Annotated in this window: 49 protein-coding genes and 1 rRNA gene (1 of these 50 running past the window's edge); 28 read left to right on the plus strand and 22 right to left on the minus strand. The window is 48.6% G+C overall.

Going from position 1 to position 57,671, the window contains the following annotated elements; all coding sequences use genetic code 11:
* From rrf to RBK99_RS09120, 3 genes are all read left to right on the plus strand, one after another.
* A 5S ribosomal RNA gene (gene rrf / locus RBK99_RS09110) occupies positions 1 to 104 on the plus strand; the annotation flags it as partial.
* Between the two features lie 219 nt (positions 105 to 323).
* Entirely contained in the window at positions 324 to 872 is a 549-nt protein-coding gene (locus tag RBK99_RS09115; RefSeq protein WP_317504293.1) for a cytochrome b, read from the plus strand.
* 2 nt (positions 873 to 874) lie between these two features.
* Positions 875 to 1,456, plus strand: coding sequence for a YceI family protein (locus tag RBK99_RS09120; protein ID WP_317504294.1), 582 nt, complete (start codon positions 875 to 877; stop codon positions 1,454 to 1,456).
* Positions 1,457 to 1,473: 17 nt separating this feature from the next.
* Here the strand turns inward: RBK99_RS09120 and RBK99_RS09125 are convergent, their stop codons facing one another.
* The 4 genes from RBK99_RS09125 to hemC are packed head-to-tail and all read right to left on the minus strand — an operon-like array spanning position 1,474 to position 5,431.
* Entirely contained in the window at positions 1,474 to 2,637 is a 1,164-nt protein-coding gene (locus RBK99_RS09125; RefSeq protein ID WP_317504295.1) for a heme biosynthesis HemY N-terminal domain-containing protein, read from the minus strand.
* On the minus strand, positions 2,634 to 3,761 hold the full coding sequence (locus RBK99_RS09130; RefSeq protein WP_317504296.1) for a uroporphyrinogen-III C-methyltransferase: 1,128 nt from the start codon (positions 3,759 to 3,761) through the stop codon (positions 2,634 to 2,636). Before RBK99_RS09130 ends, RBK99_RS09125 begins: the two co-directional genes overlap by 4 nt.
* Positions 3,754 to 4,515 (minus strand): uroporphyrinogen-III synthase, encoded by a 762-nt coding sequence (locus tag RBK99_RS09135; RefSeq protein ID WP_317504297.1) that lies wholly within the window; start codon positions 4,513 to 4,515, stop codon positions 3,754 to 3,756. Before RBK99_RS09135 ends, RBK99_RS09130 begins: the two co-directional genes overlap by 8 nt.
* Positions 4,490 to 5,431, minus strand: a complete 942-nt coding sequence (gene hemC / locus RBK99_RS09140; protein ID WP_317504298.1) for a hydroxymethylbilane synthase — start codon at positions 5,429 to 5,431, stop codon at positions 4,490 to 4,492. The genes RBK99_RS09135 and hemC overlap by 26 nt, the downstream gene beginning before the upstream one ends.
* A gap of 92 nt (positions 5,432 to 5,523) precedes the next feature.
* Here hemC and lptM point away from each other — a divergent pair, with 92 nt between their 5' ends.
* The 8 genes from lptM to RBK99_RS09180 all read left to right on the plus strand — a co-directional run bounded on the left by lptM (position 5,524) and on the right by RBK99_RS09180 (position 12,846).
* Positions 5,524 to 5,670, plus strand: a complete 147-nt coding sequence (lptM, locus tag RBK99_RS09145) for an LPS translocon maturation chaperone LptM (protein ID WP_317504299.1) — start codon at positions 5,524 to 5,526, stop codon at positions 5,668 to 5,670.
* Positions 5,667 to 6,929 carry a diaminopimelate decarboxylase gene (lysA, locus tag RBK99_RS09150; protein ID WP_317504300.1) on the plus strand — a complete coding sequence of 421 codons (1,263 nt, stop codon included), beginning with the start codon at positions 5,667 to 5,669 and terminating at the stop codon, positions 6,927 to 6,929. The genes lptM and lysA overlap by 4 nt, the downstream gene beginning before the upstream one ends.
* A 2-nt stretch (positions 6,930 to 6,931) precedes the next feature.
* Positions 6,932 to 7,759 carry a diaminopimelate epimerase gene (dapF, locus tag RBK99_RS09155; protein ID WP_317504301.1) on the plus strand — a complete coding sequence of 276 codons (828 nt, stop codon included), beginning with the start codon at positions 6,932 to 6,934 and terminating at the stop codon, positions 7,757 to 7,759.
* Entirely contained in the window at positions 7,756 to 8,451 is a 696-nt protein-coding gene (locus RBK99_RS09160; protein ID WP_317504302.1) for a DUF484 family protein, read from the plus strand. Before dapF ends, RBK99_RS09160 begins: the two co-directional genes overlap by 4 nt.
* The gene (locus RBK99_RS09165; RefSeq protein WP_317504303.1) at positions 8,438 to 9,340 is read left to right on the plus strand and encodes a tyrosine recombinase XerC; all 903 of its coding nucleotides are present in this window, start codon (positions 8,438 to 8,440) and stop codon (positions 9,338 to 9,340) included. Before RBK99_RS09160 ends, RBK99_RS09165 begins: the two co-directional genes overlap by 14 nt.
* Positions 9,341 to 9,367: 27 nt before the next feature.
* Positions 9,368 to 10,078 carry an HAD-IA family hydrolase gene (locus tag RBK99_RS09170; RefSeq protein ID WP_317504304.1) on the plus strand — a complete coding sequence of 237 codons (711 nt, stop codon included), beginning with the start codon at positions 9,368 to 9,370 and terminating at the stop codon, positions 10,076 to 10,078.
* A gap of 98 nt (positions 10,079 to 10,176) precedes the next feature.
* Entirely contained in the window at positions 10,177 to 12,348 is a 2,172-nt protein-coding gene (gene uvrD / locus RBK99_RS09175) for a DNA helicase II (RefSeq protein WP_317504305.1), read from the plus strand.
* A 75-nt stretch (positions 12,349 to 12,423) separates the two neighbouring features.
* Positions 12,424 to 12,846, plus strand: coding sequence for an OsmC family protein (locus RBK99_RS09180; protein WP_317504306.1), 423 nt, complete (start codon positions 12,424 to 12,426; stop codon positions 12,844 to 12,846).
* Here the strand turns inward: RBK99_RS09180 and rarD are convergent.
* Positions 12,823 to 13,758: an EamA family transporter RarD gene (gene rarD / locus RBK99_RS09185; RefSeq protein WP_317504307.1), complete on the minus strand. Its 936-nt coding sequence runs from the start codon at positions 13,756 to 13,758 to the stop codon at positions 12,823 to 12,825. The genes RBK99_RS09180 and rarD overlap by 24 nt on opposite strands.
* A gap of 27 nt (positions 13,759 to 13,785) precedes the next feature.
* Complete coding sequence (locus RBK99_RS09190; RefSeq protein WP_411161975.1) at positions 13,786 to 14,250, minus strand: thioesterase family protein; 465 nt, start codon at positions 14,248 to 14,250, stop codon at positions 13,786 to 13,788.
* A 60-nt stretch (positions 14,251 to 14,310) separates the two neighbouring features.
* Between RBK99_RS09190 and recQ the strand changes: the two genes are divergently transcribed.
* The 3 genes from recQ to RBK99_RS09205 are packed head-to-tail and all read left to right on the plus strand — an operon-like array spanning position 14,311 to position 19,213.
* A complete protein-coding gene (recQ, locus tag RBK99_RS09195) occupies positions 14,311 to 16,155 on the plus strand; it encodes a DNA helicase RecQ (RefSeq protein ID WP_317504309.1) in 1,845 nt (614 codons plus the stop codon).
* Positions 16,156 to 16,164: 9 nt separating this feature from the next.
* Positions 16,165 to 16,425, plus strand: a complete 261-nt coding sequence (locus RBK99_RS09200) for a DUF3630 family protein (RefSeq protein ID WP_317504310.1) — start codon at positions 16,165 to 16,167, stop codon at positions 16,423 to 16,425.
* Positions 16,418 to 19,213: an EAL domain-containing protein gene (locus tag RBK99_RS09205; protein ID WP_317504311.1), complete on the plus strand. Its 2,796-nt coding sequence runs from the start codon at positions 16,418 to 16,420 to the stop codon at positions 19,211 to 19,213. The genes RBK99_RS09200 and RBK99_RS09205 overlap by 8 nt, the downstream gene beginning before the upstream one ends.
* A gap of 27 nt (positions 19,214 to 19,240) precedes the next feature.
* Here the strand turns inward: RBK99_RS09205 and RBK99_RS09210 are convergent, their stop codons facing one another.
* Positions 19,241 to 19,714, minus strand: a complete 474-nt coding sequence (locus tag RBK99_RS09210) for an Hsp20 family protein (RefSeq protein ID WP_199494850.1) — start codon at positions 19,712 to 19,714, stop codon at positions 19,241 to 19,243.
* 229 nt (positions 19,715 to 19,943) lie between these two features.
* On the opposite strand from RBK99_RS09210, the gene RBK99_RS09215 reads away from it, so the two are divergent.
* Together RBK99_RS09215 and RBK99_RS09220 are read left to right on the plus strand one after the other, a co-directional pair.
* Positions 19,944 to 20,954 carry a hypothetical protein gene (locus tag RBK99_RS09215; protein WP_317504312.1) on the plus strand — a complete coding sequence of 337 codons (1,011 nt, stop codon included), beginning with the start codon at positions 19,944 to 19,946 and terminating at the stop codon, positions 20,952 to 20,954.
* 11 nt (positions 20,955 to 20,965) lie between these two features.
* Entirely contained in the window at positions 20,966 to 21,790 is an 825-nt protein-coding gene (locus RBK99_RS09220; protein WP_317504313.1) for a mechanosensitive ion channel family protein, read from the plus strand.
* A 10-nt stretch (positions 21,791 to 21,800) separates the two neighbouring features.
* Here the strand turns inward: RBK99_RS09220 and RBK99_RS09225 are convergent, their stop codons facing one another.
* The 4 genes from RBK99_RS09225 to RBK99_RS09240 form a co-directional block, all read right to left on the minus strand.
* Complete coding sequence (locus RBK99_RS09225) at positions 21,801 to 23,633, minus strand: ABC transporter ATP-binding protein (RefSeq protein ID WP_317504314.1); 1,833 nt, start codon at positions 23,631 to 23,633, stop codon at positions 21,801 to 21,803.
* A gap of 4 nt (positions 23,634 to 23,637) precedes the next feature.
* The gene (locus RBK99_RS09230; RefSeq protein ID WP_317504315.1) at positions 23,638 to 24,708 is read right to left on the minus strand and encodes a transporter substrate-binding domain-containing protein; all 1,071 of its coding nucleotides are present in this window, start codon (positions 24,706 to 24,708) and stop codon (positions 23,638 to 23,640) included.
* A gap of 85 nt (positions 24,709 to 24,793) precedes the next feature.
* Entirely contained in the window at positions 24,794 to 25,900 is a 1,107-nt protein-coding gene (locus tag RBK99_RS09235) for a threonine aldolase family protein (protein WP_317504316.1), read from the minus strand.
* Positions 25,901 to 25,907: 7 nt separating this feature from the next.
* Complete coding sequence (locus RBK99_RS09240; protein WP_011235762.1) at positions 25,908 to 26,159, minus strand: hypothetical protein; 252 nt, start codon at positions 26,157 to 26,159, stop codon at positions 25,908 to 25,910.
* 93 nt (positions 26,160 to 26,252) lie between these two features.
* Here RBK99_RS09240 and RBK99_RS09245 point away from each other — a divergent pair, with 93 nt between their 5' ends.
* Both RBK99_RS09245 and RBK99_RS09250 read left to right on the plus strand, forming a co-directional pair.
* Positions 26,253 to 28,106: a DUF885 domain-containing protein gene (locus tag RBK99_RS09245; RefSeq protein WP_317504317.1), complete on the plus strand. Its 1,854-nt coding sequence runs from the start codon at positions 26,253 to 26,255 to the stop codon at positions 28,104 to 28,106.
* 16 nt (positions 28,107 to 28,122) lie between these two features.
* Positions 28,123 to 28,989, plus strand: a complete 867-nt coding sequence (locus tag RBK99_RS09250) for a tetratricopeptide repeat protein (RefSeq protein WP_317504318.1) — start codon at positions 28,123 to 28,125, stop codon at positions 28,987 to 28,989.
* Here RBK99_RS09250 and RBK99_RS09255 read toward each other — a convergent pair.
* The 3 genes from RBK99_RS09255 to RBK99_RS09265 form a co-directional block, all read right to left on the minus strand.
* Complete coding sequence (locus RBK99_RS09255) at positions 28,986 to 30,095, minus strand: sensor domain-containing diguanylate cyclase (protein WP_317504319.1); 1,110 nt, start codon at positions 30,093 to 30,095, stop codon at positions 28,986 to 28,988. The two genes, RBK99_RS09250 and RBK99_RS09255, sit on opposite strands and share 4 nt — an antisense overlap.
* A gap of 88 nt (positions 30,096 to 30,183) precedes the next feature.
* Positions 30,184 to 30,798, minus strand: a complete 615-nt coding sequence (locus tag RBK99_RS09260) for a LysE family translocator (RefSeq protein ID WP_317504320.1) — start codon at positions 30,796 to 30,798, stop codon at positions 30,184 to 30,186.
* A 12-nt stretch (positions 30,799 to 30,810) separates the two neighbouring features.
* Positions 30,811 to 31,716 carry a hypothetical protein gene (locus RBK99_RS09265; protein WP_317504321.1) on the minus strand — a complete coding sequence of 302 codons (906 nt, stop codon included), beginning with the start codon at positions 31,714 to 31,716 and terminating at the stop codon, positions 30,811 to 30,813.
* A gap of 120 nt (positions 31,717 to 31,836) precedes the next feature.
* Here RBK99_RS09265 and RBK99_RS09270 point away from each other — a divergent pair, with 120 nt between their 5' ends.
* From RBK99_RS09270 to recD, 4 genes are all read left to right on the plus strand, one after another.
* A complete protein-coding gene (locus tag RBK99_RS09270; protein ID WP_317504322.1) occupies positions 31,837 to 32,622 on the plus strand; it encodes a glycosyltransferase in 786 nt (261 codons plus the stop codon).
* 200 nt (positions 32,623 to 32,822) lie between these two features.
* Entirely contained in the window at positions 32,823 to 36,296 is a 3,474-nt protein-coding gene (gene recC / locus RBK99_RS09275; protein WP_317504323.1) for an exodeoxyribonuclease V subunit gamma, read from the plus strand.
* Positions 36,293 to 39,985 carry an exodeoxyribonuclease V subunit beta gene (recB, locus tag RBK99_RS09280; RefSeq protein ID WP_317504324.1) on the plus strand — a complete coding sequence of 1,231 codons (3,693 nt, stop codon included), beginning with the start codon at positions 36,293 to 36,295 and terminating at the stop codon, positions 39,983 to 39,985. The genes recC and recB overlap by 4 nt, the downstream gene beginning before the upstream one ends.
* Positions 39,982 to 41,865 carry an exodeoxyribonuclease V subunit alpha gene (gene recD, locus RBK99_RS09285; protein WP_317504325.1) on the plus strand — a complete coding sequence of 628 codons (1,884 nt, stop codon included), beginning with the start codon at positions 39,982 to 39,984 and terminating at the stop codon, positions 41,863 to 41,865. The genes recB and recD overlap by 4 nt, the downstream gene beginning before the upstream one ends.
* Positions 41,866 to 41,871: 6 nt before the next feature.
* On the opposite strand, the gene RBK99_RS09290 is transcribed toward recD, so the two are convergent.
* Genes RBK99_RS09290 through RBK99_RS09300 form a run of 3 tightly spaced genes read right to left on the minus strand, consistent with a single transcriptional unit; the run spans position 41,872 to position 46,017 of the window.
* Positions 41,872 to 42,960, minus strand: coding sequence for a nuclease domain-containing protein (locus RBK99_RS09290; protein WP_317504326.1), 1,089 nt, complete (start codon positions 42,958 to 42,960; stop codon positions 41,872 to 41,874).
* Positions 42,961 to 42,972: 12 nt separating this feature from the next.
* A complete protein-coding gene (locus tag RBK99_RS09295) occupies positions 42,973 to 44,175 on the minus strand; it encodes a DUF2357 domain-containing protein (protein ID WP_317504327.1) in 1,203 nt (400 codons plus the stop codon).
* 3 nt (positions 44,176 to 44,178) lie between these two features.
* Entirely contained in the window at positions 44,179 to 46,017 is a 1,839-nt protein-coding gene (locus RBK99_RS09300; RefSeq protein WP_317504328.1) for an MrcB family domain-containing protein, read from the minus strand.
* 298 nt (positions 46,018 to 46,315) lie between these two features.
* Here RBK99_RS09300 and RBK99_RS09305 point away from each other — a divergent pair, with 298 nt between their 5' ends.
* Together RBK99_RS09305 and yafN are read left to right on the plus strand one after the other, a co-directional pair.
* Positions 46,316 to 47,377 carry an alpha/beta hydrolase-fold protein gene (locus RBK99_RS09305; protein ID WP_317504329.1) on the plus strand — a complete coding sequence of 354 codons (1,062 nt, stop codon included), beginning with the start codon at positions 46,316 to 46,318 and terminating at the stop codon, positions 47,375 to 47,377.
* Positions 47,378 to 47,470: 93 nt separating this feature from the next.
* Positions 47,471 to 47,764, plus strand: coding sequence for a type I toxin-antitoxin system antitoxin YafN (gene yafN / locus RBK99_RS09310; protein ID WP_317504330.1), 294 nt, complete (start codon positions 47,471 to 47,473; stop codon positions 47,762 to 47,764).
* Here the strand turns inward: yafN and RBK99_RS09315 are convergent, their stop codons facing one another.
* Entirely contained in the window at positions 47,765 to 48,409 is a 645-nt protein-coding gene (locus RBK99_RS09315; RefSeq protein ID WP_317504331.1) for a hypothetical protein, read from the minus strand.
* 242 nt (positions 48,410 to 48,651) lie between these two features.
* Between RBK99_RS09315 and RBK99_RS13535 the strand changes: the two genes are divergently transcribed.
* Entirely contained in the window at positions 48,652 to 48,804 is a 153-nt protein-coding gene (locus tag RBK99_RS13535; RefSeq protein WP_411161976.1) for a zinc ribbon-containing protein, read from the plus strand.
* Positions 48,805 to 48,883: 79 nt separating this feature from the next.
* On the opposite strand, the gene RBK99_RS09320 is transcribed toward RBK99_RS13535, so the two are convergent.
* Positions 48,884 to 50,050 (minus strand): methyl-accepting chemotaxis protein, encoded by a 1,167-nt coding sequence (locus tag RBK99_RS09320; RefSeq protein ID WP_317504332.1) that lies wholly within the window; start codon positions 50,048 to 50,050, stop codon positions 48,884 to 48,886.
* Positions 50,051 to 50,145: 95 nt separating this feature from the next.
* On the opposite strand from RBK99_RS09320, the gene RBK99_RS09325 reads away from it, so the two are divergent.
* Complete coding sequence (locus RBK99_RS09325; RefSeq protein ID WP_317504333.1) at positions 50,146 to 51,450, plus strand: anti-phage deoxyguanosine triphosphatase; 1,305 nt, start codon at positions 50,146 to 50,148, stop codon at positions 51,448 to 51,450.
* A gap of 74 nt (positions 51,451 to 51,524) precedes the next feature.
* Here the strand turns inward: RBK99_RS09325 and RBK99_RS09330 are convergent, their stop codons facing one another.
* Positions 51,525 to 53,462, minus strand: a complete 1,938-nt coding sequence (locus tag RBK99_RS09330) for a S8 family serine peptidase (protein WP_317504334.1) — start codon at positions 53,460 to 53,462, stop codon at positions 51,525 to 51,527.
* Between the two features lie 205 nt (positions 53,463 to 53,667).
* On the opposite strand from RBK99_RS09330, the gene RBK99_RS09335 reads away from it, so the two are divergent.
* The gene (locus tag RBK99_RS09335; protein WP_317504335.1) at positions 53,668 to 54,375 is read left to right on the plus strand and encodes a ZIP family metal transporter; all 708 of its coding nucleotides are present in this window, start codon (positions 53,668 to 53,670) and stop codon (positions 54,373 to 54,375) included.
* Here RBK99_RS09335 and RBK99_RS09340 read toward each other — a convergent pair.
* Entirely contained in the window at positions 54,372 to 55,538 is a 1,167-nt protein-coding gene (locus RBK99_RS09340) for a methyl-accepting chemotaxis protein (protein ID WP_317504336.1), read from the minus strand. The genes RBK99_RS09335 and RBK99_RS09340 overlap by 4 nt on opposite strands.
* A gap of 201 nt (positions 55,539 to 55,739) precedes the next feature.
* Between RBK99_RS09340 and RBK99_RS09345 the strand changes: the two genes are divergently transcribed.
* On the plus strand, positions 55,740 to 56,396 hold the full coding sequence (locus RBK99_RS09345) for an epoxyqueuosine reductase QueH (RefSeq protein WP_317504337.1): 657 nt from the start codon (positions 55,740 to 55,742) through the stop codon (positions 56,394 to 56,396).
* Positions 56,397 to 56,471: 75 nt separating this feature from the next.
* Here RBK99_RS09345 and RBK99_RS09350 read toward each other — a convergent pair whose 3' ends face one another.
* A protein-coding gene (locus tag RBK99_RS09350) for a TonB-dependent siderophore receptor (protein WP_317504338.1) crosses the window boundary here: on the minus strand, positions 56,472 to 57,671 show its 3' portion. 951 nt of this gene lie beyond the right edge of the window; only the last 1,200 of its 2,151 coding nucleotides appear in the window; the start codon falls outside the window, past its right edge; it ends in the stop codon at positions 56,472 to 56,474.

Raw genomic sequence — 57,671 nt, forward strand, 5'->3', positions numbered from 1 at the left:
AGCGGTGTGGCACCACCTGAATCCATTCCGAACTCAGAAGTGAAACACACCAGCGCCGATGGTAGTGTGGGGTTTCCTCATGCGAGAGTAGGTCACCGCCAGACTACAAATAAAACGACCCCGGTGCTAACGCGCCGGGGTTTTTTTATGCCTGTCGGTTAACCTCCCGGCAGGCTGACTCAATGCCCCTCCCCCTATCTGATGTGAACATCAGGCTATGAACCCCATTCCATTCTAATTATTAGAAATTAATATCCTAATATTACATATTTTCATTCTATAAATATGAACTAATATAGGCTTATACACCGAGGAATCTATCTATGTGGCAGAACACTTCTGAAAAATATGGGCTAGTAACAATACTCATTCACTGGTTCTCAGCTCTAGTGGTATTCGGCCTTTTTGCATTAGGCTGGTGGATGCTCACCCTCACCTACTACGATGAGTGGTATCGGTTGGGTCCGTGGTGGCATAAGTCGTTTGGTATCACGTTACTTATTGTAACGACTTTGCGAGTGTTCTGGACTTTAGCGAATACTAAACCTAAACCTTTAGGCAGTAAGTTTGAACAGATAGGTGCTAAAACAGGCCATCTATTACTCTATTTACTGCTATTTACGGTAATGATTAGCGGCTTTTTGATATCGACAGCAGACGGAAGTTCTGTCAGCGTATTTGACTGGTTCTCAGTGCCGGCTGTTATTAGCGATTTACCCGATCAGGCTGAGATTGCGGGCACAGTACATTGGTATTCAGCATTAGCATTAGTGATTTTGGCCGGAGGGCATGCACTAGCTTCACTGAAGCACCACTACTTAAATAAAGACAGTACTCTAGTTCGAATATTTGGAAAAACTAAAAGGAAATGATGATGAAAAAGACATTAATTGCAGCCGCGTTAGCGGGCAGTACATTATTTACTTCGGCTGTCATGGCTGAAGAGTATAAAATTGATACCGAAGGGCAACATGCCTTTATCGAATTCAAAATCAGCCATTTAGGCTACAGCTGGCTGTATGGTCGTTTTAATGACTTCGAAGGTTCTTTTAATTACGACGAAAGTGCACCAGAGAACGCTTCTGTTAATGTCACAATAGATACCTCCAGCATTGATACAAATCATGCGGAACGTGACAAACATTTGCGCGGTGAAGACTTCCTGAATGTTTCAGAGCATCCTAAAGCAATGTTTAAGAGTACCAAGTACGTGCCAGACGAAAACAACGAAGGCGAAGGTACTATGTATGGCGAATTCACTCTTAACGGAGTAACTAAAGAAATTGCTCTTGATGTTGAGCATGTGGGCGCAGGGAAAGATCCTTGGGGCGGTTTCCGTCGCGGTTTTGCAGGCGAGGTTGACCTAACTTTAGCCGATTATGGTATCGACTATAACTTAGGCCCTACCGCCGAAGAAGTGCACATGACACTGTCAGTTGAAGGTATACGTCAATAAACGACAACACTTTATTGTTAGTGAGCTAACGCCTCTTTGTAGGCGTTAGCAGCTAACTGGCTGTCACCAAGCGCATGATACGCATCCCCTAATAACCGATAAACACGACTACTTGGCTCAATCTCAGTTAATTTTTTCAGTGCACGCTGAGCTAAAGAAAAATCCTGATTGTCCATCGCAATTTGTGCTAACGCATAAAGATAATCTCTGTCTTGCGGATTTTGTTTTAGTTGAGCCTGGACAAACTCTAGTAATTTCTCCGATTTCGCATTAAATAAATGCAAAGAATTTACCGCTGAGGGTTGTAAGTCCCCTCGTCTAAGACCTTTTAAAATAACTCTGGCTGATGGCTCGTGATCACCTAAATGCTTCAGGGCGGCCGCATAACTTAAGCGAATGGTCGAATCAGAACGGAGTTTACTGGAAAGGCTACGCCATTCGTTGTATAGGATCTCGTTACTTCTGCGACCTTCTGCGACAAAGCGTTCAAAATAGACCTGATACTCGAGGCGTTCAAATTCAGCTGGCGGCAAGTCAGTGACCTGACGCAATTCGGGTAATAGCTCTTTCAGTTGCTGCCAGTTACCTGATGCCTTAAACACTCTGTAGGCTAATTTAAGAGCATTGGCTGAATGTGGTTTGCTGGTTAATAGGCTTTGTATCGTCTTGTCGGCTTGCGAGGGATCGGTTTTAACTTGTTGTTCAATAACAACCAATTGTAGCAACGTATCCGCATCTTCATAAAACGTTCCCGCCTCGTCCTGCCAGAAGGTTGCTTTACCAGCGTCTTTATTGAGACAGCATGCCAGTGTTGTCAATGCCGCTGTGTTCTTATCGGGTGACTTCTTATAGGCCTTGGAAAAGCTTTCAGCGGCTTTTTGCGGTTCGTCATTTAGCAACTCACGGATGCCCTGCTGAAAAATAGTCTGGGCTTTACGTTCGCTGCGATTAGCAAGCCATTTTCTGCCCTGACGGGTTTTGCTCAGTAATCGACGCAGTAATGAAACAATAACGGTGAGTAAGGTGGCAGTCACAATGGCGACGACAATGAGACCTACAACGGTGGTTTCAATTGCGACACCGGCAAACTGAACTAAAACATAGCCTGCATTACCTGAAGCCATAGGGCCGATAATGGCGCCTAGTATAACGATAACAACCAGCGCGATGATCCATCTCATGACGCCTCTCCCTGCTCAATTGCTTGAGCAATGAAGTCCAGCGATTCAAGCTGCTCTATACGTTGTTGTTTAACATCTTCCTGGCTTAGGGTCTTAATGCGAGAAATAACATCCTGCGTGGCTGGTTTATCGCCTTTCACTTGTAGAATCAGGCCTGGAAGCTGTTGTAGGTAGCGTTGCCATAACGCTTCATTATTCTTTACTGCAGCCTGCTGAGCCAGAGTGAAAACAAGCTGAATACGCTCATTGATCGCCGCCCGCTGAATCCCACTCAACAAGGGTTCCGGGTCACTTTCCACTGGCTGAATACGGATAAAGTTATCAAGAAATGACTGCCAGTTCGCATTGAGGTTCGTTTGCCAGTCGGTTACATCCTCACTGACATTTTGCGTTTCGGAGCTGAGCCGTTGCTGCTCGCTATTCACTTTATCCGGCAAATCAGCGACTCGCTGCTGTAGCCCAACTAATTTAAGAGCAAGGTTTGTATTGTCTGCTTTGACGATAGCGTTAACTCGCTCGATATCACCTGCTAGCTTTTCACGGGTACGAATAGCGTCGCGGCTGTCGATACCGGCTAGTTGTTGATCAGCCAGTTTCAAAAGTTGTAACGCCGTTTTAAAGTTATCCTGGCTCCACATTACTCGCGCGGCTGCCGAGATTGTTTGTTTTACTTCCAGTAGACGCCAGTAGGCGGCTTTTTCTGCTGGGGTCTTCTGCAGGTCACTGCGTAAGTCCTCAATGCGCTGACGTAAACGTTCTATTTCGCTCTGCAGCTGTTGATCGGTGTTGCTCAACTTATTCAGTTCCCTGGCGCGAACGGTGTTTTGCAGTTGCTGTTCTAAGTTTGCAACTGAGCGCTCCAGTTGATTAAAGCGGGTTTCAACCGGGTTTTCCTTGGGCTGCTCAATAGTTTGCTCGGAGCCAAAATCAAATAAGGCAGGAAAACGGGTGTAGCCGAAGTAAGCGGCAATTACAATAATGATCAAAACAGCCAACCAAACCAAGCGTTTGAAGAAGCGACCACTACTTTTTTCGGCTGTTACGGTTTCGTCCGTTGCCGATTGTTCGTTGCCTTGTTCACTGTTTTGCAACGCTTCATTCTCTACTTTATTCTCTTCAGTCATGAGTTTTTCCATCCGCTATTAGCGCATTCATTAATATGGCGTCCGCTGCGCTGCCTGTTACCTTGATATTGTCTGATTGTCCGAAAGGAATCAAACCTTTCAGGCGATGACTCGGCACTATCCATTGGCAGTTATCTAACCATGTCTGTGCAGAGTGTGGCATCGAGGACAAAAAATACCCAAGTTGTTCCGCACTGGTAACCACAATGGTACCAACCGATTTTATCCACTGCTGGATCAGTTCCGGATTGTTCATTGTGAGCTGTTTTCGCCGATAGACTTCCCAGTAATCAACCGAAGCGCCGCGCGCACGTAACGCATCAGCCAATAATTCCCGACCGCCTTCACCGCGGATAATTAACCAGTTTTGATCGTGCAGTTTTTGCAGTTCGGATAATTCCAGCAGCCCTTCGGACTGATGCATAAAGGCCGGGCAACTCACCGGCGTGTTAAGGTGCCTGGCAGCAAAAGAGGCTGTGCCCGGACCCACGGCATAATACCTGGAAGGAATACCCGTAAAACCAGCCTTAGCCGCGTAGTGAGCTGCGTTTCTACTGACAATAACAATGCCATCCCAATGCTGTTGTTTAAGCCGTCTCAGTTGTTCTTTATTCACAGTTAACGGCTCAATCTCAATGAAACTGTGGACAAAGTACTCTCTACCGGCCTGCTTTAGCTGCCGCGTAAAGGCATCCGGGGCACTCCCCGGACGCAAGAGTAAAACCGCTTTAGGCGTGGTTGGATTCATTGTCATAAACAGCACTCAGAATTTCGGCCGCGCCCTGTTTGAGCAGTCTGTCGGCAAGTTCAGAGCCTAGTTTTTCAGCGTCAGACACAGGACCGCGCACTTCATCACGCAGAACTTTGCCGCCGTCAGGCTCACCCACTAAGCCGCGCAAATAAACTTCATTGCCTTCCAACTCGGCATAGGCACCAATAGGAACCTGACAACCGCCATCAAGCCCGCGGTTCATCGCACGCTCAGCCAATACCCTGATGCGGGTCTCTTCACACTGTAACGGTGCCAGTAAGGTTTTCATTTCTTCGTCATCGCTGCGGCATTCAATACCCAGCGCGCCCTGACCGTTGGCCGGTAAGGATTGTTCGACCGGAATAAAAGAAGTGATTCGGTCACCGAGTTCCAGACGAATTAATCCCGAGGCGGCCAGTATAATGGCGTCAAATTCACCATCATCTAATTTTCGTAATCGAGTCTGCACATTACCGCGTAAGTCTTTGATGACTAAATGAGGAAACTGCTCTTTAACCTGACAGCGACGACGCAAACTGCAGGTGCCGACAACGGCCCCTTCCGGCAGTTCGCTCAGATTCTTGTAATTGTTCGATACGAAAGCATCGCGTGGATCTTCACGTTCACAAATGGTGTGCAACTCCAGCCCCGGCGGGAACTCAACCGGTAAGTCTTTCATGCTGTGTACGGCGATATCGGCACGCCCTTCCAGCATGGCTACTTCCAGCTCTTTTACGAAAAGACCTTTACCGCCTATCTTGGCCAGCGGTGTATCCAGAATGACATCCCCTTTGGTGGACATAGGAACCAGCTCCACTGAAAGTCCCGGATGCAGTTGTTCAAGGCGTTGTTGAATGTGTTCAGCCTGCCATAAAGCCAGCTTGCTTTTGCGAGTTGCAATTCTAACGCGTTGGGTCATTCGTTTTCCTTTACGACGATTAATGACTTTTTAGGTATCTGGTGCGATGATAGGCAGCAGAGAAACCCAAACGGAATACCTATAGTTTAGCGATGTTTAGTCGAATTGTAATCAAGACGCTGGTGCTATCAGCCATTTTAATGATTTTAGTTGGTTGTGGTCAGAAAGGACCACTGACTCCTCAGCCGCTGCCAGAGCAAAATACACCGGCAGAGCCACCAGCGGAAGACACCAAATGAGCGAATTAATTGACTATAAAAATGGCCGCTTTCATATCGAAAACTGCGACGCCGAAAGTCTTATCGAGCGCTTTAGTTCACCCCTGTATGTCTACTCAAAAGGTCAGATCTTAAAAAACTGGCGCGAGTTTCAGCAGTACTGGCCGGCGCCTCATAAACTTTGTTATGCGGTAAAAGCCAACAGTAACCTGGCTATTTTGCAATTACTGGCAGAGCACGGTGCCGGTTTTGACATTGTCTCGGGTGGCGAGTTACAGCGTGTATTGATGGCTGGCGGAAAAGCGCAGGATGTTGTTTTTTCCGGTGTGGCTAAGTCAAAAGACGAAATTATTATGGCGCTGGAAGCGGGAATTGGCTGTTTTAATGTAGAGTCTGAAGCGGAGCTTGAACGTATTCAGGACATTGCCGCGGCTATGGACAAGCAAGCGCCAGTCTCATTACGGGTCAACCCGGATGTCGACGCAAAAACGCACCCCTACATCGCCACGGGAATGAAAGCTAACAAGTTTGGCATTAGCATGGCGTTAGCCAAACCGGTGTTTCAGCGGGCACAGGTGTTGCCTAATATTAATCTGATAGGCGCCGACTGCCACATTGGCTCGCAAATAATGACCTCGGAGCCATTCCTTGATGCCGCCCAGAGAATGTTTAATCTGGTTTCAGAGTTGGAAGAAGACGGTATTAATCTGACGCACCTTGATTTAGGCGGCGGTTTTGGTGTGGCGTATCAGCCAGAAGAGCCGCTCGATAAATCGTTTTATTTAAAAGAGCTGGTGAAATTGGCCGAAGACTATCCTCAAATTACCTTGCTACTTGAGCCGGGGCGCTCCATCACCGCCGATGCAGGCGTTTTGCTGACGACGGTCGAATACATTAAACCGTCAGAGGATAAGAATTTTGTGCTCGTCGATGCGGGTATGAACGACTTACTGCGTCCGTCTTTGTATCAGGCGTGGCACGATATTCTGCCCTCCAATGAAGAACAACGCGGCGGCGATCAACTCAATGATGTGGTAGGACCGGTGTGTGAAACCGGCGACTTTTTTGGGCATGCCCGACATTTGAATGTGAAGCAAGGCGATGTATTGGCAGTTAAACATGCCGGTGCTTATGGCTTTAGTATGGCGTCAAATTACAACAGTCGTGGCCGCCCGCCCGAGGTTTTGGTCTCTGGTGAAAATGCTACACTGATACGCGAGCGTGAGAGCTTTTATGATCTCGTTCGTGGCGAGCACTTGTTACAGCAGGAAGGCAAATAAAAATGTTATTACATTTTTCGAAAATGCACGGGCTCGGCAATGATTTCATGGTGGTGGATAACGTCACCCAGAACTTATACGTTAACCCGGATCAAATACGTCGCTGGGCTGACAGACATACCGGTATTGGCTTTGACCAAATGCTGTTAGTTGAGCCGCCGTATGACCCCGATTTAGACTTTCATTACCGCATTTTTAATGCTGATGGCAGTGAAGTGGCGCAATGTGGCAATGGTGCGCGTTGTTTCGCAAAGTTTGTAAAAGCGAAGGGATTAAGCAACAAAAACCATCTTAAGGTCAGTACTAAAGCGGGCAAAATGGTTCTGCATTTAGAAAAAGACGGACAAGTCACAGTCGACATGGGCGAGCCCTTATTCGAGCCGGCTGCCGTACCTTTTAAAGCGCAGAAAGCGGAACAAACCTACGTTTTACGAGTAAAAGATGAAACCGTTTTGTGCGGTGTTCTGGGGCTCGGCAATCCGCATTGTGTTATTGCCGTCGATAATGTCGATACAGCGCCCGTAGCAACGCTTGGGGCTGATCTCGCGGCCCACGAGCGCTTTCCGGAAAGTGTGAATGTGGGTTTTATGCAGAAAATCTCGGCCGATGAAATTAAACTGCGCGTGTTTGAACGCGGTGTGGGTGAAACCATGGCGTGTGGCAGTGGTGCTTGCGCCGCTGCGGTAGCGGGTATTCAACAAGGGTTACTGAACGAGCGGGTTAAAGTCAGCTTGCCGGGCGGCGATTTAATTATTCGCTGGCAACAGGGGCAGCCAGTGAAAATGAGCGGCCCTGCGGAATTAGTTTACGATGGACAAATGGTGTTATGAGTAGCGAATCGAAAGTGATGGCAAATGAGCGGTTAGATGACAGCCTAATAAGAGAATACTTACAAGAAAACCCGGACTTTTTCACCCGAAATGATGACTTGCTGGGCCAACTGCAGTTTCAGCACAGTGAAAAAGGGGCGGTGTCATTAATTGAGCGTCAGCAACAAAAACTGCGTTTGCGAGTGCAGCAACTGGAAGAAGAAATTACTGAGCTGATGATCAACGCCCGGCGCAACGAAGCCATATTCGAGGCTTACAGCAACTTGTACGTTCGGCTGCTGCGTTGCCAAAGCCTGACTCAGGTATTAGCCGAGCTGGAAAACACCTTTGAAAATGAGCTGGAAATGCCTGCGTTATCGCTGAAGTTTTTTGACAGTCCGGTAGAGCTCGACGAGCAATACAGCTTTACCTCCGACACTCATAAAAAATTACTGAGCAAGCGTTTTAATGAAAGCTCTATTTATCTGGGTCGTTTAACTGAGCAGGAACATAAACTGTTGTTTCAGGATGAAGAGATTGCCTCAGTGGCTTTGCTGTTGCTGGGTAATAATGGCGAACTGGGTATGCTGGCGGTTGGTAATACGAACGCCAGTCACTTTGAGCCTGCTATGGATAAATTGCTGATCAACCAACTACAAGCCCTGTTAAGTGCATTGCTACCGGGGTTACTGAAAAGTCATGACGCTGCATGACTGGCAGCAAAAATGGATGCAACAGCTGCAGGGAGAGCGGGGTCTGGCGGAGCTGACGCTAAAGAACTATCAGCGTCTTATTGCGGCTGACCTAACAGCTCTTGAACAGCAAAAAATAACGGAACCAAAAGCACTGCGTGTACCTGTTATTGAGCGCCTGTTGGTTGGCTGGCGCCGCAACGGACTGGGTGAACGCAGTATTGCGTTAAAATTGTCGGCGTGGCGCACCTTTTGCCAGTTCATGGTGGAATCCAACGCTATGGACGATAACCCCGCTATGTCGGTGTCGGCACCAAAAATCCCCAAACGCTTACCGAAAAACCTCGATGTGGACAGTATTTCTCACTTGCTGGATTTACCCACAGATGATGATCTGGCTATTCGCGATGCGGCAATGATGGAACTGCTGTATGCCAGTGGTATTCGTCTGGCGGAACTTGTCAGTCTTGATCGGGATGACATTGATCACCGTATGATGCAGTTAAGAGTCACGGGTAAGGGCAGCAAAACCCGAATTGTGCCGTTTGGCCGTTGTGCTGAAAAAGCCTTAAAGAAATGGTTGTCGGTACGTCAGGCATGGCTTAATGAAAAGCCTGAGCTGGCATTGTTTGTGAGTAAGCGGCTGCAACGTATCAGTCCTCGCACGGTGCAACAGCGGCTAAATTACTGGGGGAAGCAGCAAGGCGTGGTGGGTGACTTGCATCCGCATAAATTACGCCATTCGTTTGCGTCTCATATGCTGGAATCCAGTGGTGACTTGCGGGCAGTCCAAGAAATGCTGGGTCACGCAAACTTATCCACAACTCAGGTGTATACACATTTGGATTTCAAGCGCCTGGCCAGTGTTTATGACAGTGCTCATCCCCGCGCCCGAAAAAAATCGACCTAAGTTTAATCAATTAGGAGCAACATTGTTATGCAGTTCCATCGCCGCTGGCATGTACCCAAAGTTATCAGTTTTGATTTAGACGACACCTTATATGACAACGTGCCCGTTATGCAGCGCACGGAAGAGGTTGTGCATAACTACATCGCTGAGCAGTTTCCGCAAACCGCAGAGTGGGATATGTACCACTGGCGGCGCTTTCGCGACGAGGTCAGCCGTACCGATCAGACCCTTGCCAGTGACATGACTAAGTTAAGGCTGAAGACGCTGGAGCTCGGCTTAAAACAATTTGGCATTGGGGACGCGTCAAAAGCAGCGGGTACCATCATGGACGTGTTCTTAGCCGAGCGTAGTAACTTTCAGGTACCACAAGACAGCTTTCAACTGTTGGAGGCCTTGTCCCAGCATTATCAATTGATAGCACTCAGTAACGGCAATGTAGATGCCGATAAAATAGGTCTGGCGACGTACTTCGACCAAGTGATTCAGCCCGGTGACGGCATGCGTGGTAAACCGCTCCCGGACATGTTTGCAGCCGCTCAGAGGAACCTGCCAGAGGTTCAGCCGTATGAGTTTTTACACGTAGGTGATCACCCCTATTCCGATATTCTTGGTGCGCAACGTCATGGTTGGCAGTCCGCCTGGTTAACCTCCGGGCTGGGAACGCCAAAACACCTGTCGGTATTGCCAACAGTCACCCTGCATAATCTTTATCAGCTACAACAGTTACTGCTGGACTGACGTTCACGAACAACTACTGGTTGCTTATACAGTGATGCGCTATTACACTGGCGCAATAACACAATACCGTTCCCAATAAATGAGTTAGGTGACCGCAGATGAGTACACACCCGCTTCTGGCAGATTTAAATGAACGACAGCAGCAAGCCGTGTCTGCAACGGACGGTCATATGCTGGTTCTGGCGGGGGCCGGTAGTGGTAAAACCCGTGTGTTAGTGCATCGTATTGCCTGGCTTATTCAGGAGCGACAGTACTCTCCTTTTAGTGTGCTGGCGGTTACCTTTACCAATAAAGCCGCCGCTGAAATGCGCGGGCGCGTCGAACAACTGGTTGGCAGCTCGGTTCGTGGTATGTGGATTGGCACCTTCCATGGGCTTGCGCATCGCTTGCTGCGGGCCCATTACATGGATGTTGGTCTACCGCAGAACTTTCAAATTCTCGACAGCGATGACCAGCAACGACTTATCAAGCGCCTAATTAAAAGCTTAAACTTGGATGACAAGCGGTGGCCGGCAAAACAAGCGCAGTGGTACATCAACGGCAAAAAAGATGAAGGCCTGCGTCCGCAACACATCGAAACGTACGACCCCACAGAGCAGACGCTAAAAGAAATTTACACCCTGTATCAGGAGAGTTGTGACCGCGCCGGGCTCGTCGATTTTGCAGAGTTATTGCTGCGTGCGCACGAATTACTGCGTAACAACCGTGTTGTCAGAGAACACTATCAAAACCGCTTCCGCCATATTTTGGTCGATGAGTTTCAGGACACCAACTCCATTCAGTACGCCTGGGTTCGGTTGTTAGCCGGTGAGCAAAACAGCGTAACCATCGTCGGTGACGACGATCAGTCCATTTACGGTTGGCGTGGCGCTAAAGTCGAGAACATTCATCAGTTTTTATCCGATTTTGAAGGTGCAGAGACCATTAGGCTGGAGCAAAATTACCGTTCAACCAGTACTATTTTGCGCGCGGCTAATTCGGTTATTTCAAACAATTCGGGACGCCTGGGTAAAGACTTATGGACGGACGGTAACGAAGGCGAACCCATCAGCCTGTATGCTGGTTTTAATGAAATGGATGAAGCGCGTTATATAGTCGGTCGCATTGAAGAGTGGCGAGATCAAGGTGGATCGCTACAAGATGCGGCTCTTTTGTATCGAAGTAACGCTCAATCCCGGATTTTAGAGGAAGCTTTACTGCACGCCCGTATACCCTATCGTATTTACGGCGGCCTGCGATTTTTTGACCGGCAGGAAATTAAAGACGCTCTGGCTTATCTTCGTGTTCTCGGTAACCGTGACGACGACGCTGCTATTGAGCGAGTCATCAACACCCCCACCCGGGGCATTGGTAACCGCACGTTGGATATGATCCGCCAGGCCGCTCGCGAACGCAGCGAGTCTTTATGGCAGGCATCAAAATATATGGTCAACGAAAAGCAGCTGGCCGGCCGTGCCCGTAACGCCGTTGGTGCTTTTATCGACTTTATTGAAGCGCTAGATGATGAAACCGAAGAGTTCTCACTAGGTCGCCTGAGTGATGAAGTCATCAAAAAAAGTGGCTTGATGGCAATGTATGAAGCGGAAAAGGGTGAAAAAGCAGAAACTCGGGTCGAGAACTTAAAAGAATTGGTGACTGCCTGCGAAAACTTTACCTTAGATGATGCCGAAGAAGACATGACGCCGATGAATGCCTTTTTGGCACACGCGGCGCTGGAAGCGGGCGAAGAACAGGCCGATGAATACCAGGATGCGGTACAGCTAATGACCCTGCACAGCGCCAAGGGTCTTGAGTTTCCGTTGGTGTTTATGACCGGGGTAGAAGAAGGTCTGTTTCCGTCTCAGCAATCTATGGATGAACCCGGAAGGCTGGAAGAAGAGCGCCGGCTTTGTTATGTGGGCATGACTCGGGCAATGCAAAAGTTAGTGCTTACCTACGCTGAGCAGCGGCGTATTTATGGCCAGGAACTATTTCATAAAATCAGTCGCTTTATCAGCGAAATCCCGGCAGATACCCTGCACGAAGTGCGCTTGCAAACTAAGGTTGAAAAGCCCAGTAGTTACAGCCGATTTAATAATGCCGCCAGCCACGAGAGCTTCGAGCAAACCGGCTACTCACTCGGGCAGCGTGTGCGTCACCCTAAGTTTGGCGAAGGTACGGTACTGAACTATGAAGGCACTGGACCGCAGTCAAGAATTCAAATTAATTTCGATAACGTTGGCAGTAAGTGGCTGGTTGTTTCATATGCTCGCCTCGATCCGGTTTTCTAAAGTGTAAAGAGGTGATCAAAAACCGCTATCTTCGACTATGTTAAAGGTACATACATACAATGTCGGAGGCATTTTATGAAACGCTCTGCTAATGCACAGTGGAAAGGAAGTATTAAAGAAGGTTCAGGCGTTGTTTCAACGCAAAGTGGTGTTTTAGACAGCACCCAGTACTCGTTTAAAAGCCGTTTTGAAGAAGGCAAAGGCACTAACCCCGAAGAGCTTCTGGGTGCAGCGCACGCAGGCTGTTATGCCATGGCGTTTTCGCTGATGTTGGGTGAGTCTGGTTATGAGCCTGACAGTATCGACGCCAAAGCTGATGTGTCGTTAGAAGAAGATGGCGATGGCTTCAGCATTGCTAAAATTCATTTAACGGTTAAAGCCAGTATTCCGGATATAGATGACAGCACATTCCAGAAACTGGCAGAAAAAGCGAAAGAAGGTTGTCCTGTCAGCAAAGTACTAAACGCTGACATCTCAATGGATGCCAGCCTCAGCTGAAGCTAGTCGCTTCTTCGCTTTACGATCACGCTGGCGCTGTAATATAGAGTCGAAACTGTACAGTGCCAGCGCACTCCAGATAATAATAAAAGTCACTAACTTACTTTCTTCCAAAGGCTCACCGTAAACCACCACAGCCAAAGCAAACATTAATGTGGGCGCAATGTACTGGAAAAATCCCAGCGTGGCATAGCGCAGGCGTTGTGCTGCTGCGGTAAAGCACAGCAATGGAATAGTGGTGACCAGACCGGCTGCAACCAACAGCAGGTTGAGTGTCCACGGATTCGCGGTTAAATCGCTGCTGGCCGATTCAGCAAAACCAAACAAGTAAATGAGCATGACCGGGAGTAAAATGGCGGTTTCAAGCCATAGTCCGCTGATGGAATCAACCGGCAGACGTTTGCGAATGGCACCGTAAATGGCAAAGCTGGACGCTAAAGCCAGCGCAACCCAAGGTACCGAGCCAAAAGTAATGACCTGAATGGCAACGCCGACCACCGCCATGCCTATGGCAACCAGCTGTAAACGACGCATGCGTTCGGCAAAGAAGACCATACCAATGGCCACATTCAGTAGCGGATTAATATAGTAGCCCAGACTCGCGTCCAGCATATGATTACTGTTTACTGCCCAGATAAACAAAAACCAGTTCCCCCCCAACAGGCAGGTCGCTAACGTTAAACGCAGCACAAGCTTGCGGCTTTTTAAAATTGGGCGAATGCGATCCAGGCGTTTCATGGCAACGATAAGTACAAACACCATCAAGAATGCCCAGATAATTCGGTGGGAAAGTATTTCAAGTGCAGGCACTTGCTTCACCAATTTGAAATAAACCGGTGCAATGCCCCAAAAGGTATAGGCAGCAAGTGCGAAAAAAACGCCTTGCCGGGCCCGAACAGCGTCATCGGACATGTTTCTGGAATCCTTTTTTAATCTGCGCTAACCAACCAGGTAAGTCCCGGTACCGAACGCTATGTGCGTGCCTTCTTCGTTATGTAATTCCATCCGTGCTACCGCCACTTTGTTACCTGAGCGGATAATGGTGGCGCTGGCAATAAATTCGGTGCCACGTCCAGGACGGAGATAATCAACCCGAAGGTCAATGGTACCACATCGGCTCAGGCGCTCCATTAAATAAGGTTCTGTGGGAGACTCAAGTCGGTCAACCATGCCCGCAATAGCCACTAAGCCTCCAGCGGTATCCAGTGCTGTAGCCGTCACTCCGCCATGCAACATGCGCTGTGGCACATTACCCATTAGCTGGTCTTGCCATTTAAATCGAATTTCACCGCGAGCCGGATTAAATTCCGTAATCTCAAGGCCTAGCAGGGCCTGAAACGGAACTTGAGTGTTCATAAATTCGGAAACTTTTGTCAGTATTGTTTGTGTATTCATTTTCGGCATGGTGATTAGCGAACAGGACGCTTACAATAAGAGCATGTTACTCGGGAAGTCAATATAACCATGCAGAGCAGTACCGCCGAAAAAACACAATTTGATCCGCTTCAACAGCAGCTTGAGTCCACTTTTGGCTATCATCATTTTCGCGATGGTCAGCAGGATATTATGCAGGCTGCTATGCAGGGGCGCGACACGCTGGTACTGATGCCAACGGGTGGTGGGAAATCGCTTTGTTATCAGTTACCGGCGCTTTGTGGCGACGGGCTTACTTTGGTGATTTCACCGCTGTTGTCGCTAATGCAAGATCAGGTCGAGGCGCTTAAGGCGCTGGATATTTCGGCGGCAACCCTGCATTCAGGCGTGTCACCACAAGAATCCATGGCAACCATGCAGGGTCTGCAAAGCGGCGAGATTAAACTCTTGTACGTCAGCCCCGAGCGTGTTCTGCAGCCGTCTTTTATTGAGCGCCTACAGTCACTTCAGCTTAACTTTATAGCCGTTGACGAAGCGCATTGTATTAGTCAGTGGGGCCATGATTTTCGCCCTGAGTACGGAAAACTTGGGCTGCTGCGTAACTACTTGCCAAATGTCTCCTTTATGGCATTAACCGCGACTGCAGACTCCGCGACCCAGCACGACATTATTGAACGTTTAGGCCTGCGCGACCCTTTAGTGCACCGAAGCTCCTTTGACCGACCGAATATTCGTTATGTGGTGCAGGAAAAGTACAAACCGTTAAAGCAGGTTCGGGACTACGTAAAAAAACAAAAAGGCGCTGCCGGTATTATTTACTGTGGTAGCCGAAAAAAAACCGAAGAGCTTTCAGAAAGTCTGCAGCAAGCAGGAGTGCGCGCTGCGCCCTACCACGCCGGTATTGAACATCAGATAAAAGAAAGCACCTTGCGGCAATTTCTTCGCGACGACATTGATGTGGTGGTGGCTACTGTCGCTTTTGGTATGGGGATTAATAAGCCCAACATTCGCTTTGTGATTCACTTTGATATCCCCCGCAGTGTCGAGTCTTACTATCAGGAAACGGGGCGTGCCGGTCGTGACGGTTTGCCAGCAGAAGCGCTCATGCTTTACGACCCGCGCGACGCTCAGTGGATACGGCGGATGATAGAAGATCAAGAAAACGAACAGCGTCGTCTGGTTGAAGCGCAAAAGTTTTCCGCTATGCAGGCCATGGCTGAAGCTCAGACCTGTCGTCGTCTGGTGGTCTTGAACTATTTCAATGAATACTCCGATAAAGAATGCGGCAACTGTGACCTGTGTCTGGATCCGCCTCAGCGCTACGATGGTCTCGAAGACGCACAAAAGGCGCTGAGCTGCGTGTATCGGGTAGGTCAACAGTTTGGTATTAACCATGTGGTCGAGGTTTTACGGGGTTCAAAGGCGCAGCGAGTTGTAGAGCTGGGACACGACCAGTTGAGCACCTATGGGCTGGGTAAATCGGAAACACAAGAGCACTGGTTTTCGGTATTACGTCAGCTAATACATCGAGGCCTTATTTTGCAGGACATTCGACGTTTTGCAGCACTCCAGCTGACCGACGCTGCGCGCCCTGTCTTAAAAGGCGAAGTGCCATTGGAACTGGCCAAGCCCCGTATCGAGTTAACGGCAACCAAAACCCGTATTACCGATCGCGGTGACTATAATAAGATTCTATTCCGGCGTTTACGTAAGTTACGTAAAGACATTGCTGACCGGGATCAGGTACCGCCGTTCGTTGTCTTTAGTGATGCAGCCTTAGTTGAAATGTGTGTACACTATCCAACAACAGCCAAAGATATGTTAGAAATCAATGGTGTTGGTGAAGTGAAACTGGCACGTTATGGCAATGAGTTTATACAGGCTGTGGAAGGTTTTTTGTCCGGAGCCAGTGAGCGACAATTATTTAACGGGTAAGAAATAGCAATGGAAGACAACATCATTACGTTAAAAAGTACGCCACCGGAAGCAGAGCTTGAGCTTTGGGTTAAGGAACTTTGTGAGCGTATTGGTGCTACTGTCCGCGAAAAAGAACAGGCGGCCGACCAGTTTTGTTGGCGCTTAAGCTTAAATCAGCACCACTGGCTTTTGTTTTACTCCGAAATTTGTGACGCCGTCTGGTTACAGGCATTGGAACAGCCAGAGCCTGAGGTAGAGGCGCGCCTAGCGGAGCATGGCTATGTTTAAGTATTGGTTTACCGGGATACTACTTATTGTTTTAGGCATTATGCAGCCAGCGCAGGCTCAGGAGCCTCTGACGCTGTCCCCACAAACCTCTCGTTTATCATTAAACGAGCATTTCAGTTACCGGGTTGTGAATACGGAGTTACCCGTTGAGAAAATCGCAATTAATGAGCCGCAGCGATGGTTGAACTCGGAACTGCTTCAGGAGCACAGTTACGCAGGCGAGCGTCCTAACGTTTGGGGTCTCGTACCTCTGTTTAATCGCAGTAATGAGCCTCTCACGTTCCATTTAAAGTTTAGCGACCCTTACTTAACGCAAGTTGGCGCATACTTACTCGATAAAAACGGCCAAGTTGAGAGCCGTCAAATAACTCAATTTTCTACGCCCTTATTACAGCGCCCTTATTTGTCCCATGAGCAAGTTCTACCCGTTACTCTACCGGCTAACCAGATAGTCTGGCTGGCCGTCTCGGTGCAACAGTGGCCAGAGCAAATGCCGACTATTAGCCTGTGGCAACCGGGAGATTTACAACTGCGGCTTCAGCAACAACAAACCGCACTAGGTGTTAATGCCGGCATCTTGATATTGTTAGCGCTGGCAGCGGCTGTCTCCGCGCGTTTGTTTGGGAGTCGGCTGCTCATTTCCTTTGGCACCCTGACCCTGTCTTTTACGCTTAAGCTGCTACTGCACAGTGGTATTTGGATAACGTACTTTACGCCTTACTCACCGGATGTCGCTGCCGGTTTGCAAGTTTATATTAGTCAATTCCTTATCGTTTCACTCAGTTGGTTTATTTGGGAGTGGTCGCGGTTTCGTTTCAAATTGTCACGATTTAACCGAATAGGCTATTCCGTAATGATGATAGCGATAGCACTGGCCATCTTGCTGCCTTGGCTCTCTGAACCCTGGCGACTGGCGACGATTTCTTTGCAGATTAATGCGCTGTTGCTTTGGGGCGGAGTAGTCGTTGTACGGAGCGTGCAAAAGCGACCAGTAAATGAGCGAAAATGGCAAACGGCATTGATGGTATTGACGGTCATATCCGCCTGGCTGTTGATATCGCCTCGTTACAATCCTATCTGGGAAGGGTTGTCCGGACTGCTGTTATACAGCGGGCTGACTCTGGTCATCACCATGTTTTTATTGGCCCTGGAGCGCTATCGCTTTAGTCGTCTGGTGAAACGTATCAGTAACTTAAAGCGTAACCGCAAAGTATTGAGGCGGCGTCTGTGGCGGTTGCTTAAACGTACGGGAGAGGGTTGGTTCAGAGTTAATCCGGACGGTAGTATCAAACAAGTTAACCGCCAAATGATAAAAATTCTGGCGGCCCACTCTATTGAACAAATTCAGTCTCATTGGCCAAAAGGGTTTAATATAGAAGGACAGCGTCAGCTCGTTTCTATTGAACGTTTGGATGGCAGAAAAATATGGCTTGATATCGAGTTGTTCGGTGACAATACCGGGCGTATTGCAGATGTGACCAAGCGCATGGAGGCGGAAGTTCATCTTAATTTTCTGGCGCATCACGACGCGGTAACCGGCTTGCTTAACGTCCGTGAATTTAGACGGTTACTGCAAAGCCGACTCGATCAGAAAGCAACCACCAGTGTCATCATTATCCGCTTAACCGGTTTGCAGATTATAGCTGATCAAGCCGGTTCTGATGGTCGGGATCAGGCGATACTGCAGCTGACACTATCGCTGCAGCAGAAAGCGCCGAAAAATGCCCGGGTTGCCCGAATAAGTGAAACCGAAATAGCGCTGTTAAGCCGCGAAGATGAACAGGCAACCTTTGCGCAGGCCCACCGGTTACTTCAGTTTTGTAGAGAATTTCGTTTTAGCAGTGACAAACGTATTTTCCAGCTGACCGGCCATGCGGGCATTTCCTACAGTATTGCAGACGCACTTTCGGCAAGCACTCTTATGCGGCAGGCACGCGAAGCCGTGCAGTTGGCGATGCAACAGGGCGATTACCGAGTCCACTCGTACAGTGATGCTGATCAGAAGCGGTTGGTTGGCCAGGCGGAAGCTGAATGGGAAACCCGTTTGAAAAAAGCATTACGGGAAGAAGACTGGCAACTGTTTTCTCAGCCAATTATCAGTGCGTCAAAGAATGAAGATAAACATTGCTTTGAACTTCTGTTAAGGCTTCCCGGGACCGAGAATGATGAGGCCATTGCACCACAGCAATTTTTACGCTCGGCGTTAAGAGCGGGGGTAATGGGTAAGGCGGATCGCTGGTTAGTAAGAGAAGTGGTTGAGCACTTTAACGAGCAACCGTTTGAGGCGAATCGAACCTGGCGTTGTCACATTAATCTGTCTTCACAAAGCCTGGAAGATGTCGACTTTATTCGGTTTATAGAGCAAATTCTTAAACAGTCTGTGTTGCAACCACAACAGTTGGTGTTTGAAGTAGCAGAGCCCGATGCCGATAAATATTTTGATGAAACTTATCGTTTGTTTAAAGAGCTTCGTGAGCTGGGTATTGGCACAGCGTTAGATCAGTTTGGTACTGGCTTCAACTCATTCCGCTTAATGCGGCAGTTACCACTAACGCAAATTAAAGTTAACCGCTTTTGGGTGCAGGACATGTTGGTGGATGCCGTTGACGCTGAACTGGTTGCCAGTTGTGTGCGTATTGCCAAGGTTCTTAATATTGAAGTGTGCGCGGTGGGTGTCGAGAGTGATGAAGCGCGTATTAAGCTCACTCAGCTGGGTGTAGACTATGTCCAGGGGTTCGTCTGTGGGCACCCAGTAGAGTGGCAACGTGAGGGAAAACAGGGCGGCTAATTGCCGCCCCTCATCCAGTGCTTAAGTTTAAGCCGCATTTTCCTTACTTTTAGAGCGGTCTTCCAGCAGGTCTTTTGTCGAGCTGCCAATGTTAATGCGCTTCGGTTTCATGGCTTCAGGAATGTTCTTCACCAGGCCGACCGTTAGCAGACCGTTCTTTAAGGCTGCGCCTGTGACTTCAATGTGTTCAGCCAGACTGAACTTACGTTCGAAGGCACGGTTTGCAATGCCGCGGTGTAGATACTCACGTTTTTCGTTTTCTTCGGCTTTTTTGCCGGTCACACGAAGCACGCCGTTCTCTACTTCAATTTCCAGATCATCCTCTTCAAAACCTGCAACCGCCAGTGTAATGGCGTACTGGTTTTCTGCTACCAGTTCAATGTTGTAGGGAGGGTATCCGGTTGCACCAGTATCTGAGCGTAGTGCCGAATCCAGCAAAGATGCCATGCGGTCAAAACCTACACTGCTACGATAAAGAGGGCTTAAGTCGATAGTTGCCATAATAGTCATTCTCCTAAGAAGCAATAACGTTAATTGTAATAAACAAGTGACACACCATGTGTCGGTTTAAGGCGGCTCTCTCAGAGACACCGGCCTTAACTTCTATATGTGCACTGCAAAAATGAGTTTCAAGAGTGTGTATGCAAATTTTTCATTGGACTCTGGCGCAAGGCACTCTATTATCGATGCTAAGCAATGATTCATTTTATCCGTGAAAAGGAAGCTCTGGATGGCCGAAGAGCCAATAAAAACGTGGCAATGGGTCACGGTTGATGATTATGAAAAGCCCGCTATCCCTACCACCATTAAGATTAAAAAGTGGTGGCAAAAATTTATTGGCTGGGTAACGCCTGATGATGAACAAGAAGCCGAAGAAGAGCAGTCTCAGGCACTGGAGCTGAGCTTTGATGAAGCAGCAGAAGCGCTGGATGAGTGTTTTGCTGACTGGCTGCACGACGATAAAGATAACAGCTTGCGTTGGATTATTGCGCCGCCACACTCAGGGGTTACTGAAGCGGTCCAAAAGTGGGTGGAAAAACAGCAAATAACAGAATTGAGTTTACCCGACAGGGCTTTGCTTAGTGATCCTAATACGGCTTCTTTGCCAGAATTTCCGCCGAAAGGGAATATATCCAGCCCCTGGATCATGCCTCAATTAGCACATGGCTTTCTTCGTCAAACTAATGGTTTACGGTGGGTTCGCGAGTTTTTTTCGCAGGTGTTGTCGGGTGACGCGGGCAAAGGAATCATTGTTTGTGACAGTTGGGCCTGGGCTTTTCTGGAAAAAGTGTGGCCAGTGCCGGTGAATCAGTTATGGACCTTACAAGCACTGGATCAGGACGCGCTGCAGAAGCTCGGGTTGGCGCGAGGAGACGGGCGTTTACGTGCGTTAGCCGCGCTCAGTCGTGGTAATGCCGGTGTTGCCGCTGCGTATTCTGACCGGTATCAACGCGACAGTGAACAGGCCTTCGAAACACCGGTTCTCCCTTCAGATATTAGTGATGCGACGGCTTTTGTTTGTTATGCCTTATTGCTCCATAAAGGCTTGAGTAAAGCGCATTTAGTTCAGGTGTTGCCGATAGTTTCTGCCAGTCAGCTTGAAATTCAATTGCAGGTGCTGAAGCAGCGAGGTTTGATAGAGCGTGAGCAAGAGCAAGAGCTTTGGTATGTGACCGCGCGGGGTTATCCGGTTGTCAGGGAATTATTGGCTGCCCGGGATTTTTGGTTAGACCGGTTTTAACGGAGAAATTTATGGAAACGGATTCATTAAAAAACGTTGCCGGTATCTTTAAGTCGCTGGATGGCTTTGCAATTTTTGAAATTGCCGTGATATTCGCTATGGCGCTGGCAGTGGTTTGGCTGACACAGCGTATCTTGCCGTGGATAGCCTCTAACCTCCACGGTAAACGCCGATTGTACATTTTGGCGCTCGTTCCCATGGTTCGCATAGTGGTTCTGGTGGTTGCTCTGGTTATGATTATTCCGCGTATTATAGAGCCGACCATGCAAAATATGGTGGCGATACTGGGGGCGGCCGGTTTAGCGATAGGCTTTGCGTTAAAGGACTACGTGAGCAGCTTAATTGCCGGTGTGGTTGCTGTACATGAAATGCCTTACCGCCCCGGCGACTGGATAGAAGTCGACGGCAGCTATGGAGAAGTGAAACACATTGGTATGCGCACCGTGGAATTAGTGACCAGTGACGATACGGTCATCTGGGTACCGCACTTAAAACTCTGGGATCACTTAATTCACAATGCCAACAACGGCGGTCCCAGTCTCATGTGCATTGCTGAGTTTTACACGCAACCCGAAGCAGACGCCTACCAAATTCGCGATGCACTGGAAGAAGTAGCGCTGACAAGCCCCTATCTGCAGTTAGGCAAGCCCATAGCGGTAACGGCAGCGGAGCAGCCCTGGGGCACAAAATACCGTTTAAAAGCCTACCCCATTGACCCCAGACAACAGTTTCAGTTTATTACTGATATGACGGCCCGGGGTAAAAAACGCCTAATGGAACTGGGTGTGCGCTTCGCCAAGATCGAATCAGACGAAGCGTACGAAATGACTCACTAGCAGCTAGTCGCTAGGCTTCCTCTGCCAGGAAGCCGCCGGACTGGTGACGCCACAACTTAGCGTAGAGACCATCCTGAGCAAGCAGCTGTTCGTGGCTGCCGTGCTCAATAATTTCTCCCTGATCCATCACCACCAGTTTATCCATGGCAGCAATAGTGGAAAGGCGATGGGCAATAGCGATGACCGTCTTGCCCTGCATGAGCTGGTACAAGTTTTCCTGAATGGCGTTCTCTACCTCGGAGTCGAGTGCTGAGGTGGCTTCATCCAGAATCAAAATGGGTGCATCTTTTAGCATGACCCGGGCAATGGCAATTCGCTGGCGCTGACCTCCAGACAGTTTTACACCGCGTTCGCCAACGTGCGCATCCAGCCCGGTACGGCCTTTACTGTCGCTGAGTTCGCTAATGAATTCTTCACAATGTGCCTGGCGCACTGCATTCATTAGATCCTCTTCGCTGGCATCGGGGCGTCCATACAAAATATTGTCGCGCACTGAACGGTGCAACAGCGAGGTGTCCTGAGTGACCATGCCGATATTGGCGCGCAGGCTGTCCTGTTGCACGGTATGAATGGGCTGATCATCAATACGGATTTCACCGCTTTCAACGTCATAAAAGCGCAGCAACAGATTGACCAGAGTGGACTTGCCGGCGCCGGAGCGTCCGACAATGCCGACTTTTTCACCTGGCGCAATGTGCAGATTAAAGTCATCCATAACGCCATGACCTTTGCCATAGTGGAAGCGAACATGATCGAGCACGATGTCACCGGAGTCGACTTTTAAAGCAGGCGCGTTAGGTCTGTCGACAATGCGCTGGGGTACGGCAATAGAGGCAATACCATCCTGAACTGTGCCGATACTCTCAAACAAGGTCGACATTTGCCACATGACCATTTGCGACATACCAAATAAGCGCAGAACCAGGCCAATAACCACTGCCACAGCACCTAAAGTCACTGCGTTGTCCATCCATAAAATAATGGCAGTGGCTGCAGAGCTAAACAACAGCGCACAGTTAATGAAATAGAGAAACCCATACAGCTGAGTCACTAAACGCATTTGCTTGTGAACGGTACCTAAGAAGGTATCCATACCGTCTTGCGCAAATGACGCCTCGCGTTGCGAATGCGAGAACAGCTTGACGGTTTGTATATTGGTGTAGGAATCGACAATGCGGCCTGTCATGTTGGACCGGGCGTCGGCTTGCTCTGCAGAGACTTTGCCCAGTTTGGGCACAAAGTAACGCAGCAACAATGCGTAAAGAGCCAGCCAGCAGGCCAGAGGCAATATCATTCGCCAGTCAGCACTGCCAATAATGAAAAACATACCAATGAAATAGACCACCACATAGTTCACTATTTCAATAAACGTCATAATGCACTGGCGCAGCGCCAGTGACGTCTGCATCAGCTTGGTGGCAACCCGTCCGGCAAATTCATCCTGATAGTAACTCATGGACTGCTTCATCAAATACCGGTGACCCAGCCAGCGAATTCGCATGGGAAAGTTACCCAGTAACGTTTGGTGGGTCAGCATCGAGTGGAACCAGACCAATAAAGGCAGCCCCAGCAAGACCAATGCACCCATGCCTACCAGCGGCCAGAACTGATCGCTTAATAGGGTTTCTTTGTTTTGCGCTGACAGCCAGTCGACAATTTGGCCCAAAAAACCAAACAGCCAGACTTCTGCTATGGCAATGGCTGCCATCAATACCGCGGTGGCGGCAATAAAGGGTGTGGCGCCTTTTGTGTAGTGCCAGCAAAAGGCGAAGAAGCCGGTAGGAGCCTGAGTAGGCTCCTCAGCCGGAAAAGGGTTTAACCGTTTTTCGAACCAGGCAAACATCTCATTATTGTCCTAAGTAACGTTGTAATAGATCGCGCCATTGTGGTGACTGGGTCACTGATAACAGTTCCCGGTTGAGCGGCTCACGTAACGAACTGCTCTGAGGCAGCGCGAAACCGTAATCCTGAGGCAAAACCCGTTCAGGTAATAACTGTACATTACTGAGCTGCTCTGAGCGCAGTAAATAGCGCAGAATGGGTTCATCATAAACCACCGCATCCAGCTTACCGTTATCCAGCTTTTTCAGAGCCTCGCGTAGGGAGCTGAAGTTCTGGTAACCAATGTTTTGTTTATCTAACCAGGCGGCCGTAGCCGACGCATCAATAGTGGCTACCCTGGCGTTGGCAAGATCGGCAACGTTGGTGACCTTTGACTGGAACTGAGAGACGGTCAAAGAAGATGCAATGGATGCAGTAAAGCTTGAAATAACAATAACGCAAGTGAACATCCATACTAGGCTGACTGCTCTGCCGCCAAAGCTTTTGGGCGACTTGTCGCCATAGCCAACCGTAGTCATAGTCACTGCGGCCCACCAAAAGCCAGAGCCCAGGCCATGCAAAGGTTTTTCAGAAAACTCATCGGGATTAGCTCGTTTTTCGAACCACCAGACCAGACCACCTGCAATAAATAATACGCCTCCCAGAACTAAAATTACTTTAAAAAACTCTAGTGAAATAAAGCGTTGAGTGACCGCCCACCAGGTGGGCGTATTACTGCTGGGAACCGCAATGGCCAGTCCGGCGTTATGAAAAGGCTGGCTAAAGTCCATGCGGGTTTCCCGGTCTGCGGTTATGGTAATGGCACCAATGGCCAGGTCATATTTATTTTGCTCTACGCCCTCTATCAAGGCACCTAAAGGCGCAGGCTCAAGTTTATATTCAACGCCAAGCCGGTCAGCGATATCCTGCCAAAGTCGAATAGAAAGCCCGTCAAAACTATCCCCTTTTTGGGTGACAAAAGGCTCAGTTACTAGTACCCCAACACGCAACGGCTGCTGGTTTTCTGCAGCGGGTTGGGCAAAACTTGGCAATGAGAGCCAGCAAAGTACCAGTAAAAGGGTCATTTGACGCACCATGGTCTCTTCTCCATCAATAAAATAGTTAATAAAGGGTATCAGTTTCTGGCTATTTGGGCTTGTGAATAATCACTACCGACAACCGTTAATTGCCTTCTAAAAACTGCTTGAAATGCTGCAGCCAGAAATCTTGTGGTTGGGACATGGCATTGCGACCAATGGTTATTTCACATATGGCTTCACCGTCTATTTCAGCGCGGGGTAATGGCAATATCACAACGCCTGTTCTGGCAGTGTACTCGTTTATTCTTTTTGCGAGTGCTTCAGCTGATAAAGGGAAGTGTAAATGAAACATCGCCGTCTGCGGCGTTTCTGGGTTAACCCGAAGTCCCTTAAAGCGGCTTAACACCTCACCGAGTGCTTTTGCATAGCCAACGGCATCGGGCATCACGGGTAGGTTCTCTTTTAGGCCATGGCGGGCTGATACCACTTGCGGGTATTGCGTAGTGACATTACCACCAGCACGGCGGGCCCAAATTTTGGCTTGTTCAATAAAGGCCTCAGAGCCAGCCAGAACGGCGCCTGAAATAGCCCCTAAGTCTTTATAAAAACTTACATAAACAGAGTCGAATAACTCACAAATCTCGGTCAGGGAGCAATCATAAGCCGCCGGTACTTGCCACAACCGGGCACCGTCCAGATGCATGGCAATATTTTGCTGGCGCGCCCATTGCGACTGCGCGACTAAGTCGTCCCAGTCGGGGAGTTGGCCGCCAATTTCGCGCATGGGCAGCTCCAGCAGAACAGTACCTAAATCGTCGGTTTTCACTGACTTGAGGTCGTCCAGCGTTATTGGCTTATTGGTAAAGCCGGTGGTGGTTCCGTTGAGTTGCCACAACGCTTCAAACCCCATTTGTTCATGTAGCATGAGGTGCGACGTAGGATGCAATGCGACGCCATTACGCTGCCGCTGGTCGGCGTGAATGCGAAGGGCTAAGGGTTGTGCGAGCGTTCCGGTTGGCAGAAACAAAGCCGCTGGCTTACCTAACAACTGTGCGACGTGGTCTTCAAAATCATTGATCAGCGCCCCACTGCCATAAACTTCGCGTTTCTCGTGTTGCTGAAGCTGCGAGGCAAGCAGTTGAAGTTCTTCAGTCATACTCAGCTGGGGGTGACGTAGAAGAGACGTACTGGCTTGTTCAGCGGAGTTTTGGTACGCCTGTTTTGTCGTTAGTGCGATTGAAGCGCTCATTATTTACCTATTTTGAGTGGACTTTGCCGCCAATAATTTTGTAGGCAGGTGTGCCGCGTATCATGGTCTCACGCGCAAACTCCTGCCCACAGCCAGGGCAATGACATGGGGTGGTGGTGTGATCTTCAACAATGCGCTCAATAAAGCATTTCACCAGAGCGCCTTTTCCGCCTTTGCGGTATTTGAATATGGGCGTTTTGCACTGCAGACAAGAAATCTGCACAGTGCGCACCGGCCCTTTCTTGTTCGGTTTTGCCATAAATATCAGGTTACAATTTAAGCATTTCCATTAGTGTAACAAGCACGCTATAGTTTTTCTTCCTGTATCAAAAGAAGAATAAAGGACACTGTTATGCGTTACTCCCTTGTCGCCTTGGCTGTTCTGGGCTTATTAACCGCCTGCGGCCAGCCGCAGAAAACAGCTTCTGAGCAAAGCCCGCAAGCTACGGCGGAACAAACCGCGCAGTCTGAAACTGAGCGATTGAATCAGTGGTTTGAGAAAAAGTATGAGGAACAGCTTCAACAAAGCCCCATCCAAATGACCTTTCTGGGCCGCAAAGATCGTTATGGTGACATTGACGACATGACCGTGGCTGCCGAAAAAGAGCAGTTAGAATGGCTGAAAAACAGTGTCGAAGAACTGAAAGCGAACTTCGATTATGACAAGTTAAACTTGGAAGCCCAAACCTCATACGATGTCTGGGTTTATCAGTACGAACAGGCTAAACGCAACGCCAAGTTCCGCGGCATGAGCTATGTCTTTGATCAAATGCGCGGCGCGCACACCTTCTTGCCTCAATTTTTAATTAACTTCCATAAGGTGGATAACACGGAGGATATGGAAGCCTATATCTCTCGTATAGACGGCAGTGCGACGGCTATTGAGCAACTGCTGCAGCGTGCAAAGCAACAAGTTGAGAATGGCGTTCGTGCTCCCCGCTTTGCGTACGAGCAAGTGATTAAGGAAGCGAAAGGTCTGACTGCCGGTGCGCCCTTTGATGAGGAAGGTGATTCCAGCTTATTGAAAGACGCCCAAAGCAAACTGAGTTCGTTGGAAGAAAGCGGAAAAATATCGGCTGAGCAGGCGGAAAAGTACGAAAAACAAGTTCGCAAAGCCTTACTTGAGCGTTTTCGTCCCAGTTATGAAGCGCTAATTAGCTTTCTTCAAAGCGATATTGAAAATACCGATAAAGTCGCAACGGGTGTGCATCGTCTGGAAAATGGTGAGGCTTATTACAATGCCTTACTGAAAAATTATACTACTACCGACTTAACCGCTGATGAAATTCACCAGATAGGTCTTAATGAAGTAGAGCGCCTTACGAACGAAATGATCAAGATAAAGGAAAAAGTTGGTTTCGAGGGTAACTTGCAGGAATTCTTTAACTTTATTCGCACCGATGAGCGGTTCTTTTACCCGAACAATGACAAAGGTGCAGAGATGTACCTGGAGGACTCCCGCGAGTATCTGGCTTACATTAACAAGAAATTGCCGGAGTACTTCGGCATTTTGCCAAAAGCCGATTTGGTGGTAAAACGCGTTGAACCCTTCCGTGAACAGGACGGCGCCGCTCAGCATTATTATCCAGGCTCACCGGACGGTGAGCGTCCCGGCGTTTATTATGCGCACCTGTCAGATATGAGTTCGATGCCAAAAAATGAGATGGAAGCGATTGCTTACCACGAGGGTAATCCGGGGCATCACATGCAAATTTCTATCGCCCAGGAACTGGAATCGGTACCGGAATTCCGTACTCAGGCAGGCTTTACTGTTTATAGCGAAGGCTGGGGTTTATACGCCGAGCAGTTGGCAAAAGAGATGGGTGCCTATGAAGACCCATACTCTGACTTTGGTCGCTTAACCACAGAAATTTGGCGCGCAGTGCGTTTAGTTGTCGATACCGGCATGCATGCAAAAGGCTGGACGGAAGAGGAAGCGGTTAAATATTTCCAGGAGCATACACCCATTGCCGAAGGTGCTGTGCGCTCTGAAGTTCGTCGTTATTTGGTCATGCCGGGTCAGGCTACCGCCTACAAAATTGGCATGATCCGCATTCTGGAGTTGCGTGAAGAAGCCAAAGAAGCGTTGGGCGATAAGTTCGATATCCGCGGTTTCCACGACACGGTTCTGGGGGGTGGCGCATTGCCTCTGCATATTCTGGAGCGTCGTGTTGACCAATGGGTTGAAGAGCAGAAAAAAGCCTAAATTAAGGAGAATAAACGTGAAATGGATTGCACTGATAATGACTGCGGCCCTTTTTCTCCCCGGCGCATACGCCGGGGAGCCAAGTAAACAGGTAATTCAGGAACATTTGTCTGAGAAGCAGCTTGATGAGGCAGAAGAAGTTGCTGAAAACTGGGTGACGAACGAACCAAAAAATGCCGAGGCCTGGCACACTCGGGGCGTGGTAATGGCACAACAGGCGCAAAACGCATTTTTTAGTGCGCTCAGTTATGCCGGTGACTCGCTGGAGTCGTTTGAAAAAGCTGTTGCGCTTGAGCCCTCCTCTTTGAAGTATCGTACCGCGTTAATGCAGTTTTACCTGATGGCTCCTTCAGTGGCGGGCGGTGATGACGAAAAAGCACTGGCGCAAATAGAAGCTATTAAAGCAATTGATGAGGTACAGGGTGCCCTGGCAAAAATAGGATATTACCAAAAGCACGAACAGAAGGAACAGGCCACCAAGTTACTAGACAACACATTGGCGAACTACCCAAATAACGCGGACATTTTGGTTTATGCAGGGTTTCAGGAACAAAAGCACGAGCGCTATGAAAAAGCATTCTCTCTCTTTGAGCAAGCGGCTGCGGGCGAGTCCGTGCAAGGGGATTCGCCGGTTATGGCTTTGTACCAAATTGGGAAAACGTCAGTTTTGGCTAAAACCCAGATGGATAAAGGTATTCTTGCGCTAAAGCAATACCTTAAATTGGAACTGCCAGAAAATGCGCCGGATCCCCATTGGGCAAAATTCCGGCTGGCTCAACTGCTTACCTTAAAGGGAAACAACGAGGAATCTAAGCAGCTGTTAGTAGCACTTAAAGAGGTTGATGATAAAGAGTTACAGAAGCAGATATCGAGCTGGAACTAACTGTCTAAGTAGCCGCGGTTACGACCATCAGACTTGGCGCGGTAAAGCGCTGAGTCTGCTTTTGAGATCATTCGGGCAATTAAGCTTTCGGTATCTTCATCGGCAGTGGGTGTATGAATATAGCCACCGATGCTAACAGTGAGATGTGGGGCTACAGCAGACTGTTTATGCTCAATACCTAGTTCCCTAATGGATTCTAAGAGCTGGCGGATACTCTCCTGAGTTTTCTGCTCATCGGTAGCCGAAATAACAGCAACAAATTCTTCCCCACCATAACGGGCAATAAAATCTGTATTGCGTTGCAGTTGGTTGAACATAGTATCGGCCACCGATTTGAGTGCCTGGTCGCCTTTTAGGTGACCGTAATGATCGTTGTAAGCCTTAAACTGGTCGATATCGATGATGAGCAAGGCCAACGGGGTTTTGTGTCGCGATGCACGTTGAAGTTCATTACTAATACGTTCATCAAACGCCCGGCGATTAGCAATACCGGTTAGACCATCTTGAGCCACTTGCGCTTGCAGCATGCGGTTGGCTTTTTCCAGAGCGCGCTGGGTATGAATGAGCTCTGCGTAGGTACGTTGCCGTTCAAGAGTGTTGGCCAGCATGTCAGCAACCAGCCCGAGCCGGCGTATATCGACCGTATCCCATTGACGCTTTTTTCGCACCATGTCGCAACCAACAAAACCTAACAGACGGTGATTGGCGACCAGACCAATACAGATAACGGACTGTATATCTTCACGATCAAACTCAGCTTTTTCAGCACTGGCTTCTGGGGGTAATAACTCGACGTCGTCCACAATAAACTTGTGGTGGGTTTTCATCTCGTTAAAAAACCAGGGTAAATCGGTGCAGGCTACAGATTGCAAATCATCGATGTGCGCCTGATAGCCGCTCCTGACCCATTCGTGAGTGTTGGTCATATTTTGAATTTGGTCATCAAACTCAAACACGTAACAACGGTCAGCTTCTGTGTAGTCGCCAATAGCAGCGATTACTTCTTCAATGCATTCGTAAGTTTCTGCAGGCTCACTGTTAATAAGGCGAGTCGACAATTCGGAGATGAGTTGATCAAAAGATATCTGTGCTGCTTTTACGTCCATGACTCACCTTTATTGCTTTTATGGTTAATAGTTAACCACATGCACAGTTTAGCGTAAATTGTTATTTTAATGTTGTTTAGGTTTTTATTTAAGCAAAATAAAATTGCCATATATCCAGTACGACAGGGAGTACAGAAAAGACCAGCAGCAGGGCCATAGATACATTAAAAATACGTTGTGCCCTGTGGTTGGTCAGTAGCTGTCTTAGCCCCGCACCTGCAACCAACCAAACACCCACACATGGGAAGGCCACCGCAAGAAATGCCGCTGTTATTTCTATGACTTCTGACCATAGTGTGCCGGCCACGGTGGTGAAAGCTGCGACTGCGCCGGTGGCCATAACCCAGGCCTTGCCATTTACCCACTGAAACAGTACCGCCTGCCAGAACGTAAGGGGTTTGCGATCGCCTTTCTCAATAGTTTTTGGGGTCTGTGAACCAATAACCCATGCCAGCCAGAGTAAATAAATTGTCCCGGCAATTTTTATCATTTGGTGAAGTAATGGAAACTGTTCTAATACTGAACCAAAGCCCATTCCCACCACCAGCACCATGGCAGGAAAGCCCAGACAAATACCAATAAAGTGCGGCAAGCTGGCTTTAACGCCGTAGTTTACGCCCGACGACATGATCATAATATTGTTTGGACCGGGAGTAATGGTGGTCGAAAAGGCAAAGAAAAATACTGCAATAAAAATTTCCATGGAGCGTCCTGTTTATCCCTTATCCTCTAAGGTTGGCGGTAGGCCAAAATGTGAGAGTAAAGTGTGCAGTTGTGCGTCATTACCGCCATTGTCACGTTTATTAAATTGCCACAGTGAATTGCCACCACTGCCTTTCCAGTTAATCAGCTTAGGGTTATTGCCCACTCGGCGTATGATACAGCTATTCATGCTGGCTAACCAAAACCACCATAAATCATCCGCATAAGGTGCCAATGACAAAGCTAATGTCTGATCGGTTACGCGCTCATCAAAGCATCCTGGCGGAAAAAGCACGCCAGCACCGCTGGTAAAAAACAAGTTCGGATCAGGCCCGCGCACTTCGCTTTTTGGGTACCATTGGCGATAAGGTTTTATATGGCCCGTTTTAGTTTGGCGCAGATAATGAGCACGCCAACATAAAATTTCCCGGTTATTCCCCGTATAGGCCGATGTGAGTGTTGAGAGCCAGTCAGGACGGTAGTAAATATCATCGTCTGCGGTCACGTGAAAAGCATTAGGATAGTTCTCAAGCGCCGGGATCAGTTTTTTATAGGAGCGAGTATCGGTACTGACTGGCGCAATGGTTAATCCACTTTTTTGCAGTGAGACAATGCTTTGCGGCAGCTTTTTAATATCGCTTTCGTACAGCCACAGAATCACTTTGTCAGCTTGTACGGACTGCAGCAATAGCGACTTTAAGGTCAAGTGCAGCGTAGGAAAGCGATCAGGGAAAGAGGTTAGGTTGACTATCAGCTGACCGGGCAGCGGGTGCTTCTGGCGCTCTAACACATCACGCTGCAGCCATTGCTTTTCTGTTATCGCTGTCGCGTTTCGTTTCAAATTGGAGCCCGCCAGAGATTTATACTTTCGTAGCCAGCGATAACGAAACTGAGCGAGAACATCTCGAATTAAATTCATAGGTTTAACAATTTACCTCTATGTCCTTAGTAGTAAGGTTACAAAGTGCGCGATTATTCGGTAGTCTGTGTCGAAAATACCACAATACGTTGAAAAAAAGCGAATACGGGGCAGTACTTAATGGTGTTAAAAGATTGGTTACAGCAGATTAAAGAGTTCATGTTGAGGTTTGCGGTATCCAGTCCGGTTCCTGCCAGCTGGTTCTATAATGTGCCCGAATCGACAGAAATTGATGATATTACCAGCACTCCTGAGCATATCGAAATAGTCAGCCACTGCTGGAACTACTCGCACTTGTTTGTGTATCAGTTGAAGTCTCTGGTTGATAATGCCCCGAGTGACTTTAAAGTTACCCTAACCGGCTTTTACTGTCCGGAAGACCAGGACACCGTTGCTTTGATTGATGACTATTCGGCGAAGCAGGTAGACAATGTCGAATGGAACTTTGTGGCGCTTGAAAAAGGCGATTTACTGCGCCGGGGCATTGGTCGCAATAAGGCAGCTAAAGAAACTAAGGCGGACTGGATTTGGTTTACTGACTGCGATTTGCTGTTCGGTGAAAAGACCTTTTCCAGTTTAAAACAAGAACTGCGCAAAGAATCCTGCATTTTGGCGTTTCCTGAGCAGGTTTCCCGTACATCGCTGCTGGGCAAAGAAGACGATGTACTGTGTAACGGAAAAGAAACCTCGGTTGAGGAGTGTCTTGAGCAGACTGAGTTTACGAGACACACCTTTTCTAAGGCATCAGGACCGATACAAATAACGCACGGTGACACGGCCCGTCACTATGGTTACTGCGAACAGGTTGATTGTTACCAGCAGCCCAAAGACCGTTGGGTGAAAACTTATGAAGATCGCGCATTTCGTTGGTTGTTAGGAACACACGGGAAGCCACTGAACATTTAGGATGTGTCTATAATTCGGCATGTGGAAAAAGGCCGTTATAAAAAAGACTCAGCTTTTTCTGAAATGCGTAAAGCTAACAGGCAAGCTAAGGACAAATTGCTGGCGAAATAAGCGCGTCGATAAGTTGCTCTATAACTAGTAAGATAATTCTCTATTGATTAGGATGGATGTCTTACAGCAACGTATAGGGAGAGCAGCGAGTGAGTGAATTGACCCCCGGCTTTATTGTCGCGCATGGACATCGGCTGGAAGACCTAACTGATGTGGCGGTTACATTCACCCAAAACTATCCGCTGGCGCCGCTGGAAGAAGAAACCGTGCTGGTGCAAAGCAATGGTATTGCCCAGTGGCTGAAAATTAATTTAGCTCAGGCCAGTGGCATTGCTGCCATGATAGACGTCACCCTGCCTGCGCGCTTTCAGTGGAAAGCGTATCGTGCGGTGCTTAGCGGCGAAAGTGGTGACGACATTCCCAAAACCTCTCCCTTTGATAAAGACCGCCTGACCTGGCGGTTAATGCGCTTACTGCCCGGCCTTATTGCCGAGAACCCGCATTTTGCGCCGCTTCAGCATTACACCTATGACGATAACGACGGCCGTAAGTTGTATCAGCTAAGCGGTCGACTGGCCGATTTATTTGACCAATACGCCGTGTACCGCGCCGACTGGTTGGATAACTGGGTGAGTGGAAGAGACGTACTGGAAAATGACCAGCCTGTTGAGCCGGAACAACTGTGGCAGCCGGAATTATGGCGCGCCGTCAGTAACGATATTGGCATAGACGACTATTGGAACAACCGGGCTGAGCTGCATCAGCGCTTTATCGATACCGCCAAGTCGCTCACCAAACGTCCGGCAGGCCTGCCGCCGCGGGTGGTGGTGTTTGGTATCTCGTCGTTACCGCAGCAAATGCTGCAAGTACTGGATGCTATTAAAGGCTACACGCAAATTCTATTGTGCGTGCATAACCCCTCGCAGTATCACTGGGCGGATATTGTCGACGGCAAAGAAGCATTGCGTCAGGCCGTTAAAGCCTCGTCGCGCTTAAAACACAAACCCGAGTTGCCGGACGAGCCCGACGATGACGAACTGCATCAGTTGGCGCATCCATTACTGGCGTCCTGGGGCAAACAGGGGCGTGACTACATTCGCCTGCTGGATTTATACGATGAAACCCTGCAAAAACAGGAAGCCTTTAACACCATTAAGCTCGAGTTGTTCGAACCGCATGCCACAGAGCACTTACTGGCTCAGCTACAGGACGACATTCTAAACCTGCGGCCCGTTCATGAAACCCGCGAGATTTGGCCTACGCCGAATGCCGCCGATAAGTCGCTGCAGTTTCACGTGTGCCACAGCCCGCAGCGCGAGTTAGAAGTGTTGCATGACCAACTGCTGGACGCCTTCGCTAAGGACCCCAGTTTAAAGCCGCGTGACATTATGGTCATGCTGCCGGACGTAAACACTTACGCACCTTACATTGATGCGGTATTTGGTCGTTATCACACCCGGCTGGGCGAGCGTGACGCGCGCGCCATTCCTTACACCATTGCCGACCAAGGCGAACGCCATCAGCGTCCGTTAATGATAGCGCTGGAACTGCTGTTGCAGGTGGATCAGCTGCGTTTTACTCAAACCGATTTATTCAATTTGCTGTCGGTACCGGCGGTGCAGCAGCGCTTCGACATTGGTGATGATGACCTGACGCAACTAAAGCGTTGGGTGAAAGACGCAGGCGCCCGTTGGGGGTTAAGCGCAGAGCAACGCAGCCAGTTTTATATGCCAGGCCATGAAGAAACCAACAGCTGGTGGTTTGGTTTAAAGCGCATGATAGCCGGTTACGCCATGGGTGAATTGGCTGAAACTGAATCACCAGGCGATACGCCCTGGGCCAACGTTGAACCCTATTCTGAGGTTGCCGGGTTAAGCGCTGCACTGGTGGGGTGTTTAGCCGATGTTATCCGCACACTGGAACGGTGGTGGCAACGCGCTCAGGGTGAACATACCTTACCGCAGTGGGTCACTCAGGGCGAGTGGTTGCTGGATGAGTTTTTCGAGGCTGAAGAAGACAGTGATCGCTTACTGTTGGCGAAGCTGGGTGACGAGTTGTATCAACTGCGCGATATTTGCGTAGAAGCCGATAACGAATCGCTGCTTCGCTTGCCAATATTTAAAGACGCGTGGCTAGAGCGGGTGGATCAGCAAAACCTGAACCAACGCTTTTTAGCCGGGGCGGTCAACTTTGCTACGTTAATGCCCATGCGTGCCATTCCGTTCAAATATGTGTGTGTGCTGGGTATGAACGAGAGCGATTACCCCCGCTCCGTGCCGCGTGTTGACTTCGACTTAATGACAGACCGCTACCGCCCGGGCGACCGCTCCCGTCGTGACGATGACCGCTACCTGTTCTTAGAAGCTATGCTCTCCGCCCGCGACTGTTTCTATGTTAGCTGGGTGGGTCACAGTGCCAGAGACAACAGCGAACGCACTCCATCGGTGCTGGTAGCGCAATTGCGGGACCACTTGCAACAAGGCTGGGGTGTGGATATCGATAACCTGACAGTGGAGCATAAGTTGCAGGCGTTTAACCCTGCGTACTTTGAAGCTGACAACGACCCCTATTTTACCTACGCCAGCGAGTGGGCGAAAGCGCACGAGGGCGCTGTTGCTTCAGACAATACTCGGGAACTGGCCGTGGATGACGTGCTGGAACGCACCCTGAGCATGAACGACATCAAACGTTTTGTGGAAGAACCCGCTCGGCTCTATTTCAACTGGCGGTTGGATACTTACTTTAGCCGTAACAGCGAAGATCTGGATGACAGCGAAGCCTTTGTGATGGATAACCTGCAGAGCTGGTCGTTAACCACGCGCTTGATAGATGCCGGCAAACGGGCGCTTTTGTTCGGCGGTGCAACTGAAGCCTCGTTGTTAAAAGAGCTGAACCGCATTAAGCGCGAAGGCGCCTTAGGTATTGGCGCAATAGCCGAGCAAAACGGATTGCAGCTGCTGGAGAAGGCGCAGGACATACTGGAAACCTACCAACAAAGCATTGCCGGTTATGCGGGCGTGAACGAGTTTCCGGTTGAAGTGGGTTTTGAGCACGCCGGACTGGTTATTGATGACACGGTGACCGGCCTGCACACCAATGAAAACGGTGAACGGCTGTGGGTTGTTACCTCGGCCAGCAACATTGCCGCCAAGAATGGCAAAGGCATAAACGGTGGTGGCTGGAAGCACGCCAGCTCTTTCTATGTGGGGCTTTTGTTGTTGAACCTGCAGCAGCCCACTGGCCTGATGATTGTGTCCAAAGGTGGTTGCCAGCTAAAAGTGGCACCGGTGCCGGCTCAGTTAGCTTTGCAGCAACTGGAGCAGCTGCTGGAGCTGGTGGCTTTGTCGGCGCAGCAGCCACAGCCTATGCATTTGGATGTTGCCATGGCGTGGTTAAGTGCACTCGATAAAAAGGACAATGATGAAGCGCTGGCGCACGAAACGGCGCGGCAAAAATACGAAGAGGATGGCTTTAACGACCCTGCACTGGTGACCAAAAGCGATTATTGCGGGCGCGTTGCCGAAAGTTACAGCGCCATTAAATCATCACCGCATTTTCGGCGCTTTATTAATGAGCTCTACGACCCTATGCGCCTGACGTTGGTACCGGAGGTGCAGTCATGAGTCATTTGCTTTCAAACCCTCTCGACTTTCCGCTGAACAGCAGCCGCTTAATTGAGGCGAGCGCCGGTACCGGTAAAACGTACACTATAGCCGCTTTGTACGTGCGCTTAGTGATTGGCCATGGCACCCATAATGGAACAGAAGAAACCCACTTTGACCGCGAGTTGGTACCGAAGAACATTCTGGTTATGACCTTTACCAAAGCCGCCACCGAAGAGCTGAGCGACCGTATTCGGGCTCGCTTGGCCGAAGCGGCTGCTTACTTCCGTGATCCGGAATCGATAAAAGGTGATCCGTTTTTAGCCAGCCTGCGAGAAGACTGTGCCACACAGGGACAAAATCTGAAGCATCTGGCGCGGTTGCTCGACTTAGCCTCGCAGTCGATGGATGAAGCGGCAGTGAAAACCATACATGGCTGGTGTCAGTCCATGCTGAAAGAGCACGCCTTTGCCAGCGGTAGTTTGTTCAGCCAGAACGTGGAAACTGAAAACGATGAGCTGCGGCTACAGGCTGCCGAAGATTATTTCCGTCGCTTTATCTATCCGGCCGATGCCGAGCTCAGCGCCCGCTTGCTGGAAGACTTTACTTCGCCTGAGGCCTTGTTAGGCCTGGCTTACAGCCTCAGCAAAAGCGGCCAGGCACCGGTGAATGGTGATCTACACAGTCTGCTGAAAGAGGCCGAAAGTGCGCATCAGTCGCGAATGGCGCTAATAAAGCAGGAAATCGCCCCTATTGTGCAAGACTTAGTGGATAAAACCTCACAAGCCAAAGGCGCGGCGACCAAACTCAAGCAATTTCAGAAATTTGCCGACTGGTGTGCTGGCCCCGAGATGGTCGAGCCTGATGCCACCGCCGCTAATTGGAAAAACATTAGCACCGACGAGTTACAGAAGTTCGCCGAGGCCAAACTTGGCGGTATGGCTGATAACTGGTTAGCTTTAGGCCAGTTACAGGACCGCATTAAGCAAAGCAAAGTGCAGCAACAGGAAGAGCTGGCCAGAGTCAAACAACATGCGGCATTCTGGGTCAGTAGTCGCTTTGCCGAACTGCAAAACCAGCGTGCGGAAATGGGCCACGACGATATGCTGACGCGTTTACGTGATGCGCTGAAAGGCCCCAGTGGTGAAGCCCTGGCAGCGTCTATTCGTAAGCAGTATCCGGTGGCGATGGTGGACGAGTTTCAGGATACCGACCCGGTACAGTACGAGATTTTTAACCGCATTTATCACCTTGCGGAGCCGCATGCCGGCACCGGTATTTTCCTAATCGGTGACCCTAAACAGGCCATTTACAGCTTTCGTAATGCCGACATTTACACTTATCTAAAAGCGCGTCGCGACACCGAAGGGCGGCACTATAATCTGGCGAAAAACTTCCGCTCGTCGCAGGCCATGGTGGATGGAGTTAATGCCTTGTTTGAACGCGCCGAAGAGCTGCCGCGCGGGGCTTTCCTGTTTAAAAACGAACAGGACAACCAACTGCCGTTTAACCGGGTAGAAGCTAACGGATTAAAGACAACGTTTAAACATTGCTTGTTGTCCAGCAACCTGAAAACTGCACCGGCACTGCTGTGGTCGGTATCCGGTGAAGAAAAGCGCAACAAAGACACCTTTTTCCGTGCGGCGGCGAACCATCACGCTAATACCATTGCCTCGCTGCTGAATGATCCGCAAGCGGGCTATTACAATGAAAATGACCAGCTCGAGCAGCGCGTTAAGACCAGTGACATTGCGGTACTGGTAAACAACTTTAATGAAGCCAACGCCATTAAAAAAGCGCTGAGCGATCGCGGCCTGAAAAGTGTTTACCTGTCGGACCGGGAGTCGGTGTTTGCGCAACGCGTTGCGAAAGACTTGCTGGCGCTGGTGAGTGCCTGTGCGGAACCGCGTGACCCGTCGCGGATACGCAGCGCTTTAGCCACTCAGGTTTTAGCCTTACCCCTTGCTGAGTTAGAGCACATTCACAGTAACGAGCAGGAATGGGAACAACGCGTCGGGCAGTTTTTAGACTATCACGATCAATGGCAGCGACAGGGCATTTTGGCTATGTTGCACAGCTTGCTGCATGACCATCAGGTGCCGGCTAAATTACTGCAGGACAAAGTTCATGGCGAGCGCCAGTTGTCCGACGTGCTGCATATTGCTGAACTGCTGCAGCAACAGAGTCTGGTACTGGACGGGATTCCCGCGTTGGTGAACCACTTTGCCGAGCAGGTAAACGAGCGCCATGGTTTTGGCAGCAACAGCCGCACTCAGAGTGACGAGCAGCAACTGCGCTTAGAAAGTGACGATGCACTGATTAAAATCATCACCATTCACAAGTCTAAGGGTCTGCAGTATCCGCTGGTGTTTATGCCCTTTGTGGCTTACACCCAGGCCGAAACCCACCGCATTAAGCCGCCGGCCGTGTACCACGACGACAACGGCCAGCTGCAGGTACTGTGGTCGAAAGACGATGACAACAAACAACGTGTCAGTGATGAGATCCTCGCTGAAGACTTGCGCAAAATGTATGTGGCCGTTACCCGTGCGCAGTACGCTACTTTTATTGCGCTGGAAACGGTCAAAGAACACCGCAATAATCCGCTGTTTTATTTACTGAACGGCGGCACCTCGCTGAGTGATGAGCTGTATAACGAAGTGAGTGAACGCTGGCAACAGGCTCCGCATACTCAGATCACTCGTTTAGAAGACGACGAGCCGCTGGTGCGTGCGCTGGAGCAGGAACAAACCTTACCTAAACTCACACCACGTCAGATGCCGCCGGGACGCAAGTTAGAGCGTTGGTGGGTGGCCAGTTACAGTGCGCTAAAATACGAAGGCGCCGTGACAAAAAATGTGCAGGCACCGCAGTCTCCCGACGAAATGAACCTGCTGGACGAGCGTGACGACCCAGATGAAACACAAATAGCCAGTGCTGCCGAGCCAAGCTTTGACAGCATTCATCACTTACCCAAAGGCGCCGGGCCGGGTACCTTTTTGCATAACTTGCTGGAAGAATCTGCCAATATCGGCTTTACGCAGGTGGCTGATAACGCTGCTGAGCGAACCGAGCTGGTGCAGCGGTTTTGTGTCAGCCCGTTCTGGCAGGAGCACGAAAACAGCATTGAGCAGTGGTTAAACGCCTATTTGCACAACGAGTTTCCCATTAACGAGCAAGGCGACCGCATAAGCCTGCGGGCGCTGGAACAGTATAAAGCCGAGCCGGAGTTTTGGTTTGGGGCCAGTCAGGTAACGGCGCACACGCTGGACGCGCTGGTTCACGAGCATATTCTGCCCGGGTATGACCGGCCGGCGCTGGAAACCAACGTGCTGAACGGTATGTTAAAAGGCTTTATCGACTTAGTGTTTGAGCACAACGGGCAGTATTACGTGGCCGATTATAAGTCGAACTGGCTGGGCGAGGACGACCACGCCTACACCGAGCAAGCCATGCGCGAGAAAATTCTGCACAGCCGTTACGACTTACAATACGTCATTTACACTTTAGCCCTGCACCGCTTGTTAAAAGCGCGTTTGGGTGAGGCTTACGACTACGACACTCATGTTGGCGGGGCAGTGTACTTGTTTTTACGCGGGCACAGAGCAGAAACCGGCGGTGCCTTTTGTGACAGACCGCCGCGGACATTAATAGAACAGTTGGACGAGCTGTTTGCGGGTAAGGACTTATCGGATAGGGAGCAGGCATGAGCGACGTGACATCGAACACCTTATTTGATGCCCTCAGCCAATGGCGCGACGCCGGCTGGGTGCGGTCTATTGATCTGGCCTTTGTTGAATTCCTGCAGCAAGCGGGAGAAAGTCAAAACGCCGTATTGCTGGCAGCACTGTGTGCCTCGCACCAGGCCGGGCGCGGACATACCCACATTGACATGCAAGCGTTGCAGAGCGAACCTGAAATGGTGTTGAACCTGCCGCCCGAAAATCGTTACTCGCCTGATTGCGCAACGCCCGGCCAGTTGTTCCGCGAGTTTGGCGAGCGCATGCTGGAAGCCCTGAGTCATAGCACCTGTGTGGATACGGACGGCGCGGGTAATCATCCTCTGGTGCTTAACGGCGGCAAGTTGTATCTGCGCCGTTACTGGCAATACGAAACCTTTATTGAACGTGACTTGCAGGCGCGCATGAAAGACCGCCCTGTGACCAACGACGACCTGCTGAAAACCACCCTGGCGAAGCTGTTTGATAAAACCGAAGATGGTGAAATTAACTGGCAACGGGTGGCGTGCGCCAATACCGTGCGCAACCGTTTTAGTGTGGTGACCGGCGGCCCGGGGACCGGCAAAACCTACACCGTGGTGCGACTACTAACCGCATTGCAGCATCAGACATTAACTCTGGGCTTACCGCCCTTGCGCGTGTCGCTGGCAGCTCCAACAGGTAAAGCCGCCGCCAGGCTCACCGAGTCGATAGACTCTGAATTAGAGCAGTTAAAAAACAACCCACAGCTGGCAACCTTACTACCCGCGCTGGACTCGATAGAGGCAGAAGGTAAAACCCTGCACCGTTTGCTGGGTGTTAAGCCGAATTCGCGTGCCTTTAAGCACCACGCCGAAAATCCACTACGCACCGACGTGGTGGTTGTCGACGAAGCCTCGATGATAGACATTGAAATGATGACCGCGCTGCTGAAAGCGACACCCAAACACGCGCGGCTGGTGCTCATAGGTGACAAAGATCAGCTCGCCTCAGTAGAGGCCGGAGCCGTGCTCGGCAATTTGTGTGCTGGCGCAGACGAAGGCCATTACCACAGCGACACCGCACAATGGTTGCAGCAGGTTGCCGACACACCCGCCTTGCCAGCAGAATTAATAGACGACAACGGCGAACAACGCCTGCAGCATGTGGTTAAGTTTCGTAAAAGCTATCGCTTTAAAGGGCCTATTGCCGACCTGGCCAACGCCATTAATCGACAAGACAACGCCGCCACCCAACGAGAAATTGAAAAGGCGAAAAACGCCGAAGGTGATCACACTGTCAGCGTTTACGAAGTGGACAGTTTAGACGCCCCAGCCTTCGAAGCTCTTATCAGGGGTAGCCTGACGTTACACGTCAGGAACAATGCCGACACAACAGCTGATGCCAACAACATCAACGAAATCGCCCACAAAGCCCTGCAAAACCTAAGCAACTTCCAAATTCTTACCGCCCTGCGCGAAGGCCCCTGGGGCATGAAAGCCGTGAACCAAAAAGTCGGCGACATACTCGGCGTAAACGCCAACACCTGGTACGAAGGTCGACCCGTTATGGTCACCAAAAACGACTACGGACTCAAACTGAACAACGGCGACATCGGCATCGCCATAAAAGACCCCGAACACGACTACCTGCGTGTGGCCTTCCCTGACCAGGAGCACGGCGTACGCTGGGTGCTGCCCAGCCGACTCACCCATATAGAAACCGTGTACGCCATGACCGTACACAAATCCCAAGGCTCCGAATTCAAACACACCGTCATGGTACTGCCCGATCACGACAGTCCGGTACTAAGCAAAGAGCTGCTGTATACAGGTATTACGCGGGCTAAGGAGCGGTTGAGTTTGGTGGGGCAAAGATTTGAAAAGCTTTAAGCGTTTTTAAATGAATTCAGACAAAGACTGAAACTTAAAATTATGGTGCTCCTGATCAAAGTCAGTGGGCGGGCTCGTCAGCGCCTGCGGCTGACTGAGTTTGAATAGCCAATATTTTTCATCACGTTTTTTGCTAGGCGTTCCGGTGATCTCATCTGTTAAGTCATGTCCTGATACTTCATCAACAGATTCGACATGCCAAACATAATTGGCTTTTAATTTGCTACCTTGCTCAATATCTGGGGCAGCAATAACAATAAACTGCATTTCTCTTATCTTGTGGTCGATAATATATTTTCGGGTAGATGCCTTTTTCTTCATGTGAAAAACCTTGGCTGAACCATTTAAAAATGACTCGTAATATCCAGGTTTACGCGGATCAGTTGCCGTTGAGGTAATTAGGGCTAAATCTGAGTGGCGGATACCCTTTAGCCCTGTCTGACTTATCCTTGCAGACTCTTGGAAAAAGTATTTATCAATATCCCTTTCGCTTTCTGCTTCTAGTAAGTTGGCTAATTGGTCAGTTAGAAAAGCTTTCAGCCAAGCATTCCCAGACTCATTCGATGCACCGGGCAATAACGGAAATGCACCGACCCCAACTTCGTTAATGGCGTCCCAGTAGGGGTTAGCAGATATGTCCTCAGATGTTTGTGCGTAAAAACCTGGGTACAGTGCAAAAGCCCCAAAGACCGGTCTAGTCTTGTTGGTGCCTAAGCTATCGCTTTTAAGATAAATCAATGCGTCTCGGTATCTGTGCATTTGGTTAAGCGCATCAGTAGGAACACAATCCTTATCTGGTACTGTACTGTCGATGCGATATTTTGCATCAAACACCCAAACAAGGCGTTCTCGGTCACCAATGGATACCTCAAGGAAAATGTCGGGTTTTTGCATTGATGTCCAAGCCTTGTAAGGATCGCTTTGCAGGGAGATGCGAGGTTCATGGGCCACTCTTATGCTTACATCACCTTTTTTAAAGGATTGTGAAGAGCTTAATCCATCCTCAAATTCAACCTTGAGCCCTTTCCGTTTTAGTTTGGGTTGCTCTGTATCACCAACCTTTTCGAAGCCTAGTTCTTCAACGATCTGGGTCACTTGTAAATAACATCAAACTTCATATAAGTCAGCGATAGAGCGCACGGATACCGAAGCATCAACACCAAACAAATCCAGATACAGTTTAAGTTCTTGCCAGGCACGGTAAACTTTGGCGTATCCAGACTTCTGTTGCAGTACTAACGAGTCAGTATTTAATCCTTTAAAACGCCCTACCTCCTTAAAGAAAGGAGTGTTCAGGGCTTTGTTTAGAGGCTCGCGCCACATCTCTAGCTTATTGAAAAAGTGAGCCGACAAAATTTCTTTTTCCGGATCAACCAACTCGGCATCGAGACTGACTTGCTTAAGCTTAGCAACCAAGGTTTGAATGGCGAACTTTATAAATCTATTTTCAGGCGTGTTGACCTTTAGCCTTTTTTGTTCGACCGCGTACCGCGTATCATAACGCTTTTGCGCTAAGTTCTCTTTAACTTGCTGCTCTAGTTTAGCTGATAACTTACCTTTAAGACGGTCTGCTTTTAAGTGCTTCGTCGACTTCAGTAGCCTGGCGTGGGGGGAATGAGAAATGCGCTTGATGCCATCATAAAACTGACTTCTTAAATGCTCAAAATGATTAAGCCACATGATGGGAAAGTGGCTGCGCTCAGTATTGTTTTGTGCGTCGTGGCTGGTCTTTTCCGTTAAGGTAAAACACCAGTCGCGGTATGGGTGTTGTAGCTGTTTTATAATGGATGTTAAGTCATCCCGCATATCCATTTTGGTGGGGAAAACTTCAAAGCTGACAGTATCAGTTTGTGCCGTCTGCCCTGGCAACTGATAACAGAGCGGTAGCTTTAACCAGCCCAAGCTATTACCGGTGTTCAGTGTACCCCACAACACGTGTGTGTCACCGAACATCGAGTGATTAAATGATTCTGATACCGACCTTAAGTCATGCGTAATACGTGGCGGAAATTCATGAGCATTGGCTTTAAACGAAAATTCGAACCCATAGGTCGAGTTTTCAAATAGCATGGGGTGACTCAGTAAAAAGCTCGCGTCGAGAATTTTTGAGCTATGGACAAAGCTTTCCATGTTATTACAGAAAACGGAGAATTCGCCAGCTTGTTCGGATAATATCTTTACCGAAGAGACAGGTATTTCTTTTCCCCTGGCGGTTAATGCCTGCTTGAGCTGTCGGTATCGACTTTCGGTATGGTTAGACTTTACTGCCAGATCCCAAGCCGGTGTTTTTACCCTAATAAGTGTCTGCATGGACTAAGGCCAGAAGCTTGTGTATCCGTTAGTTCCCAGGCGACGTTGCATCCTCTCTAGTGTGCTAATACTCCGGCATTGTATCTTTTTAGCCTGTCCATTCCTGTTTTTCCTGAAAAAGTCTGTACGCTCAGTATCTACCATCTGCCGAAAGTTAGGGTGTTGCTTCAAAATAAGCTCTAAACCCGATAAAACGTTATCTTTACTGTTACCGGAGAGCGATAACTTGTCGCTATCACCTTCAATACGGGGTAACACTTTTGTCATTAAAAAGTCATCCCAAACGGCTGTGAGTTCTTTCTCGGTCTTCGGGTTAAAGCAATATACTGATAGCAACAGTTCATTTAATGCCCTGAATGCTAGCTCGAAAGGGGTTCCTTTTAATACGCAATTCACTTCATCAAGAAACGAGACAGATTGATCTCGAAAAACTTCGTTGTCATCAAATAAGCCTGGCGCACGCGCATCAGAAATCGTTGAATAAGTTAGCGGTTGAATATTTGGTTGCCCCTCAAAGAACTCATCAAAACGATTCTCGAAGAAGAGCCCAAAGTCTATCGTGAATGCTCTGTCTATGACCTTGCGCGAGAATCCGTGTGTGGTTTCATCCATATTCACAGTGCCGGCAATGATCAAATTAAAAGGTAGTGGAATGCCGTGTTCTTTAAATTGCTCAAATAATTGGTCAGACACACCGAGCGCTTCTTTTAAGTTGCCTTCAGCTTTGTCTCCAAGTCCTTTGATGAGCTCAGACGACACGAGAGCATCAGAACGATACCTAAGCGTTTCAGCGCTATGATCAAACTCACGTGTTTCCAGAACGGATAAATAGTCAGCAAAGTACTGTTCGACAGGGGCCAAATTCATCTCGTCAAGGCATAGCCAGTAAGGGCTAACAGCTTCCTTGATTTGTGGACTCCACCACGCTCGGCCTGACTCGTCCAACTCTATGGTTGGATTTAAATTAGTCCATGCCTGAGCAATAAACGTGAGTACCTTAGTTGGCACGTATTCAGGTTGCTTGCCAAGCCGAGAAATATAACCCAGTAAATCTGAAGGCTCATGCCAATCAGGGCGAACAGGAACAATCTGATAGTTGTTTGCCCCTTGTTTGGTCGCTTTAGCTTGCTCACGAACGAAGCGGGTTTTGCCAGTGCCGGATATACCGGCTAGGAGAAGAAAAGGTTTAGGCAGTGCTACCGAATGGCTAGTTGGCAAGGTGCTTTCTCCATCTTCTGAGCCCGGCAAAATGATGTCACCTGACAGAATGCTATCGACAAGCCTTTTATAAATTGACGTAAGTTCTTTTAAATCACTTTCAATGTGCTCATTGTTTTTCAGATCAGCTTGCGAGTAATACTTAGCTCCGGCAGTAGCCCAATTATAATTGGCACCGTTGCGACCTGGCTCGTTTACATAAACGTCTGAATTCCAGTGTGATAAGCCCGGAAGTGCCTTTCTAATTGTTTCTTTCCAACTCTTAGCAACTACTTTGGCTTCATTTAATCCATAAGTACGGATTAAAGTTGTTGCGCCAAACCCTAGTGATAGATATACCCCAGAACCATCAGCTTTGAACAAAAAGACCGGGTATATCCCGTTTTGTGCTGTTTCTGTGTACCGCCGGTCAAAGATAGCGGACCACGGCACAGTCGCCCAGTTGCCTTGGCCCGGACTGCCAAAAAATTTTAAATTGACTATTTCACTCTCAGAGAAGGTTCCTTCTATTGAATTAGGTAAATCGTTTCTAATGCAATTAGCTATGTCATGCCCGGCAAAGGGTTGGCTTCGAGCTTCCGGCCAGGCATCTAGGATAGTAGAGAGATTATCACTTAATGACATTTAATTACCTTTAACCACTTCCTGTGGGTTTTTATTGTTTTGATTACGATAACCTTTATCGCATTGTAGGAAAAGGATTACGACTCTTTACTGCCAAATGCCAGATTTTACTTTGATTTAATTAATGTTAGAAATTAAAAGCACCTAAGTTGCTGCTAATCACAAATAGCTCTAACATACTCCCACTACCCAGTAACTTACTGATCTCATGCCCCTTTCTTATAAAAAACTAACTCAAGCATTCACCTGTCTATTATTCCTTTTTACCGCCAGCATCCAGGCTTCCGAACTCTTCACAATGCAATCTAAACTCATTGATGAGGGCATAACTGCGCGAGTCGTACTGCCGGAAAGCTATGGTCACTCCAGCAGTTTTGAGTACCCGGTACTGTTAGTCATGGACGGGTCTACGCAGTTTGAGCATATAGCCGGTAACGTCAATTTTCTCAGTACGTTTTCTATTGTGCCGGAGATGATTGTTGTTGGGGTCAGTGCAAGAAACCGCTTAAAGCGTTTTACTCACACAAAAATGGAAGCTTACGCTGAACGTTCTGGCGGTGCCGAGCAGTACACCCAGTTTTTGCGAGATGGACTGCTGCCTGAGTTACAAAAGAAGTACAGAATGTCGCCTTACACTGTAGTTACCGGACACTCGCTTTCGGGGCTCTACACCAGCTATTTGGCGGCTCATCATTCTAATTTTATCAATGCCGCCATATCGGTCAGCCCAAGCCTTTGGTGGGATGATTTCGCACTGATTAAAGAGCTAAAAACTGCTACGCAAAATCAAGACGCACGGTCAACGCGCTGGTTTATCAGCATGGCTAACGAGCCTAACGAAATGGCGGAGAGTTTTGAGCGTGTGCTAAAAGTGCTTAACGCGATGCCGGAATCGGGCCTTGATTGGGAGTCAAAGCAGTTCCCCAACGAAACTCACGACAGCACGCCTTTAATTGGCAACGTTGAAGGGCTTAAATCCATTTTTCGGGGCTTTAATGCAGTGCCGAATATTGAAATTAAATCGTTGGCGCAGCTGCGGGCGCACTATAGCGCCTATGAAAAAAGCGTCGGTCATAACTTCCCTATGTCGGTGCATCAATACAACGTGTATGGCTTAAAAGCGGCGTATGAAGGCAAGGTTAAATGGGGCGTGGAAATTCTTGAAAAGGGCGTTGAGGTATTCGACCAGTCTGAAATTCTGTGGGACAGCCTGGCAACGGTGTATTCAATGAATGACGACAACGAAAGTGCGCTAAAGGCGTCGAATAAGGCCATTAAGCTGGCGCGCGAGCATGGGTCAAAATACCTCAGCGAAATTGAAGCGCAGAATGCGGACTTGAAGAAGACGATAAAAAACTAAGTTGTACATATTTATGTATATTATTTTGTTTGTAATTGAGTACATTTTGTGGTTATAATTTAGTCAATAAATACGAAAGTGGTGAGGTAAAGCATGAACACACAAACGATATTGGCTGAAAAAACAGTATCGGCCAGCGATGTGCGTAAGCATCCCTGTCAGTATTTTGAAGCTGAGCCTGTTGCGGTACTCTCCCACAATAAAACGGCGGGCTATATGGTCGGTGCCGAATTATTTGAAGCTATGGTACGCCAATTGGAAGCTTGTAATCCTAAAGTAGAGTCGCTTTTCCGTCCGACGGCGGCACGGTTAAAAGCTATTAGCGCTGAAGGAGAGAAGCTTTTAACTGAGGCCAAAAAATCTGATCTGGATGACTCTAAAGAGTAACTAAAGCTGCCGCAACACGTCTAAAATACCTTGGTCTTTCGCTTTTTCTTTTGGTGAGACATCAAAATAGTCGTTGGCTTTTACTCTGTCTTCCCAAAACTTCACAAAATCCATAGGCTCATTCGGGTCTATCTGCTGAGACTCCGGCGTGTAGGTTTTGTGCAAACTGGTTTTGGAAATTTGAAAACTCATCGCACTACGTTGCTGATTGGTAATGACGCCGGCATCAAACAGCTGGCTGGCCAGTTCACTCATGCCGTTGGGTGAAATGCGATGAGGGTTAAAGGTTTCAGTAATGACATAGGGGATATCTGGCTGCTTACCGTTTTTTCCCTCTTCCGCCTGGCGTCGCATAGCATCTTCAAATAATTGGTCACGTGCCTGCATCAGGCTGTTAAGTTCTTCTTTTTCGTTTTTGCTAAGGTCCGATTTATTCTCTAGCTCTTCTATCTTTTTCTCTATTTCTTCCAGCTTTTCTGCGTCAACGCCCATGCGGTTCAACAGCATGCTGCGATAGGCCTTGTCTATGAGTGACTCTTTGTCTTCGCTGGTAACAGCCTCTTTTCTGGCTGGCTTTTCGGCTGCATCACTATGCGTGGTTGCCGCAGGATAATTTGCGTTATTACTCACAGGATTAATGTTCATGGCTCTTCCTTATCCAAAACGGGCATTGCCGGGTGGCAATGGTTTGCCTGTTTAGCGATCTATTTGCGCGTTTTGATAAGAAGTAGCAAAGGCTGTGCCAATAGCTAACAACTTAAGGGAAGAGAGTGTTACGTAAATACTGCTTCTAGATACGAAAGGGTGTTCATAAATTGTAATGCTGACTTTAACGACTACTCTTAAGTTGCTTAGGTTCAATTTTCAATACTTAATGGAGAAATATCATGCTTTACGATATTGGTGAAAAACCAGGAAAAGGTACTTATCAGTGCACAAGTTGCAATAAATGGGAGGTCACACTTGATGATGGTGATAGGCTCCCCCCTTGCGGAGAATGTGGTTCAGGCCAGAATATTAAATATAAAAAAATTAAGTGACATCGTATTTCAATAAGCAATTCATCCTTTGTCTCCCCTCCGAATGTTTAGCCATTCAGAGAGGGCACAAAATATCTGGCTAGTCGTCTAATTTATCCATTTGCTTAACAATGTCACTACTAAGGTCGTTTAGTTCATCGGTATTTTTGGACAAGGTATCGGCTTGTTCATAAGCGTTATCGCATAAGTCGCTGAGAACTTGCACGTTTTGGCTAACGCTTTCGACTGCGTCATTTTGTTGTTGGCTCGCTTCGGTCACCATATCAACCTCAGCGTTAATTTCTCTTACGGCAGTCAATACGGTGTTAAATGAATCGGTGGTCGCTGTCGAAATTTCCTGTGCTTCTCTTGAAGCTTCCAGTGCTTGGTCACTGATTTCTCCGGAAGACGATATAACGTCTCGCAGTTCGTTAGTCATGCTAACGATATCCGCTGTGGTTGCCTTGGTTTTCTGAGCTAAAGAGCGAACTTCGTCCGCGACAACGGCGAACCCACGTCCATGTTCTCCCGCTCGCGCGGCTTCAATAGCGGCGTTTAGAGCCAGCAAATTGGTTTGTTCAGTCACGCTTTCTATAAGTTCAACAAATGAGGTGATTTTCTCTGCGCTTTTCTCAACTTGTTCAAAACTGTTATCGAACTTCTCCACCGAGCTGACCAATTTCTGCAATCGTTCGGCTAGATGGTTCATTTGCTGCTCGGAAGTTGTACTGGCCTCAGCGACCGAATCGGTATTGCTATTAATTCGCTCTATTGTTGATGTCATCTCGTTCATGCTGGTGGAAATTTCTTCGATGGTTGAAGCTAGGCTGCTGGATTGCTCGCTAAGCTTCTCACTGGTAGTGTGAGATCGGTCAGACACGGAAGCTGTTCGCTCTGCCAGATTACTCAGCTTTTCGGTTGTTCCGTCAATGTGACCTAAAATACGGCTAAAGCGTTTTAATGCACGGTTCAATGAGCGTGCGATTTGGCCGAACTCATTGTCGCTGCTTAAACTGACTCTCGGGTCGAGATTGCCATTGCTGACTTCAGTCGCCATATTTTTCAGTTCTTTCATGGCTAAGTTTAAGAAACGTCGGGAGACGATAAAAAAGACTACCGATAAAACAGCAATGATAATGCCTGGTATAATAAGTGCTTGGCGGGTTATATCGGTAAATAATGAAAGGCAAAGAACAACGACTAACGTGATCAGAAATAAAAGGTTAATCTGGTTTATTCTGGACAGAGATAGATTAGATAACTTCATTTGATCCCTCAAATTATCATGATAAATAGCGTGCATAAATTTTCGAAAGAACTATATATTTATTTCTATTTTTTAGAAGGGTTTTGAGGTAGGACGTGAATAATATTCGGCAAACCGAGCTGCACCAACGCCGCTCAGGAAAAACTACGACCTTTAACGCTGCGACACCCGACAGCGATGCGCAGCGTGACAGAGCGCGCATTATTCACTCATCGGCGTTTCGGCGACTGCAGGCTAAAACTCAGGTGCTGGGCGTGGGCGAAAGTGACTTTTACCGTACGCGCTTAACGCACTCCATGGAGGTGGCGCAGATTGGATCGGGCATTTGCGAGAAGCTAAAGCAAAAGTATGCCGAGAACCCAGCTGTTTCAACGCATATCCCGTCATACTTTCAAATTGAGGCTATTTGTCTGGCGCACGATATTGGTCACCCGCCGTTTGGTCATGGTGGTGAAGTGGCGCTGAACTATCACATGCATTCAAGCGGTGGCTTTGAGGGCAACGGGCAGACGTTGCGTATTATTTCAAAGCTGGGTGAGTATTCTGACAACGACGGTCTGGACTTAACCCGACGCACGTTATTAGGCGTGCTGAAATACCCAGTGTTACACAGCGAAGTTAGTACTCGCTCACTGTCTGATGAAGATCACCTGGATGCTTTTAAACCGCCGAAATCCGTTCATGACGATGAACAAGATGTACTGGACTGGGTACTGAAGCCTTTTAGCCAGGAGGATCGAGCCCGGTTTCGCGCCACTAAAACCACAAAGGGTAAAACAAAGGCGCAATACAAAGCGTTCGATACCTCCATTATGGAGCTGGCGGATGACATCTCTTACGGTGTGCATGATTTAGAAGACTCACTAGCTCTGAACCTGGTTACAGAAAGGCAATGGCGGGAAGATGTTCTGAACAAGGTGTTAAAAGACAGCATTATTGCCAAAAATGCCGACTTTTACACCGAAAAGCTGTTTTCGGACGAAAGTAAGCCGCGTAAGCACGCCATTAGCCTGCTAATTGGTCATTTCGTACCCTGTATTGAGGTGGTTGAGCAAAAAGTATTTGAATCGCCGTGGTTGGATCTGCAGGCTGAGTTACCTGAAGATATTGAGCACACGCTGCAAGTGTTAAAAGACTTTGTGTTTAAGCACGTTATTCGAAGTTCGTCGGTGCAGGTGCTGGAATACAAAGGCCAGATGATGATTCTTAAGTTGTTTCAGGTATTGAGCGAGAACCCGGAGCGTCTGCTGCCGGAGTCTACCTTTAGACAATACAAAAACTCGGATAACCCCAAGCGTGTTATTTGTGACTATATTTCCGGTATGACCGACAATTACGCCACTAAACTTTATAGTAAGTTATTCAGCCCGGATACCGGCTCGGTGTTTGATAAAGTCTGATTAAAACCTTTCGACTGGCACAAAAAAGGGCGCCCAAAAGGCGCCCTCGAAGTTACATTTTACTCTTTAACGGCTTATTGCCATTCAACTAATAAGTCTACGCCAGAGTAGTTAGTGTAACCTTTCATACTGACGTACCAGCGGTCCGCTGCCGGGTTATCGATACTGCAAGTTTCGTTGTTACCCGAGCGGTATGGACGACACTCATACGCAGACTCGGTAGGCTGGCTACCTTGGCGAACATACAGATCTGCGTCGCCACTGCCACCTGACATGGTCACGTCAAGTGATGACATACCCGCCGGAACGTCAACATAGTAGTGAGTCCACTCACCGCTTGTGCCTGACAGGTCGGTAGCTGAAACAGAGTCACCTCCGCCGCCGCCAGTGCTTGGCGCAGTGTATGAACCGGTCAGGTTAAGGCCAGAGAAGCTAGAGTACGCATTGACCATAACGTAGTAGGTACCGGCCTGTACGTTCGAAATGGTACAAGTTTCGGCATTACCGCCCTGGTATGGACGACAGTCATAGGTTGAGGTGGTCGGTTGCGCACCAAAGCGAACATAAAGGTCTGCGTCGCCTGAACCGCTGTTGATGGCAAAGCTCAAGTCTGTCGCACCCGCCGGAACATTTAAGGTGTAGTAAAGCGAGTCACCCGTTGTTGCCGAAAGGTTGCTGACCGTTTGACCATTCGTCAGTTCGTTGTCTGCCGGCGGCTCTTCACCACCACCGCCGCCTGTGCCGTCACAGCCATTAGCGTCGATGTAGTCGATAGCGTCTTTTGTTTGTGCTAAACCATAACCGTATTTCACGTCACGGCCTGCGGCACCTAAGTCTTCCGCTGTTGCGTTAAGAACACCGCGAATTTCCTGTGCGCTACAGGTGGGGTGATGTGACCAGACTAACGCTGCAACACCTGCCACGTGTGGCGATGCCATAGACGTACCGCTCATGGTGCCGTAGTTACCTTGCTGACCAGTGCCTTCAGGGTAGGTTGAAAGAATGCTGACACCCGGACCTGAAATTTCAACTTGGCTGTTTTTCTGTGAGAAATCTGCCAGCTGCTTGCTGTTATCAACGGCTGCAACTGAAACCACCGAATTATAAGATGCGGGATAAGACATTGCATCGGTCGAGGTGTAAGCGGAACCATCGTTACCTGCGGCAGCGACGAGCAATACGCCCTGGTTATACAGGTTTTGCATTGCTGAGGCTTCAGTTTGGCTGGAGTTAGGACCACCTAAGCTCATGTTGACCACTTCGGCGCCGTTGTCAGCACAGGTTTCAATAGCAGAAACCAGTGATGATGAGTAGCCCCATCCGTTGTCATTGAACACTTTTACAATGTGCAGGTTAGGATCACTACCGATAACGCCGCGAACCCCAAAGCTGTTATTTAAAGCAGCAATGGTGCCGGCTACGTGTGTGCCATGTGGGCCGCCGTTGTCGTGCCAGTTGCCGGTACCGCTATCGTTAGTGCCGTTAATGGTGTTGCCTCTTGTACCCATGTCTTCGTGCGGCAGTTCTAAACCGGAATCGATGACACAAATTTCTTTACCACCGGCAGCGGCTGATGCGACGCTGTCGTCAACCAAGTTGGCTTGTACCATGCCGATACCGTAAGGAACGTCCTGCGCCATAAAACGACGCTTTTGGTCAACTTCGATGTATTCTATATTGGGGTTTTTCTCGAGGCGTTTTTTCTCTTTAGGACTAAGCTCAGCGGCGACAGCTAAGCTGTGACGCATACTGATCTTAACTTTACCACCCGCCTTTTTCACGGTGTTGTGGGCGCGGGATAAAGCCAGTTCGGAACGGCCTCGTACTTTGTTTTTGAAGACCGCATTACCTTTATTTTTAAACTTAATGATGTAACGCTGAGGAGCGTCGCTTTCTATTTGCTTCTGTTGTTTAAGTAGTGGTTGAGCTTGAGACTGCTCAGGAGGCTTAGCAAAAGCAGATGAAACCGACACTGCCAAAGCAGACAGCGTAAGAAAACTAAGTTTTTTCATAACGTTATATTCTCTTTTTGTTTTTATTTTGGGCTGTAGAAAGCCCTTTAAAGACGGCAGCAGGGGATACAACGTTTGGCTGCATGAAATGACGTCAGATAACGCCATTTGTTACATTTAATAACAACTGTTAACGAATTTAAAGGGTAAAAGTGTAAAAAAGTTTAAAGACTTTACCTTTTTTAAACAATCCGGGAGGGGCGAAATGAGTGTCTATGTCATGCTTGCAATAGCCTGGGGAGCGGGCTTAATGGCCCTTTTCGGAGGTTTTTTAGCGCATCTTGAAGGCAATGCCAATACGGTCGTTAAGCGAGAGTTCGTTCATGGCATTACTGCATTTGGTGGCGGCATTTTACTGGCTGCTGTTGCTTTTGCGCTGGTGCCTGAGGGCATGAAAGAGTTAAATGCCTGGCAACTGACGGGGTTGTTTGCGGCTGGCGGAGTCACTTTTTGTCTCATTGATGCCTGGTTACAGAATAATGAAGGCAATGTTGCACAGTTTATGGCTATGGTGTTGGACTTTGTGCCTGAAGCGATTTCCCTTGGTGCTGTATTTGCCGCTAACCCAAAAATGGGCATACTGCTGGCTATTTTCATTGCAGCACAAAATTTTCCTGAAGGGTTTAACGCATACCGGGAATTAAAAGCCGCAAAACTAACCACAAAAACGGCGTTGTTCGGGTTGTTAGGCGTCTCATTTTTTGGCCCGCTGGCGGCAATAATGGGCTATTGGTGGCTGAGTGATTCACCTCACATTACCGCATCAATAATGAGCTTTGCCGCCGGCGGAATCCTTTACTTAGTGTTTCAAGACATTGCCCCTGAAGCGAAAATGCGCCGTCATTGGGTACCGGCCCTGGGCGCAGTGCTAGGCTTTATTCTGGGCATGTTAAGCAAACAACTTTTGAGTTAATCGTCGAGTTTGTCCATCTGCTTAACAATTTCGTTACTGAGATTGTTCAGTTCGTCGGTGTTATTCGATAATGTCTCCGCCTGTTCATAGGCACCATCACAAAGATCGCTAAGCACCTGAATGTTTTTGCTGACATTCTCTACAGCATCATTCTGCTGTTTACTGGCTTCGGTCACGATATCCACCTCGGCATTAATTTCGCGTATTGAAGCTAAAACCAGATTAAATGACTCAATGGTTTCTGCCGATATCTTCTGTGCCTCTTTAGAGGCTTCTAAAGCTTGATCGCTAATCTCGCCAGAGGACGAGATAACAGCGCGAAGCTCGTTTGTCATGCTGACAATGTCACCTGTCGTCGCTTTCGTTTTTTGAGCTAAAGAACGAACTTCGTCGGCCACTACTGCGAAGCCTCTTCCGTGCTCCCCCGCCCGGGCAGCTTCAATGGCAGCGTTCAGAGCGAGCAGGTTGGTCTGTTCTGTGACACTTTGAATCAGCTCGACAAAAGAGGTGATCTTTTCGGCACTTTTTTCAACTTTATCGAAGCTGCTGTCGAACAGCTCGACAGAACTGACGAGCTTATTGAGCCGCTCGGCCAGCTTATTAATTTGCTGCTCAGAGGTAATGCTGACTTCAGAAACAGAGTCGGTATTGTGATTAATACGTTCAATTGTTGCTGTCATTTCGTTCATGCTGGCTGAAATTTCTTCAATAGTAGAGGCCAGGCTAGTGGACTGCTCACTCAGCTTTTCGCTAGTGACATGAGAACGATCAGAGACCGAAGCTGTGCGTTCCGCCAAATTACTTAGCTTTTCTGTAGCACCGTCCACATGAGCTAAAATACGACTGAAGCGTTTCAATGCACGATTCAAAGAACGTGCAATCTGTCCAAATTCGTTTTCGCTACTTAAGTTCACTCTCGGATCAAGATTGCCGTCGCTGACTTGTTCAGCCATGCTTTTAAGCTCTTTTACTGCAAGCGTCAGAAACCGCCGTGAACTGACATAGAAAATTACGGCTAATAACGTAATAACCAGAGCGGGAGCAGCTAGCACGCCGTCTGTTATGTCAGAGAATAGAGCGAGCCCAAGGATAACCGCTAAACTAACCAGAAAAAGAAGGTTAATCTGATTAATTCTAGCCAAGGACAGGTTAGATACTTTCATTGTTTTACTTTCCACTTATAGTTTAAAAAAAAGCGGTGAAAAGTAATCTAAAGTGGTGATTAAAGATAGCTTTTCTTCAATAGGTTTTGCCGATAGCCAAAATCGATAAAACAGCGTTATTGTTCTTACCCACGTTTGTGGTGTCTGCTACCATCTGTTTGCGTTATAATTTGCACAAATTCCAGCCGCGAAGAGAGAGTTATGGCTAGAAACAAGAAAGAATCCATTGTTTTGGAAACTCCGACGGGCTCTGATCACGTGTTGCTGCACTCTTGTTGTGCACCGTGTTCCGGCGAAGTTATGGAGCGTATGGCGGAAGCCGGCATTAAGTTTACGATTTTCTTTTACAACCCGAATATTCATCCGGAACGAGAGTATCTGCTGCGTAAAGAAGAAAACATCCGCTTTGCTGAAAAGCTGGGTGTGGACTTTATTGACTGCGATTACGACTCAAAAAACTGGTTTGAGCGAGTAAAAGGGTTGGAGTGGGAACCTGAACGCGGTAAACGTTGTACCGAGTGTTTCGATATGCGCTTTGAACGTACGGCGTTGTATGCCCATGAAAACGGCTTCGATACCATTACCAGTTGCCTGGGTATTTCACGCTGGAAGAATATGGAACAGATAAATGACTGCGGCGAGCGCGCAGTTGCGCCTTATCCGGGCTTACATTACTGGACCTTCAACTGGCGTAAAAAAGGTGGCTCTGCCCGCATGGTCGAAATTGCTAAGCGTGAGCGTTTTTATCAGCAGGAATATTGCGGCTGCGTTTACTCGTTGCGAGACACCAACCGCTGGCGTTTGCAAAACGGTCGCGACCGTATTCAAATTGGCGTTGAGTATTACACCCCTGAATAATTCGTCATAAAAAAGCCCCGGGCGCTGGGAAGAAAGGCGTCCGGGGCTGCACGTGAAATATCAATTCAATAAATTTTAGAAGTTATAGCGGAAGTTAGCCATAACGGTACGCTGCTGGCCGTAGAAACAGTCGCCGCGGGCCAGACAAGAGGTTAAAACGGTTTTGTCGGTTAGGTTATCTACATCCAGACTTAGGCTGTAGTTTTCCCACTCGTAGCCAATCATAGCGTCAAAAACCGTATAGCTTGGGGTTTCCAGCGGATCGTTCACAACGGTTCCGTTTTGCTCGACATAGGCGCTGCCATCGGACGTATTACCAACGTAGCGGACGCCCGCGCCAACCTTAAATCCGTTCCAGTTCCCCGGACGATAAGTTGCCCAAACAGACGCTTGCTGGTCAGGTGTAGCTGACAGAGTTGCGCCTTGTTGCAAAGGATTGTTGCTTTCGGTGACGACTGCGTCAGTGTAGGCGTAACTTGCGTACACATCCAGAGACTCCCAGGCTAACTGAGCTTCCAGCTCAATACCTTCAATTTCAACTTCACCCGTTTGGATTTGGCCGTCGGGGTTTACGACTTCCGGGTTGTCTGACTGACCTGAGCCCAGCGGAGTTGCGCGGTTTTCCTCGGTAATTTTGTACGCTGAGGCGGTAAGTAAATGTTCGGTGCCCTTCGGTTGATATTTTACGCCTGCTTCCCACTGTTTCCCTTCAGTAGGAACAAAAGCGTTACCGTAAGCGTCGGTACCCAGTAATGGTGAGAACGACTCACTGTAGCTAATGTAAGGTGAAACACCACCGTCCATTAAATACATAAAGCCCAGACGACCCGTCGTGGCGTACTGATCAGTCGCTGACGATGCTTCCGGGTTGGTGGTTGCCCGGTCACGGCGAAGTGCTGCCGAAATTAACCATTTCTCAGCAATTTTCATATTGTCCTGCATGTACAGGCCAACCTGATAGGTTTTGCTGGAGGGGAGGTCTGTAATGTCCGCTTCAGTTGGCAGACCCGTAGCCTGACCATACACAGGGTTATACAAATCGAGTGTGTTCATTGCACCATAGGCGTAATCGTTATCGGTATAGGCATCCTGAAAATCGAGACCAAAGACCAAATCGTGTTCAATAGCGCCAGTCATTAGTGTGCCGTGCAATTGTAAATCGGTAGTCCATGCTCTGGCATTGGCGCGCGACAGATAGGAAACGCGATTCACCGTGCGGTTGTCGTCGGCAAAGACAGGCGGCCAACCGTACATGGTATTGTAGTCTGCGCTGCT

Origin of the sequence: Idiomarina solivarensis (assembly GCF_033052755.1) — a bacterium.
GTDB lineage: Bacteria > Pseudomonadota > Gammaproteobacteria > Enterobacterales > Alteromonadaceae > Idiomarina.

What these genes read in the sequence shown, in the direction of transcription:
- RBK99_RS09220 (WP_317504313.1), top strand. Translation starts at nt 20,966, where the DNA reads ATGGAAACGGATTCATTAAAAAACGTTGCCGGTATCTTTAAGTCGCTG.
- RBK99_RS09200 (WP_317504310.1), top strand. Translation starts at nt 16,165, where the DNA reads ATGGAAGACAACATCATTACGTTAAAAAGTACGCCACCGGAAGCAGAG.
- RBK99_RS09315 (WP_317504331.1), bottom strand. Translation starts at nt 48,409, where the DNA reads ATGAACATTAATCCTGTGAGTAATAACGCAAATTATCCTGCGGCAACC.
- RBK99_RS09180 (WP_317504306.1), top strand. Translation starts at nt 12,424, where the DNA reads ATGAAACGCTCTGCTAATGCACAGTGGAAAGGAAGTATTAAAGAAGGT.
- RBK99_RS09135 (WP_317504297.1), bottom strand. Translation starts at nt 4,515, where the DNA reads ATGACAATGAATCCAACCACGCCTAAAGCGGTTTTACTCTTGCGTCCG.
- RBK99_RS09165 (WP_317504303.1), top strand. Translation starts at nt 8,438, where the DNA reads ATGACGCTGCATGACTGGCAGCAAAAATGGATGCAACAGCTGCAGGGA.
- RBK99_RS09245 (WP_317504317.1), top strand. Translation starts at nt 26,253, where the DNA reads ATGCGTTACTCCCTTGTCGCCTTGGCTGTTCTGGGCTTATTAACCGCC.
- RBK99_RS09305 (WP_317504329.1), top strand. Translation starts at nt 46,316, where the DNA reads ATGCAATCTAAACTCATTGATGAGGGCATAACTGCGCGAGTCGTACTG.
- RBK99_RS09130 (WP_317504296.1), bottom strand. Translation starts at nt 3,761, where the DNA reads ATGACTGAAGAGAATAAAGTAGAGAATGAAGCGTTGCAAAACAGTGAA.
- RBK99_RS13535 (WP_411161976.1), top strand. Translation starts at nt 48,652, where the DNA reads ATGCTTTACGATATTGGTGAAAAACCAGGAAAAGGTACTTATCAGTGC.
- RBK99_RS09340 (WP_317504336.1), bottom strand. Translation starts at nt 55,538, where the DNA reads ATGAAAGTATCTAACCTGTCCTTGGCTAGAATTAATCAGATTAACCTT.
- RBK99_RS09345 (WP_317504337.1), top strand. Translation starts at nt 55,740, where the DNA reads ATGGCTAGAAACAAGAAAGAATCCATTGTTTTGGAAACTCCGACGGGC.
- RBK99_RS09225 (WP_317504314.1), bottom strand. Translation starts at nt 23,633, where the DNA reads ATGTTTGCCTGGTTCGAAAAACGGTTAAACCCTTTTCCGGCTGAGGAG.
- RBK99_RS09170 (WP_317504304.1), top strand. Translation starts at nt 9,368, where the DNA reads ATGCAGTTCCATCGCCGCTGGCATGTACCCAAAGTTATCAGTTTTGAT.
- RBK99_RS09160 (WP_317504302.1), top strand. Translation starts at nt 7,756, where the DNA reads ATGAGTAGCGAATCGAAAGTGATGGCAAATGAGCGGTTAGATGACAGC.
- recQ (WP_317504309.1), top strand. Translation starts at nt 14,311, where the DNA reads ATGCAGAGCAGTACCGCCGAAAAAACACAATTTGATCCGCTTCAACAG.
- RBK99_RS09230 (WP_317504315.1), bottom strand. Translation starts at nt 24,708, where the DNA reads ATGGTGCGTCAAATGACCCTTTTACTGGTACTTTGCTGGCTCTCATTG.
- RBK99_RS09335 (WP_317504335.1), top strand. Translation starts at nt 53,668, where the DNA reads ATGAGTGTCTATGTCATGCTTGCAATAGCCTGGGGAGCGGGCTTAATG.
- RBK99_RS09330 (WP_317504334.1), bottom strand. Translation starts at nt 53,462, where the DNA reads ATGAAAAAACTTAGTTTTCTTACGCTGTCTGCTTTGGCAGTGTCGGTT.
- uvrD (WP_317504305.1), top strand. Translation starts at nt 10,177, where the DNA reads ATGAGTACACACCCGCTTCTGGCAGATTTAAATGAACGACAGCAGCAA.
- RBK99_RS09270 (WP_317504322.1), top strand. Translation starts at nt 31,837, where the DNA reads ATGGTGTTAAAAGATTGGTTACAGCAGATTAAAGAGTTCATGTTGAGG.
- recB (WP_317504324.1), top strand. Translation starts at nt 36,293, where the DNA reads ATGAGTCATTTGCTTTCAAACCCTCTCGACTTTCCGCTGAACAGCAGC.
- lysA (WP_317504300.1), top strand. Translation starts at nt 5,667, where the DNA reads ATGAGCGAATTAATTGACTATAAAAATGGCCGCTTTCATATCGAAAAC.
- RBK99_RS09190 (WP_411161975.1), bottom strand. Translation starts at nt 14,250, where the DNA reads ATGCCGAAAATGAATACACAAACAATACTGACAAAAGTTTCCGAATTT.
- RBK99_RS09260 (WP_317504320.1), bottom strand. Translation starts at nt 30,798, where the DNA reads ATGGAAATTTTTATTGCAGTATTTTTCTTTGCCTTTTCGACCACCATT.
- hemC (WP_317504298.1), bottom strand. Translation starts at nt 5,431, where the DNA reads ATGACCCAACGCGTTAGAATTGCAACTCGCAAAAGCAAGCTGGCTTTA.
- RBK99_RS09295 (WP_317504327.1), bottom strand. Translation starts at nt 44,175, where the DNA reads ATGCAGACACTTATTAGGGTAAAAACACCGGCTTGGGATCTGGCAGTA.
- rarD (WP_317504307.1), bottom strand. Translation starts at nt 13,758, where the DNA reads ATGTCCGATGACGCTGTTCGGGCCCGGCAAGGCGTTTTTTTCGCACTT.
- lptM (WP_317504299.1), top strand. Translation starts at nt 5,524, where the DNA reads ATGTTTAGTCGAATTGTAATCAAGACGCTGGTGCTATCAGCCATTTTA.
- RBK99_RS09300 (WP_317504328.1), bottom strand. Translation starts at nt 46,017, where the DNA reads ATGTCATTAAGTGATAATCTCTCTACTATCCTAGATGCCTGGCCGGAA.
- RBK99_RS09115 (WP_317504293.1), top strand. Translation starts at nt 324, where the DNA reads ATGTGGCAGAACACTTCTGAAAAATATGGGCTAGTAACAATACTCATT.
- recD (WP_317504325.1), top strand. Translation starts at nt 39,982, where the DNA reads ATGAGCGACGTGACATCGAACACCTTATTTGATGCCCTCAGCCAATGG.
- RBK99_RS09125 (WP_317504295.1), bottom strand. Translation starts at nt 2,637, where the DNA reads ATGAGATGGATCATCGCGCTGGTTGTTATCGTTATACTAGGCGCCATT.
- RBK99_RS09120 (WP_317504294.1), top strand. Translation starts at nt 875, where the DNA reads ATGAAAAAGACATTAATTGCAGCCGCGTTAGCGGGCAGTACATTATTT.
- RBK99_RS09215 (WP_317504312.1), top strand. Translation starts at nt 19,944, where the DNA reads ATGGCCGAAGAGCCAATAAAAACGTGGCAATGGGTCACGGTTGATGAT.
- RBK99_RS09255 (WP_317504319.1), bottom strand. Translation starts at nt 30,095, where the DNA reads ATGGACGTAAAAGCAGCACAGATATCTTTTGATCAACTCATCTCCGAA.
- yafN (WP_317504330.1), top strand. Translation starts at nt 47,471, where the DNA reads ATGAACACACAAACGATATTGGCTGAAAAAACAGTATCGGCCAGCGAT.
- RBK99_RS09240 (WP_011235762.1), bottom strand. Translation starts at nt 26,159, where the DNA reads ATGGCAAAACCGAACAAGAAAGGGCCGGTGCGCACTGTGCAGATTTCT.
- RBK99_RS09320 (WP_317504332.1), bottom strand. Translation starts at nt 50,050, where the DNA reads ATGAAGTTATCTAATCTATCTCTGTCCAGAATAAACCAGATTAACCTT.
- dapF (WP_317504301.1), top strand. Translation starts at nt 6,932, where the DNA reads ATGTTATTACATTTTTCGAAAATGCACGGGCTCGGCAATGATTTCATG.
- RBK99_RS09205 (WP_317504311.1), top strand. Translation starts at nt 16,418, where the DNA reads ATGTTTAAGTATTGGTTTACCGGGATACTACTTATTGTTTTAGGCATT.
- RBK99_RS09265 (WP_317504321.1), bottom strand. Translation starts at nt 31,716, where the DNA reads ATGAATTTAATTCGAGATGTTCTCGCTCAGTTTCGTTATCGCTGGCTA.
- RBK99_RS09235 (WP_317504316.1), bottom strand. Translation starts at nt 25,900, where the DNA reads ATGAGCGCTTCAATCGCACTAACGACAAAACAGGCGTACCAAAACTCC.
- RBK99_RS09210 (WP_199494850.1), bottom strand. Translation starts at nt 19,714, where the DNA reads ATGGCAACTATCGACTTAAGCCCTCTTTATCGTAGCAGTGTAGGTTTT.